General features: G+C 37.2%; 45 protein-coding genes and 1 pseudogene. 14 read left to right on the plus strand and 32 right to left on the minus strand.

Annotated features, from left to right (window positions below):
* Positions 1–105, minus strand: a pseudogene (locus PHO71_RS19785) (riboflavin synthase); the annotation flags it as partial.
* 507 nt (positions 106–612) lie between these two features.
* On the opposite strand from PHO71_RS19785, the gene PHO71_RS19790 reads away from it, so the two are divergent.
* Positions 613–1299 (plus strand): LytTR family DNA-binding domain-containing protein, encoded by a 687-nt coding sequence (locus tag PHO71_RS19790; RefSeq protein WP_300206653.1) that lies wholly within the window; start codon positions 613–615, stop codon positions 1297–1299.
* Positions 1300–1762: 463 nt separating this feature from the next.
* Here the strand turns inward: PHO71_RS19790 and phoU are convergent, their stop codons facing one another.
* From phoU to pstC, 4 genes are read right to left on the minus strand one after another with little or no spacing between them, the layout of a single operon-like run.
* Positions 1763–2452 (minus strand): phosphate signaling complex protein PhoU, encoded by a 690-nt coding sequence (gene phoU / locus PHO71_RS19795; protein ID WP_300206655.1) that lies wholly within the window; start codon positions 2450–2452, stop codon positions 1763–1765.
* 42 nt (positions 2453–2494) lie between these two features.
* The gene (pstB, locus tag PHO71_RS19800; RefSeq protein WP_300206657.1) at positions 2495–3253 is read right to left on the minus strand and encodes a phosphate ABC transporter ATP-binding protein PstB; all 759 of its coding nucleotides are present in this window, start codon (positions 3251–3253) and stop codon (positions 2495–2497) included.
* 9 nt (positions 3254–3262) lie between these two features.
* Positions 3263–4138 (minus strand): phosphate ABC transporter permease PstA, encoded by an 876-nt coding sequence (gene pstA, locus PHO71_RS19805; RefSeq protein ID WP_300206659.1) that lies wholly within the window; start codon positions 4136–4138, stop codon positions 3263–3265.
* 1 nt (position 4139) lies between these two features.
* Complete coding sequence (gene pstC / locus PHO71_RS19810) at positions 4140–5336, minus strand: phosphate ABC transporter permease subunit PstC (protein ID WP_300206661.1); 1197 nt, start codon at positions 5334–5336, stop codon at positions 4140–4142.
* Between the two features lie 174 nt (positions 5337–5510).
* Between pstC and PHO71_RS19815 the strand changes: the two genes are divergently transcribed.
* From PHO71_RS19815 to PHO71_RS19830, 4 genes are all read left to right on the plus strand, one after another.
* Positions 5511–6323 carry a PstS family phosphate ABC transporter substrate-binding protein gene (locus PHO71_RS19815; RefSeq protein ID WP_300206663.1) on the plus strand — a complete coding sequence of 271 codons (813 nt, stop codon included), beginning with the start codon at positions 5511–5513 and terminating at the stop codon, positions 6321–6323.
* Between the two features lie 49 nt (positions 6324–6372).
* The gene (locus tag PHO71_RS19820) at positions 6373–8112 is read left to right on the plus strand and encodes a glutamine--tRNA ligase/YqeY domain fusion protein (RefSeq protein ID WP_300206664.1); all 1740 of its coding nucleotides are present in this window, start codon (positions 6373–6375) and stop codon (positions 8110–8112) included.
* 154 nt (positions 8113–8266) lie between these two features.
* The gene (locus PHO71_RS19825) at positions 8267–9706 is read left to right on the plus strand and encodes a lipopolysaccharide assembly protein LapB (RefSeq protein ID WP_300206666.1); all 1440 of its coding nucleotides are present in this window, start codon (positions 8267–8269) and stop codon (positions 9704–9706) included.
* A 30-nt stretch (positions 9707–9736) separates the two neighbouring features.
* Positions 9737–10375: a DedA family protein gene (locus PHO71_RS19830; protein ID WP_300206668.1), complete on the plus strand. Its 639-nt coding sequence runs from the start codon at positions 9737–9739 to the stop codon at positions 10373–10375.
* 4 nt (positions 10376–10379) lie between these two features.
* On the opposite strand, the gene PHO71_RS19835 is transcribed toward PHO71_RS19830, so the two are convergent.
* On the minus strand, positions 10380–10529 hold the full coding sequence (locus PHO71_RS19835) for a hypothetical protein (protein ID WP_300206670.1): 150 nt from the start codon (positions 10527–10529) through the stop codon (positions 10380–10382).
* A gap of 153 nt (positions 10530–10682) precedes the next feature.
* Positions 10683–11183 carry a thiol peroxidase gene (gene tpx, locus PHO71_RS19840; RefSeq protein WP_300206672.1) on the minus strand — a complete coding sequence of 167 codons (501 nt, stop codon included), beginning with the start codon at positions 11181–11183 and terminating at the stop codon, positions 10683–10685.
* 135 nt (positions 11184–11318) lie between these two features.
* On the opposite strand from tpx, the gene PHO71_RS19845 reads away from it, so the two are divergent.
* Positions 11319–11888, plus strand: coding sequence for an HdeD family acid-resistance protein (locus PHO71_RS19845; RefSeq protein WP_300206674.1), 570 nt, complete (start codon positions 11319–11321; stop codon positions 11886–11888).
* 165 nt (positions 11889–12053) lie between these two features.
* Here the strand turns inward: PHO71_RS19845 and PHO71_RS19850 are convergent, their stop codons facing one another.
* Complete coding sequence (locus tag PHO71_RS19850; RefSeq protein WP_300206676.1) at positions 12054–14390, minus strand: hypothetical protein; 2337 nt, start codon at positions 14388–14390, stop codon at positions 12054–12056.
* Positions 14391–14711: 321 nt separating this feature from the next.
* Between PHO71_RS19850 and PHO71_RS19855 the strand changes: the two genes are divergently transcribed.
* The 3 genes from PHO71_RS19855 to PHO71_RS19865 are packed head-to-tail and all read left to right on the plus strand — an operon-like array spanning position 14712 to position 16865.
* Positions 14712–15191 carry a DUF4494 domain-containing protein gene (locus PHO71_RS19855; protein ID WP_300206678.1) on the plus strand — a complete coding sequence of 160 codons (480 nt, stop codon included), beginning with the start codon at positions 14712–14714 and terminating at the stop codon, positions 15189–15191.
* Between the two features lie 6 nt (positions 15192–15197).
* A complete protein-coding gene (locus tag PHO71_RS19860; RefSeq protein ID WP_300206680.1) occupies positions 15198–15872 on the plus strand; it encodes a YggS family pyridoxal phosphate-dependent enzyme in 675 nt (224 codons plus the stop codon).
* A 15-nt stretch (positions 15873–15887) separates the two neighbouring features.
* A complete protein-coding gene (locus PHO71_RS19865; RefSeq protein ID WP_300206682.1) occupies positions 15888–16865 on the plus strand; it encodes a dihydroorotate dehydrogenase-like protein in 978 nt (325 codons plus the stop codon).
* 98 nt (positions 16866–16963) lie between these two features.
* Here the strand turns inward: PHO71_RS19865 and PHO71_RS19870 are convergent, their stop codons facing one another.
* Positions 16964–18289 carry a PhoH family protein gene (locus PHO71_RS19870; RefSeq protein WP_300206684.1) on the minus strand — a complete coding sequence of 442 codons (1326 nt, stop codon included), beginning with the start codon at positions 18287–18289 and terminating at the stop codon, positions 16964–16966.
* Between the two features lie 131 nt (positions 18290–18420).
* Between PHO71_RS19870 and PHO71_RS19875 the strand changes: the two genes are divergently transcribed.
* Positions 18421–19704 carry a folylpolyglutamate synthase/dihydrofolate synthase family protein gene (locus PHO71_RS19875; protein WP_300206686.1) on the plus strand — a complete coding sequence of 428 codons (1284 nt, stop codon included), beginning with the start codon at positions 18421–18423 and terminating at the stop codon, positions 19702–19704.
* On the opposite strand, the gene PHO71_RS19880 is transcribed toward PHO71_RS19875, so the two are convergent.
* Together PHO71_RS19880 and PHO71_RS19885 are read right to left on the minus strand one after the other, a co-directional pair.
* Entirely contained in the window at positions 19672–20046 is a 375-nt protein-coding gene (locus tag PHO71_RS19880; RefSeq protein ID WP_300206688.1) for a RidA family protein, read from the minus strand. The genes PHO71_RS19875 and PHO71_RS19880 overlap by 33 nt on opposite strands.
* A gap of 104 nt (positions 20047–20150) precedes the next feature.
* Positions 20151–20510: a hypothetical protein gene (locus tag PHO71_RS19885; RefSeq protein WP_300206691.1), complete on the minus strand. Its 360-nt coding sequence runs from the start codon at positions 20508–20510 to the stop codon at positions 20151–20153.
* 152 nt (positions 20511–20662) lie between these two features.
* Here PHO71_RS19885 and PHO71_RS19890 point away from each other — a divergent pair, with 152 nt between their 5' ends.
* From PHO71_RS19890 to PHO71_RS19905, 4 genes are all read left to right on the plus strand, one after another.
* Positions 20663–22990: a DUF3987 domain-containing protein gene (locus PHO71_RS19890; protein ID WP_300206694.1), complete on the plus strand. Its 2328-nt coding sequence runs from the start codon at positions 20663–20665 to the stop codon at positions 22988–22990.
* A 251-nt stretch (positions 22991–23241) separates the two neighbouring features.
* The gene (locus PHO71_RS19895; RefSeq protein WP_300206696.1) at positions 23242–23721 is read left to right on the plus strand and encodes an HU family DNA-binding protein; all 480 of its coding nucleotides are present in this window, start codon (positions 23242–23244) and stop codon (positions 23719–23721) included.
* Positions 23722–23777: 56 nt separating this feature from the next.
* A complete protein-coding gene (locus PHO71_RS19900) occupies positions 23778–23879 on the plus strand; it encodes a smalltalk protein (RefSeq protein WP_300206698.1) in 102 nt (33 codons plus the stop codon).
* A gap of 10 nt (positions 23880–23889) precedes the next feature.
* Complete coding sequence (locus tag PHO71_RS19905; protein ID WP_300206701.1) at positions 23890–24333, plus strand: N-acetylmuramoyl-L-alanine amidase; 444 nt, start codon at positions 23890–23892, stop codon at positions 24331–24333.
* Between the two features lie 100 nt (positions 24334–24433).
* Here PHO71_RS19905 and PHO71_RS19910 read toward each other — a convergent pair whose 3' ends face one another.
* From PHO71_RS19910 to dnaN, 21 genes are all read right to left on the minus strand, one after another.
* Positions 24434–24667 carry a DUF4248 domain-containing protein gene (locus PHO71_RS19910; RefSeq protein ID WP_300206703.1) on the minus strand — a complete coding sequence of 78 codons (234 nt, stop codon included), beginning with the start codon at positions 24665–24667 and terminating at the stop codon, positions 24434–24436.
* A 45-nt stretch (positions 24668–24712) separates the two neighbouring features.
* Positions 24713–25840 (minus strand): MraY family glycosyltransferase, encoded by a 1128-nt coding sequence (locus PHO71_RS19915; protein ID WP_300206705.1) that lies wholly within the window; start codon positions 25838–25840, stop codon positions 24713–24715.
* Positions 25841–25888: 48 nt separating this feature from the next.
* Positions 25889–26704 (minus strand): glycosyltransferase, encoded by an 816-nt coding sequence (locus tag PHO71_RS19920; protein WP_300206707.1) that lies wholly within the window; start codon positions 26702–26704, stop codon positions 25889–25891.
* A gap of 77 nt (positions 26705–26781) precedes the next feature.
* Positions 26782–27876 (minus strand): glycosyltransferase family 4 protein, encoded by a 1095-nt coding sequence (locus PHO71_RS19925; RefSeq protein WP_300206709.1) that lies wholly within the window; start codon positions 27874–27876, stop codon positions 26782–26784.
* On the minus strand, positions 27877–29013 hold the full coding sequence (locus tag PHO71_RS19930) for an EpsG family protein (protein WP_300206711.1): 1137 nt from the start codon (positions 29011–29013) through the stop codon (positions 27877–27879).
* 1 nt (position 29014) lies between these two features.
* Positions 29015–29983 carry a glycosyltransferase gene (locus PHO71_RS19935; protein WP_300206714.1) on the minus strand — a complete coding sequence of 323 codons (969 nt, stop codon included), beginning with the start codon at positions 29981–29983 and terminating at the stop codon, positions 29015–29017.
* Positions 29984–30076: 93 nt separating this feature from the next.
* Positions 30077–31045, minus strand: coding sequence for a glycosyltransferase family 2 protein (locus PHO71_RS19940; RefSeq protein ID WP_300206716.1), 969 nt, complete (start codon positions 31043–31045; stop codon positions 30077–30079).
* A 51-nt stretch (positions 31046–31096) separates the two neighbouring features.
* Positions 31097–32296: a Coenzyme F420 hydrogenase/dehydrogenase, beta subunit C-terminal domain gene (locus tag PHO71_RS19945; protein ID WP_300206719.1), complete on the minus strand. Its 1200-nt coding sequence runs from the start codon at positions 32294–32296 to the stop codon at positions 31097–31099.
* Between the two features lies 1 nt (position 32297).
* On the minus strand, positions 32298–33344 hold the full coding sequence (locus PHO71_RS19950) for a polysaccharide pyruvyl transferase family protein (RefSeq protein WP_300206721.1): 1047 nt from the start codon (positions 33342–33344) through the stop codon (positions 32298–32300).
* Entirely contained in the window at positions 33341–34879 is a 1539-nt protein-coding gene (locus PHO71_RS19955) for an oligosaccharide flippase family protein (RefSeq protein ID WP_300206723.1), read from the minus strand. The genes PHO71_RS19950 and PHO71_RS19955 overlap by 4 nt, the downstream gene beginning before the upstream one ends.
* A 69-nt stretch (positions 34880–34948) precedes the next feature.
* The gene (locus PHO71_RS19960) at positions 34949–36046 is read right to left on the minus strand and encodes a Wzz/FepE/Etk N-terminal domain-containing protein (protein WP_300206725.1); all 1098 of its coding nucleotides are present in this window, start codon (positions 36044–36046) and stop codon (positions 34949–34951) included.
* Between the two features lie 7 nt (positions 36047–36053).
* Positions 36054–38468, minus strand: a complete 2415-nt coding sequence (locus tag PHO71_RS19965; RefSeq protein ID WP_300206727.1) for an SLBB domain-containing protein — start codon at positions 38466–38468, stop codon at positions 36054–36056.
* Between the two features lie 17 nt (positions 38469–38485).
* A complete protein-coding gene (locus PHO71_RS19970) occupies positions 38486–38854 on the minus strand; it encodes a UpxZ family transcription anti-terminator antagonist (protein WP_300206729.1) in 369 nt (122 codons plus the stop codon).
* A 32-nt stretch (positions 38855–38886) separates the two neighbouring features.
* Positions 38887–39465, minus strand: coding sequence for a UpxY family transcription antiterminator (locus tag PHO71_RS19975; protein WP_300206731.1), 579 nt, complete (start codon positions 39463–39465; stop codon positions 38887–38889).
* 294 nt (positions 39466–39759) lie between these two features.
* Complete coding sequence (locus tag PHO71_RS19980; protein WP_300206745.1) at positions 39760–40725, minus strand: site-specific integrase; 966 nt, start codon at positions 40723–40725, stop codon at positions 39760–39762.
* A 294-nt stretch (positions 40726–41019) separates the two neighbouring features.
* Complete coding sequence (locus PHO71_RS19985; protein ID WP_300206733.1) at positions 41020–42729, minus strand: serine protease; 1710 nt, start codon at positions 42727–42729, stop codon at positions 41020–41022.
* A 1-nt stretch (position 42730) separates the two neighbouring features.
* The gene (gene rlmB / locus PHO71_RS19990; protein ID WP_300206735.1) at positions 42731–43474 is read right to left on the minus strand and encodes a 23S rRNA (guanosine(2251)-2'-O)-methyltransferase RlmB; all 744 of its coding nucleotides are present in this window, start codon (positions 43472–43474) and stop codon (positions 42731–42733) included.
* A 39-nt stretch (positions 43475–43513) separates the two neighbouring features.
* A complete protein-coding gene (gene recN, locus PHO71_RS19995) occupies positions 43514–45175 on the minus strand; it encodes a DNA repair protein RecN (RefSeq protein ID WP_300206737.1) in 1662 nt (553 codons plus the stop codon).
* A gap of 24 nt (positions 45176–45199) precedes the next feature.
* Positions 45200–46408, minus strand: coding sequence for a bifunctional phosphopantothenoylcysteine decarboxylase/phosphopantothenate--cysteine ligase CoaBC (gene coaBC / locus PHO71_RS20000; protein WP_300206739.1), 1209 nt, complete (start codon positions 46406–46408; stop codon positions 45200–45202).
* Positions 46408–47187, minus strand: coding sequence for a 3'-5' exonuclease (locus PHO71_RS20005; RefSeq protein WP_300206741.1), 780 nt, complete (start codon positions 47185–47187; stop codon positions 46408–46410). The genes coaBC and PHO71_RS20005 overlap by 1 nt, the downstream gene beginning before the upstream one ends.
* A 5-nt stretch (positions 47188–47192) precedes the next feature.
* On the minus strand, positions 47193–48253 hold a 1061-nt coding region (gene dnaN, locus PHO71_RS20010), incomplete at its 5' end, for a DNA polymerase III subunit beta (RefSeq protein ID WP_300206743.1).

Here is a 48253-nt window from a genome sequence, read left to right on the forward strand (position 1 = left end):
CTTTAACTCATTTACAAACGAACACTTAAAAGTAAAGTGTATATTCTCCTGGTCTTTCACCAGCGCTACCAAAGTAGCATATTCTTCAACGATTCCAGAAAACATAATATGAATTTTGAATTTTAAATTATATGTTATTATTGAAGAGACACATCTTCAATATGCCGTCAAAGATACGAATAAGGAAGGAAGTTGAAAAACATTCTGTTTTTTTTCATATATTGCAACCATTTACTTGTGAAGAAATTCCGGCCGTTCGTTCATTTAATTTTTTAAAAAGAAGAAATTAATAGAGTTTTGTGGTAGGTTTTACTTAAAAAAAGAAAATTATGAAAATCAGAAAATCACAATTCACAGTCCGGAAAATAGGAATCATGCTTCCTATACTCGCTTATTATCTTTTCTATGGAATATATACTCTTGTGCTGCCTTTAAGTATGAAAATATATTCTGCAGAGTCATATCTTTTCGCATCACAGACCCTTCCATACCTTTCTTTGCTCTCATTAACCTATTCATATTTTTGTTGCCATATCTTTATCCACATAGATATGATTTGCAAATGAATCAGAAAAACGGTTACTTTGATGTTTCATTAACAATTAAGCTTACATGATCAATTGTATTATCATAGAAGACGCTCCACTAGCCATAGAGAAATTAAAGAACTTTATAAGCAAAGTACCTTTACTGCATTTAGTGTGCACTTTTGAAAATGGTCTGGAGGCTTTTGACTACCTCCAGACTAATACAATAGATTTATTGTTCCTAGATATTCAAATGGAACAATTTACTGGACTTCAATTATTAAAAGCACTCCATACACGTCCATACATTATTATTGTATCTGCATACGGAGAATATGCCGTACAAGGATTCGAATATGATGTTACCGACTATCTATTGAAACCTTATTCCTTTGAGCGCTTTCTGAAAGCAGTGAACAAAGTACAAGCAGAAATGTCATCCACTTTTCTTGGCCCATCAACTCCAAGGGAATATATCTTTCTTAAAACTGAATATCGGATGGTACGCATAAACTTATGCGACATCTTATACGTAGAAGGAAAAGGAGCCTATCTGCACGTAATTACTGAAACAGCAAGAATCATGACTTTGCTCAGCTTTAAGGAAATAGAGTCATTGTTGCCTTCCGAACAATTCATACGTATCCATAAATCATATCTGATAGCCATTAATAAGATCGACAACATAGAACGTAACGTTGTAAAAATCGGCAATGTACGTATACCTATAGGAAAAAGTTATTTGAAAGACTTTTACCAGGGATTGCAATAATCAAGACTTCCAAAAGTATAGAACAAAATTAGACTTCACTCTTCCCCTACATGAACGAGAACTCCAATTTTGAGTTCCAAACTCGTTCTTCAAATCCGTTCTAACAGGAAAATAAAGCTAGTATAACACAATGAAAAAAGCCTCCCAGAGACCGTTAAACGCCGATTGAGTAGTTTCAAATAGGTATAAAAAAATAGGGCTTTTCACAAAGCCCCATTTTTCAGTTTTCAATAGGTATTAGTTTTTTTTAAGGTAAAAAGATTGTTTTCAGGATAACGTTGCAAATATAGGAGCTTTTACCGTTACTCTCCAAATTATAAAACATGTCATATAACATCTTTTTGAAATTTCTTTGGATTTATTATCATTTACAGTAAAAACCCTGTAACTTGCTTGTTACAGGGGACAAATATATGACTTTTTTCTAAGCAGCACTAATTTTTGTTTAAAAAGTAGCAAAAACTTATTTAATTGGATAATTTTCGTCTGTTTTTCCGCTATGTTTTAACACTTTCGCGTCGATAAAAAATACAATTTCCTCGGCAATATTGGTAATGTGATCACCAGAACGCTCCAACTTTCGGAATACTCCAACAAGATCAAGGCACGAATGAATATTTTCGGGATGTTTGTTGATATAATCAGCCAGTATTTCAGTAACACTCGCATTAATCTCATCCACCAAGTTATCTTTGGCAAATACAGCCGTAGCCAATTCCATACTTTCATCATTCAAAGCACGCTTGGCAAGTTCGAGCATAGAACGTACTTCTGCCAGCATTTCTTCCAACCGCAACTGCTTCAGTAAATCCGAGTCTAATACAGGTTCTTTGCATCTCAACACAAAGCGAGCAATACCTTCTGCAAAGTCTCCCAAACGTTCCAGATTCGTATTAATCTTTAGCATTGCTAACACAAAACGCAAATCGATCGCCACCGGATTATACAATGCAATTATATCCTCCACATCACTATCTATCTTCAACTCAAAAGCATTTACCCGGCGTTCGCGGACAATGACCTGCTGAGCTAATTCTTTATCGAGCGTAAGTACAGACTCACCGGCACGGTCAAGCTGATTGTAAACCAACGTCCACATTTCATCAATCTCCTTCTTGAGCAGAATCAATTCCGATTCTATAAACTTTACCATAATTCTGTTTTTCTTTAGGTGTATTACTTATTTTATTTATTCTTATCCGAAACGTCCGGTGATATAGTTCTGTGTAGCCTCCTTCTCCGGATTGGTAAAGATACGTTTTGTATCGCCAAATTCCACCATTTGCCCCATATAAAAGAAAGCAGTCTTGTCACTGATACGTGCCGCCTGTTGCATATTATGGGTAACAATCACAATTGTATACTCCTTTTTCAACTCATGAATCAACTCCTCTACCTTAGCAGTAGAAATAGGATCGAGTGCTGAAGCCGGTTCGTCCATCAACAATACCGAAGGAGATACCGCCATTGCACGGGCAATACAAAGTCGTTGTTGCTGACCACCTGATAAGGCAAAAGCCGATTCCTTCAACTTATCTTTCACTTCATCCCAAAGTGCTGCCCCCTTCAACGTTTCTTCCACCCGCTGACGGATAAATGCATTATCCTTAACTCCATTGACACGAAGCCCGTAGGCTACATTCTCAAAAATACTTTTTGGAAAAGGATTAGGACGTTGAAATACCATTCCTACGTTTCTACGCAATTCATCCACCTCTACTCCTTTAGAATATATATTCTGTCCGTCAATCAATATTTCTCCTTCCAGCCGGCTACCGGGAATTAAATCATTCATCCGGTTGAAAAGCCGCAAAAAAGTCGATTTTCCACAACCGGAAGGACCAATAAAAGCCACTACCGACTTTTCTTCTATCTCCATACTGATGCCTTTCAATGCCTGAAAGTCACCATACCAGAAATTCACATTGCGTGCATCTATTTTTATTGTACTCATATCGCTTCGTTAGTTCGTTTTTACTCTTTTCTCAAAATATTTTCTCAAAGCATTTGCCAGCAGATTGACAAACAGAATGATAACAATCAACACTAAAGCAGTTCCATATGCCAAAGGCAATTGTGCTTCCATATTAGTTCCACTTGTTGAAATCACATACAAATGATAAGGTAACGCCATACATTGGTCGAAAATGCTCGTTGGTAAGTGCGGCAAGAAGTAAGCGGCACAAGTGAACAAAATCGGGGCAGTTTCTCCAGAAACACGTCCCAAGGCAAGAATTAATCCTGTTATAATATTGGGCAATCCCATCGGTAGTACCACATACCAGATCGTTTGTAACTTGGTAGCTCCCAAAGCACGGCTTCCTTCCCGCATACTGTCGGGAATTGCTTTCAATGCTTCCTCTGTCGTCCTAATCACCAAAGGTACACAAAGTAATCCCAACGTCAGCGAACCGGCTAGAATACTATCTCCAAAGCCCATATAATTGACAAACAAAGCCATACCGAACAGACCAAATACAATGGAAGGAATTCCACTCAGGTTATTTGTCATTACCCGTATAAATCGCACCAGCTTTCCTTTCGGAGCATACTCATTCATATAAATACCACTCATCACGCCCACCGGGAAAGCAAATAATGCACTTCCTACCATCAAGTAGAAGGTACCTACAATGGCTGGCCAGATGCCTCCCCCGGTCATTCCATCAGTAGGAGCTGAAGTAATGAATTCCCAACTGATAGCCCCGATACCTTTATATATAATGAAACCGAGAATAGCAAACAAAATAAGAACGATACACAGGCTTAACAAACGGAAAATACCGAATGCAAACAACTGCGAACGGCGTTTGGCTCTTTTATTACTTTTTATTTCCATACTATTTGCTACGTTTTACTCCTTTAGAAGAAATATATTCTACACTAAAGTTGATGATTAAAGTGATAAAGAATAATACCACGCCCAACAAGAACAAAGCCTGATAGTGTGGTCCTCCGGCAGGAGCCTCTCCCAACTCCGCCGCAATGGTGGCAGGTATCGTACGAAGAGGTTCAAGAATTGTTGTAGGGATTACTGCAGCATTTCCCGTCACCATCAACACAGCCATGGTTTCACCGATAGCACGTCCGATGCCTAACACTACTCCCGAAGTGATTCCGGATATGGAATAAGGAATAACGACTTTATAGATAGTTTGCCACTGTGAAGCCCCTAATGCCAAGCTCGCTTCCCGCATCGAACGAGGACAGTTACGCATAGCATCTTCGGTTACTGTAATAATGGTAGGCAATGCCATAATTGCCAGAATAATACTTCCTGCCAATCCACTCTCTCCTACGGGCAAATCAAATAATTTTTGTATCAAGGGAACAATCACAATCAACCCGAAAAAGCCATAGACAACAGAAGGAATTCCACTCAACAATTCTATAATTGGTTTCAACCAGTTACGTACCTTCGGATTCGCCACTTCAGACATATAAATAGAAACAGAGAGTCCGAAAGGTAGAGCAAACAGAATCGCAAACAGACTGACCCAAAGTGTTCCCGTTATCAAAGGCAGAAATCCAAATTGTGCTGCAGGAGTAGCAGTAGGGAACCATTCAGCTCCCGCAAAAACATCTTTCAATGAAATCGTATTATCCTCGATAAAATTCACCTCATCCGGCTCAGTAATAAAACGTTGCGGAACAAACGCCACAATACCCGGTGTTTTCTCGACCAATTCGGTAATCTTCGCACCGGCATATTCATAAGCCGGTCCAAGTTCTTCTTCCGAGTAATGTTGCGTAATGTCTTCTAAACGAAAAACACGGATAGGAAGATCCTCTCCACCGAGTTCTTTCCAATTAGTTATTTCCTCGTCAAAAACATCTTTGATTTGGGCAGGACTTAGTACACTTACCTTATTGCTCTTATTAAGAGCCAATACATATCCTTCTTCAATCACTTTGCTTTTAAATAGCCCAAAAGCCTCCGTAAACAGAAAGAGTATAATCAGAAGGATTGTAATACTTGTTACAAAGCCACTACAAGTCAGAATCCCTTCTATAATTTTATCCAGAATCTTTTTCATACTTAATAATTTCTGATGCAAAGTAAAAGACTCTTTGTTAAAGCTGTGTGACTAACGTTTGAAGGAAATGTTTCAAACGTATTACATTTATGTTACAACTTTCATTAACAAATATATTGCAATACAAATGTAACATCCAATTGTTTTATTTGCATCAGTAAAAAAACGAATAATATGAAATCAAAAGGAATCTTAGTAGTTGCCCTTTCTTTTTTATCACTCACAGCCAGTGCGCAACGAATCAAAGGTAGTGATACAGTCCTCCCTGTAGCCCAGCAAACAGCCGAGCAATTCATGAAGCAATACCCTGACGGTCGGGTTACAGTTACCGGAGGAGGTACAGGAGTCGGAATTTCCGCTTTGATGGATAATACTACCGATATTGCCATGGCTTCACGCCCCATCAAATTCAGTGAGAAAATGAAAATTAAAGAAGCCGGTGAAGAAGTAGAAGAAGTCATCGTTGCCTACGATGCACTTGCAGTGGTAGTTCATCCTTCCAACCCTGTCAAACAATTGACACGCAAACAACTGGAAGATATATTCCGCGGAAAGATTACTAATTGGAAACAGGTAGGAGGAGATGACCAAAAAATCGTTGTCTACTCTCGCGAAACGTCTTCGGGAACTTATGAATTCTTCAAAGAAAGTGTCCTCAAAAATAAAAATTATATGGCGGGAAGTCTCTCTATGCCGGCAACAGGAGCCATCATCCAATCCGTCAGCCAGACCAAAGGGGCAATTGGTTACGTAGGACTGGCATATGTATCTCCACGTATTAAAACTCTTTCTGTTTCCTACGATGACGCGCACTATGCAGTCCCGTCAGTGGAGAATGCCACAAACAAATCCTACCCCATCGTGCGACCTCTTTATTATTACTATAATGTGAAAAATAAAGAGCAAGTGGATCCCCTGCTTCAGTTCATTCTTTCGCCTCAAGGACAAGACATTATAAAAAAGAGCGGTTATATCCCTGTTAAATGAAAAAAATGTCCTACTTTTGTAGCCTAATAGACAGTTAATATTTACCGTTATGACAGATATTAAAAACGAAGAAACAGGTGAAAAGAAAAGCCTGAACTTCATTGAACAGGCACTAGAGAAAGATTTGAAAGAAGGTAAAAATGGTGGAAAAGTACAAACTCGTTTCCCGCCGGAACCGAACGGATACCTTCATATCGGTCATGCTAAAGCTATTTGCCTTGACTTCGGCATCGCAGAAAAACATGGCGGTGTATGCAACCTTCGTTTCGACGACACAAACCCTACGAAAGAGGATGTAGAATATGTGGAAGCTATCAAAGAGGATATACAATGGTTAGGTTACCAATGGGGAAACGAATACTATGCTTCCGATTACTTCCAACAACTTTGGGACTTTGCCATCCGCCTTATCCAAGAGGGAAAAGCATATATTGATGAGCAGTCTGCCGAACAGATTGCACAACAGAAAGGCACTCCTACTCAAGCAGGTGTAGATAGTCCTTACCGTAATCGTCCGACAGAAGAAAGCCTCGAGCTCTTCAAAAAGATGAATACCGGTGAAATAGAAGAAGGTGCTATGGTTCTCCGTGCCAAAATAGACATGGCAAATCCGAATATGCACTTCCGCGATCCGATTATTTACCGTGTCGTAAAACATCCGCACCATCGTACAGGTACTACCTGGAAAGCGTATCCGATGTATGACTTCGCACACGGACAGAGTGACTTCTTCGAAGGAGTTACCCACTCACTTTGTACGCTCGAATTTGTCGTACACCGTCCGCTTTACGATCTCTTTATCGACTGGCTGAAAGAAGGTAAAGACTTGAACGATAACCGTCCCCGTCAGACCGAGTTCAACAAATTGAACCTCAGCTACACCCTGATGAGCAAGCGTAATCTGCTGACTTTGGTAAAAGAAGGTTTGGTTAATGCTTGGGATGATCCTCGTATGCCGACTATCTGTGGTTTCCGTCGCCGTGGTTACTCTCCGGAGTCTATCCACAAGTTTATCGATAAAATCGGTTATACCACATACGATGCATTGAATGATATTGCATTGCTTGAAAGCTCTCTACGTGATGACCTCAACAGTCGTGCCATCCGTGTATCTGCTGTCATCAATCCGGTAAAGTTGGTTATCACCAATTATCCGGAAGGACAAGTAGAACATCTGGAAGCTATTAATAATCCGGAAGATCCGGAATCAGGAAGCCACACCATCGAGTTCAGCCGTGAACTTTGGATGGAACGTGAAGACTTCATGGAAGATGCTCCTAAAAAGTATTTCCGTATGACACCGGGACAGGAAGTTCGCCTTAAAAACGCATATATTGTAAAATGTACCGGATGTAAAAAAGACGAAAACGGTATTGTTACTGAAGTATATTGCGAATATGACCCACACACTCGTAGTGGTATGGCAGATGCAAACCGTAAAGTAAAAGGCACACTTCATTGGGTTAGTTGTGACCACTGCTTGACAGCCGAAGTGCGTCTGTACGACCGTCTTTGGAAAGTAGAGAATCCTCGTGATGAACTAGCTGCTATCCGCGAAGCTAAAAACTGCGATGCACTGGAAGCTATGAAGGAAATCATCAATCCTGATTCACTGAAGGTATTGCCTAACTGTTATATCGAAAAATTTGCAGCTACCCTGCCTGCCCTTTCATACCTGCAATTCCAACGTATCGGTTATTTCAACGTTGATAAAGATTCAACTCCCGAAAAACTGATATTCAACCGTACAGTGGGTTTAAAAGACACATGGGGTAAGCTCAATAAATAACTGATTCCTTTTTAGGCTCAGTTCAGATATAGAATGCGTCACTAAGTGATAGTTCACTAATTTCAGACGTTGATGACACGGATTACACGGATGACTCAATATCCGCGTCCTCCGTGTTATCCGCATCTGGAAAATTAAATTTAAAAAAAGTAGAATGGGGAGAAAAAATTCACCGTCCGAGGGTCAGGAGCTAGACAAACTGATCGAGCAATATGAAACGTCAAAAGCCGAAAATCACCAAATTTATTTGGACGGAGACCAATTCGCCGACATTGCCGACCGATATGCTTCCGAACGAAGATTCAGTGAGGCACAAGAGGTTATCAATTATGGTCTTTACCTGCATCCCGAAAACACCGATCTGCTAGTAGAACAAGCCTACCTCTACTTGGATACTCAAAAGATATATGAAGCTAAAGAAGTGGCCGCCAGCATCACAGAAGAATATAATTCGGAAGTGAAAATGCTGAAAGCAGAACTATTGCTCAACGAAGGTAAACTGGAAGCTGCTCAATATATATTAAACACGATAGAGGAGGCCGATGAACTGGAAACAATAATCAACATCGTCTACCTTTACCTGGATATGGGTTATCCGGAAAATGCCAAAGATTGGCTGGACAGAAATAAAAAAGCGTATGAAAATGAAGAAGATTTTATCGCAGTAACAGCCGATTATCTGGCAGCAACCAATCAGAATGAAGCTGCCATCACCCAATATAACCAGCTCATTGACGTCGATCCATACAATGCTTCTTATTGGGTAGGACTGGCTAAATGCTATTTTATCACAGAAAATTGTGAAAAAGCGATTGAAGCCTGCGACTTCGCTTTGGCCGCCAACGAGAAATTCGGAGAGGCTTATGCATATCGTGCGCATAGTTATTTCTATCTTAACAACTCAGATGCAGCAATTGCGGATTATCAAAAGGCAATAGAATACAAAGCTGTTGCTCCGGAGGTAGGAAATATGTTTATCGGAATGGCGTATACCAACAAAGAGGATTGGTCAAATGCTGACCAATGTTATCTGGAGGTCATCCGTATATTTAAAGAGAAAGGAGACGGCAACTCTCCATTATTGGTAGACACCTACACTAACGCCGCTCTTGCTACCTTCGAATTGGGTAACCATGAAGAGGCACATCAGATGTGTACAAGAGCAAGAAAAATCAATCCCAAAGAACCGTTAATCGATTTCACCGAAGGAAAGCTTTATCTGAAAGAAGGTCTGGATAAAGAAGCTTTTGATTCTTTCAAAAAAGCCTTAGACTATGACCCCAATCCCGAAATGTGGTATCTGGTTGCCACAGCCTATTCGGAGGAAGAAATGTTATCCCAGGCAAAAATTTGTTATGAAGAAGTATACGATATTGATCCGAATTACGAGAATGTTGCCGGAAAATTAGCAGCGCTTGCTCTGATAGATGGCAGAATCGACGACTTTTTCCGTTACAATAATGAAACTGCCAATCCAATCAACGAAGATATGATAGCAGATTTGTTGTCTCAACCTCATGAACGTACCGAAGAAGGAGAAGATATACTCAAGCAAGTTTGGGAACGTATGAAAAAAGAAAAAGGAAATAAATAATTCAAATCATCAAAACTACTAGTAAAACGTATGGAATCTGTAGCCTTTATCCAATGGTGTCTTGATCACCTTAATTATTGGACCATCACTTTATTAATGACCATCGAAAGCTCTTTTATCCCTTTCCCTTCGGAAGTGGTCATTCCTCCCGCTGCATACAAAGCAGCCGTCAATGATGAACTCAATATTTATCTGGTAGTTCTGTTCGCTACTATCGGAGCTGATCTTGGAGCACTAATCAATTATTATCTGGCTAAATGGCTGGGACGTCCCATCATCTACAAGTTCGCCAACAGCCGCTTTGGACATATGTGCCTGATTGATGAAGCCAAAGTACACAGAGCCGAAATTTACTTTGATCAACGCGGTGCTTTATCAACTTTCATCGGACGTTTGATTCCGGCAGTACGCCAATTAATTTCTATTCCGGCAGGTCTGGCAAAAATGAAACTATCCACTTTCCTTATTTATACAACATTAGGAGCCGGATTATGGAACACCATCCTGGCAATTATAGGATATTATCTTTCTACTGTACCCGGCATTGAAAGCGAAGAACAACTGATTGCCAAAGTGACAGAATACAGCCATGAAATTGGTTATGCCTTTATTGCAATCGGAATATTTATCGTAGGATTCCTTGTATATAAAGGAATGAAAAAGAAATAAAACATCAAATAGTCAGGCTCACCTGTGTCATTTTCAGTCCCGCAAATACTTCTTTAGTCCACGGAGAGATATTTGTAGTATCAGCAGGTTGAGCCGATAAGTTTCCGGCGCCCAAGCATACAAAAGCGATGCAAAGAGATTGCATTTTATTCATATAAATATAATTTAGGTTTAGCAGAAAACACATGACCTAATAAGAGCCGATGAATTTGCAGAAAGCAAAATCAAGGTACAGGTTCTTATTAGGTCAAAAAAATTAAAGATATACCATCTGCTAGTGTTGAAAAGCAAATGCAGGTAGATCTATTTATTTTATAGCAGCTAATGCTTTATCATAATCAGGTTCCTGAGTGATTTCCGGAACCAACTCTGTATATGCTACTTTTCCATCTTTTGCAATCACTACTACTGCACGTGCCAGTAATCCCGCCAACGGACCATCTGCCATACGAACGCCATAACTCTCGTCAAAATCAGAAAAACGGAAATCTGACAATGGGATTACATTCTCAATTCCTTCTATTGTACAGAAACGTCCGTGTGCAAAAGGGAGATCTTTAGAAATAGCCAATACAACAGTATCTTTCAGACCGGCAGCCAATTTATTAAATTTACGAACTGAAGTTGCACAAACACTAGTGTCCAGACTCGGGAAAATATTTAGAATCACATTTTTACCATTCAGATCTTTCAATGAGAAAGAAGATAGATCTGTTTTTACCAGCTCGAAATCAGGAGCCACTTTGCCAACTTGTATAAATTCACCGATCAGTTTCACCGGTTGTCCTTTGAAATTTGTTGTTGCCATAATGCATTTATATTTTAATTTACTCTATTATTACAACAACCGAAAGTCTAAATATGTTCACCTGCAAAACTTTTCCAAAATCAATTTGTTATAACTTCATTATATCATCAAGTACTTATTTAAAATAAAAAACGTATGGAAACAGTATTCAATGAAATTAAAGACTCTGTAAAAAATTGGTGGACCTCTCTCCTTTTAGGAATTGTCTATATCATCGTGGCTCTCTGTCTCATGTTCTCACCCCTTAGCAGCTACTTAGCTCTCAGCATTATTTTTAGTATCTCTATGCTGATCAGCGGTATTCTGGAAATTATATTCGCTCTGAGCAACCGAAAAGGAGTTCCAAGTTGGGGCTGGTACATTGTCGGAGGAATCATAGACTTCATTCTAGGAATTTACCTCATTGCTTATCCTATGGTCAGTATGGAAGTCATCCCTATTATCATTGCCTTCTGGCTTATGTTCCGTGGTTTCTCCTCTACCGGATATGCCATCGATCTAAAACGTTACGGCACTCGCGATTGGGGATGGTATATGGCATTTGGTATACTAGCCATCATCTGTTCTTTATTAATATTATGGCAACCGGCTATCGGAGCTTTGTACGCTGTATATATGATTTCATTCACTTTCCTTATCATCGGACTGTTCCGCGTCATGCTTTCGTTCGAACTGAGGAGATTGCATAAAAGAAAACAAGTTTAAATGTATCTTTTTATAGAAGGTATACCAGACAATTAATATGTAACTTTCAGACGCAGATGACGCGGACAACGCGGATTTAAAAAATATTAATATCCGTATTATCCGCGTCTTCCGCGTCTGAAAATTAATGATTACAGACTTTTAATACATTCCTACTCACTCAATTTAGAGTTTCGATAATGTATCTTTTCTGAGTTTAAAGCTTGTCTCTACTACCAGGTAGTCATACTCCTTATAACTACCCAGATTTAAACGATCCATTTCGTCCCATGCTACAAGGCAATGATGCTTCTGAGCAATAATATAAGCAGACGTTATATCTTCATTTCTGGTATATCCCATCATCTCATGTGAAGTATTCCAACGTAAGTGTTCACATTTAGCAAGATTCTTCATCATATCATTCAGTTGTTCACTGCCATTAGGATATTCAACATCCGTACTTGTTACCTTTTTACCCGTAAAGCTTTCACATATACGGTTGAGTTCCTCCACAGTAGCATCAAACATTCCTACCAGTTTAAGCTTGGTTGCCACATGATAGACATTTGCCATATCCTGAAATTCCTGTCGCTTTATATCTTGAATGACAAAGTGCCTGATAGTCGGTTTGGCTTTAGGATTATTCTTGCTTCTATATTTTTCTACGGTTGCATTTACATTGTGCCTGTCAGTCCAAAGTGTTGAATATTCAACACTGTCAATGTCACCCAGCGGCTTGCCTTCGTACACATTCAAGAATCCCATGGCATCTCTTTTAACCCTGTCATTTACTACCATGTCATAGGTGAACACTTCTTTGGTAGATCCAAAAATTATAATTTCTCCAAGACTCTCCCGGTTGCTTTGATTATAATAGTTTGCAATATCTCTCAACTGAATGTTTTTCTCTGAGTTATAAGAGCTTCTGACAAAAATTTTAAAATGCTCCAGATTATTTTCTCTATACCGGCAAGCAAACTCATACAAGTTTATGGCAAACGAAATACTTTTCTGATCATCCCCAATAGCAATTACTACATAATTGAGCTGATTAATTATTTTATGTAACTCGTCCCAGAACTGTGGCATTTGATTAGAACCCTGAATGAGTTCTACTTCATCATTGCCAACTAGAGCAGGAGCTTTCATATAAAAGTCTCCTCGCAAAGCATCCATATGTTGATCTATAGCATAACACTTAAATGGGCTTTTGTTTCCATCTTCACCTACAAAAGCTCCAAACTCATAGAGAAACTTCAACGCATCTTGTCCCGTCTCACCAAAACCAATAATTAAAGCAGTGAAAGGCGATTGAACAATGCCACGGGTTGTATCCTTCTTTACAAAATTTACCGGATGATAAACTGGGTTCATTTTCAGCGAAAGCACTGATAAATAAGAAGAATCTATAATATGTACCGTAATGTTGGATGTCTCATTTCCGTCCAATGCCATATTCTCAAGAATAACGTTTTGGTTATCACGTCTGGCATGGCAATAAATATTTATCGGCTTGTTTTGCAAACTGGCATCTCCTTTAGAAGCTGCCAATCGCATTATTAAAGTTGATTTAATATTATCATCCTCGTTATCAGAGAGAAAGAATATTTTTGTCGTGTGGACTCTTTCTAAAAGTCTACCAAGCACTTTCAGACCAACTTTCTTAAAGAGATTCCATTTCTTAGATGTTTCCTCTGCCGGAACATCGTCTATTGAAAGATTTTTCTTGCTGTAGATGACCAATGCATTGAGATCTTCGCATTTGTCAAGTTTACTTTTTCCGTGTGAGGTTCCACTAAAAAAATGGCTGAATGTAAACCGTTGATGACTACCACTCTCTTCTGAGGGCAAAGCAACGAATATAATTTTATAGTTTTCTGTTTTATCAGTTTTTTCCTTCGTCCATTTTTCTTTTTTCTGCTTTTCCACATTGACTATATCTTTTGCCAAAGTGAACGAAATATCATTAAATCCCCAGAATATATATAGATTGAGTTTTTTCCTGTTAAATGTTTGTATCCAGAGAAAAATCATCCGAATCCATGAGATTAAACGGAAGCCCAAAAGCTGAACGACAAATATAGCACTCACTAACACTGCCAGAAAGTGAATCAAAGAGAAAGCTGCCATATAAATTGGACAATGATGCCATATCTTATCCACCTCAATCAAGTCAGAGTGGGATATGAACATTTCTAATGAGGATAAGACCGAACGGAATCCTAAAGCAATGAAATTCCATTCGGAACCGGAATTTTCCTCATTGTATCCTATTCCATAGAGAATCACACCTAAAAGAAATATAACGAGAGCTATGTATTTTAAATGATTGATTACAAAACGCCGGGAAGCCTTAATACCAAATATGACTGCCAACAAAGCCAGCAATAAAAAAAACAGCCCAAACGAGAAGTAACCATCATGTAACAGATTAGTCAATAGACCATTGTCATCCTTCACAGCAGTTTCTACCGCTTTTGATGCTTCTGATGCATATGCACAAATTACATTTTCCAACATAACAACAAATTATTAGTTATTATTTATTTCTATCGTGACATTCCTCTTATCTTTTTTACTAAGATATTCCCTTTCGACAAAAATAATGATAGGTTGTGACATACAGATATTTTTATTCATTTATTTGCACGAAAATGTTGAAAAACACAGAACTATATATCAAATTTAATCCATTTAGTCATAATTATATAAATAGTTTCCTCATCACCCCAATAAATTGTTTGCCACCTTCTTTCTTTATTCCGTTCTCACTTTCCGTTTTATTGCTTATATTTGTAGGCAATTTACATAAATCAATTAACTAAAAAAAATAAGAAAATTATGGCAATGCATACATGGTTTGAATGTAAAATCCGTTATGAGAAAGTAATGGAAAACGGAATGCAAAAGAAAGTAACCGAACCTTATCTTGTTGATGCACTTAGCTTTACTGAAGCTGAAGCTCGTATTATTGAAGAAATGACTCCGTTCATATCAGGAGAGTTTACTGTTTCGGACATCAAACGTGCCAACTACAGCGAACTGTTTTCCAGCGAAGAAGAAAGTGCGGACCGTTGGTTCAAGTGCAAACTCGTTTTTATTACTCTCGACGAAAAAAGTGGTGCAGAGAAAAAGACTTCTACACAAGTATTGGTACAAGCTACCGACCTGCGTGACGCTGTTAAGAAACTGGATGAAGGCATGAAAGGTACTATGGCCGACTACCAAATCGGTTCAGTATCTGAGACTGCTATCATGGATGTATATCCATATAGCTCCGAACCTAATGACAAACCTGAATTTGATCCTAATAAAGCATAAGTAATCATGAGTATTGCTGACAATTTAAAGCAAGTATTAACCGAGCTCCCTCAAGGAGTTCGGTTGGTTGCTGTCTCAAAATTTCATCCCAACGAAGCGATAGAAGAGGCCTATCAAGCGGGACAACGTATTTTTGGAGAAAGCAAAGTGCAGGAAATGACAGCGAAATACGAAAGTTTGCCGAAAGATATAGAATGGCATTTCATCGGACATTTGCAGACAAACAAAATCAAATTCATGATACCCTACGTAGCGATGATTCATGGAATTGATACTTACAAGTTGCTTGAAGAAGTAAACAAACAGGCTGTCAAAGCAGGACGTGTGGTAAATTGTTTGTTGCAGATTCACGTTGCCCAAGAAGAAACCAAATTTGGATTCAGCCCTGAAGAGTGCAAAGAAATGCTGGCTGCGGGTGAATGGAAAAATCTTACTCATATACGTATCTGCGGACTTATGGGAATGGCAAGCAATACGGATAATACAGAACAAATAGACCGTGAATTCCGTTTACTTAAGAGACTCTTTGAGGAGATAAAGACAACTTTGTTCGCTGATTCCGCTGACTTTTGTGAACTTTCAATGGGTATGTCTCACGATTATCACGAGGCAATTACGGCAGGAAGTACAATGGTACGTGTAGGAAGCAAGATTTTCGGAGAAAGAAATTACAATAATTAATCAATCATAATTATCATGGCCGATTTAAAAACTACTTTCGCGGGGCTTTCACTTAGAAACCCTATTATCATCGGTAGCTCGGGACTAACCAATAGCGCCGGAAAAAACAGAAGATTCGTTGAAGCCGGTGCAGGTGCTATCGTACTAAAGTCACTTTTCGAAGAACAAATCCTGATGGAAGCCGATCAATTGAGAGATCCAGCTTACTATCCTGAAAGCAGTGATTATCTGGAAGAATATATCCGCGAACATAAACTATCCGAGTATCTGGCTCTGATCAAAGAAAGTAAAGAAGTTTGCCCCATTCCTATCATTGCAAGCATCAACTGCTATACAGATTCCGAATGGATCGACTTTGCCAAGCATATAGAAGAAGCCGGAGCCGACGCATTGGAAATTAATATTCTGGCTCTGCAAACGGATATACAATATACATATGGTTCATTTGAACAACGCCACATTGATATCCTACGTCACATCAAAAATACAATCAAGATTCCGGTAATCATGAAATTGGGCGATAACTTAAGCAATCCTATTGCTTTAATAGACCAATTATATGCAAACGGAGCAGCTGCAGTTGTTCTCTTCAACCGTTTCTACCAACCGGATATCAATATTGAAAAGATGGAACATACATCCGGCGAAATATTCAGTAACGCATCAGCTCTTTCTACACCGCTCCGTTGGATCGGAATCGCCTCTTCAGCAATAGACAAGATTGATTACGCCGCTTCCGGAGGTGTAGCCGAACCCGAATCCGTTGTAAAATCAATTCTGGCGGGTGCCTCAGCCGTAGAAGTTTGTAGTGCCATCTATGTGAATACCAATATGTTTATCGGAGAAGCAACCCGCTTCCTCAGCATATGGATGGACCGGAAAGGATTTGAGACAATCGATCAGTTTAAAGGAAAACTCAACGCCAAAGATGTGCAGGGAATCAATACATTCGAACGCACACAATTCTTGAAATACTTCGGAAAAAAAGAATAAAAGCAGATTGAATAAAGAACTAAAAATGAAGAATGAAGAATGGACCGGCGCTTTGATGCTGCACAGAAACTCTTCATTCTTCATTTTTAATTATTCATTTATAGTAGATTACTAGCCAACTCACTCAGTTCACTACGCTCACCCTTCACCAGATTGACGTGCGCAAAGATATTCTGGTCTTTCATACGGTCGATCATGTAAACAAGACCATTGGATTGACTATCCAGATAAGGTTGGTCTATCTGTTGAATATCACCGGTAAATACCATTTTCGTACCTTCTCCGGCGCGGGTAATAATGGTTTTTATTTCGTTCGGAGTCAAGTTCTGGGCTTCATCAATGATACAATACATCTCACTCAAGCTTCGTCCACGAATAAAAGCTAAAGCCTCAATAACCAGTTGTTCACTCTTCTGCATATCCTCAATACGCTTCACTTCACTGGAATTGGAAGCAAACTGACGTTTAATCACATTCAGATTATCAAATAACGGTTGCATATAAGGAGCTACTTTTTCCTGTGCATCACCCGGGAGGAAACCTATATCTTTATTAGAAAGAGCTACTATGGGGCGAGCTAATAAAATCTGTTTGTACTCTGTCAGCTTTCCCAAAGCAGCGGCAAGAGCCAATAATGTTTTACCTGTTCCGGCTTTTCCGGTCAATGCTACCAACTTCACATTCGGATCATTCAAAATCTCAAAAGCAAAACTTTGCTCAGCGTTACGAGGTTCAATTCCATAGTTACGCACTTTCGTTACACGGGTAATGGTATGTGTAAAAGGATTATATCGTGCCAGTACACTATTCCTGTCGCTCTTTAGTACAAAACATTCATTAGGATGAACCAAACCCTTAAAATCAAATTCATCCAGATCAATGCCTTCTTTCGAAGAATAAATACGATCGATAAGTGCCGGATCTATATTATCAAATATCTCATTTGACTTTTCAAAAATATCTACGTTAAGCACCTTATCGGTGATATAATCTTCACAAAGAATGCCTACAGAACGGGCTTTCATGCGCAAATTCACATCCTTTGTCACCAAGATAGTCTTTACTTTTCGATTCTTATTAGCCAGATATTCAGCCACAGCAAGAATCAGATGGTCAGGCTTCTTGACCGGAAACGATTCTTGTACCTTAGGAGCTTCCACATGACCGGTTACTATAAACAAGCGTCCCAAGCCTTCGCCTAAGTTCACCCCTTTTGAAAAAAGATCATCATCGGTTAAAGTGTCCAGTTCGCGCACAAACTCACGAGCATTATAATTTATTTGTTCATTCCCCTTTTTAAACTTGTCGAGTTCTTCAAGTACTACAATAGGGAGATAGATATCATTTTCCTGAAAGTTCTTCAAACAATTGCAGTCGTGAAGAATAACATTTGTGTCTAAAACAAAATTTTTCTTTGTTCCCATGATTTCTTAGATTTTATTGTTGATATTTGCAATCTCATTCATCAATCACTTGTGTAACGGCTGATTGATGGTTCTAAAGATAAACAAATTAACGGGCAATAAAGATTGCTCGAAGTTAAATATTATAAAACATGGATTATCAGAACACTTTAAAGTACTTATATGAAAGTGTGCCTATGTTTCAACAAATAGGTGGTAAAGCATATAAACCGGGGTTAGATACCACACACAAGTTAGACGAGTATTTCGGGCACCCACATCAACAATTCAAAACCATTCATATTGCGGGAACCAATGGAAAAGGCTCCTGTTCGCACACCATTGCAGCTGTGTTACAGTCCGCCGGTTACCGGGTAGGTCTATTCACGTCTCCACACCTGATAGACTTTCGCGAGCGTATCCGCATCAATGGAGAAATGATGCCGGAAGAATATGTAGTCCGTTTTGTAGAAGAACATCGCTGCTTTTTCGAACCTTTGCATCCTTCCTTCTTCGAACTGACCACAGCAATGGCTTTCCGTTATTTTGCCGACCAAAAAGTCGATATAGCGGTTATTGAAGTAGGGCTGGGAGGACGATTGGATTGCACTAATATCATTCACCCGGATTTATGTGTTATCACCAACATCAGCTTCGATCATATGCAATATCTCGGCAACACATTAGCGAAAATAGCGAAAGAGAAAGCCGGGATCATCAAACATAAAACTCCGGTAATTATCGGTAGAGCATCCGGTTCGGTAAAGCGCGTTTTCACAATGAAGGCAAAAGAAATGGAAGCTCCTGTCTATTATGCGGCAGAAAAACGGGAAAAAGAGTATAATAAGCATATCGAATATCCGGACGGAATCACGTATGAATTAGGCGGTTACTGCCAAGTGGAAAACAAGCAAACTATTTTATGCGCACTGGATAAACTCAAAAAACTAGGCTATAAATTAGAAATCAAAGACTATCACAATGGATTTGCCCATGTATGCGAGATGACCGGTTTAATGGGACGCTGGCAAAAATTACAATCATATCCGGATCTAATCTGCGACACAGGTCACAATGAAGATGGAATTCGATACATTTGCAAACATCTTGAAGCGATTCATACAGAACAACATAAAAATGTTCACATCGTTTTCGGTATGGTTAATGACAAAGATATCAGTAGCGTACTGAAACTGTTGCCGAAAAATGCTGCATACTACTTTACCAAAGCGAGTGTGAAACGTGCCCTGCCGGAAAATGAACTGATGAAGATGGCTGCCGAAGCCGGGCTGAAAGGTAGCTCCTATCCCACTGTCGTGGATGCTGTACGGGCTGCAAAAGAAAAATGCCCCCCGGAAGATTTCATCTTTGTGGGAGGCAGTAGTTTTATTGTAGCCGACTTGTTAGCGAACCGCGATACACTCAATCTCTACTAACGCATCCTTCGGCAATGCTTTTACAGCAACTGCCGAACGTGCCGGAAACGCGCCGTCGAAATAGGTGGCATATACACCGTTCATTCCGGCAAACAATGACATATCCTGGAGGAACACAGTTGTTTTAACAATGTCAGCCATTGTCAATCCGGCTTCTTCCAGAATATGTTTTATGTTTTCTAATGACTGACGTGCCTGTCCCTCTATCCCTTCTGCCATCTGCCCTGTTGCAGCATCAATCGGCAACTGTCCGGATACAAATACCATTCCATTGGCTTCAATAGCCTGACTATACGGCCCGATAGCTCCGGGTGCTTTCTCACTGCAAATAACTTTTTTCATAATTGTTCTTTTATTCAGTTTTTCTATTCTCTATCTACAATTCGTGAATACGGTCTAGCAAAAATAATATAGTTTAGGGAATTAATCAACTAATATCCCTGTTTTTATACATAAGCTCCATCCCACCGCATTACAACCACCCACTCTTCGGGCCGGCTGTCCCTATTATTTTTATGTGGAACAATGCCAATCACCAAGTCACTGTGAGTTGCCAGCATAATCTTCAATTGTTTCAACAATACATCCATCAAAATATCCAGATGAATCTGCTCTGTTATATAATTAACCACACGCACATATTGATAAATGAACATATCATGCCCTTTCTTAATAGCACTCACATCACGCTTAGACATATGTAGTTCAGCTTGTAAAAAAGGATAATTATACAACTTATCTACATTCATTAAACTTATCATCATCTTACTCAAAAATTCATACGATTCATGCCGTTCTTTTGCCATGTCTGTCTTTTGTTAATTGTTTATAATTTATTATTACATATTTGGTTATTAAACCGGTTTCTACTTATGGTACTACATTCAAAATCAAATCTTCTACCTTTGCTCCCACTATCCTGATAGTGGGACAGATAATCATAAAATTTCAATTCAAAATGAAACTTTTAGAAGAAATCAAAATTTCAGTTTACGAAAATGTATATTCAAAAAATCCTAAAATAGAAAACTTTCAGGAAATCATTTTCAACTGTATCCACCCAACCTATGCAACTACTATCAACACCATCCGGCGTTATCACCTTGAAGGAGATCATGAAGCGGCACAGCAAATGAAAAGTAAACTTCCCTGCTTCACACCTGCGGGGACGTTTAAAGGAGCACATGCCATCAAAAATTTCCTTGAACCCAGCCATATTGTCGGACTGGATTATGACCATGTGCCCGAACGATTGGAAATAATCAAACATTGTGCAGCAGATTCACATACCTTGGCAGCACTCGAAAGCCCTACAGATGGAGTGAAGATTTTTGCCTATGTAGAGTATAACACCGGACACTACCGTGAAGCACAGCAAATGGTAAGCAATTACTACGACCATCTTCTTGGACTAAAAAGCGATCCCGCCTGCAAAGACGAAAGCCGCCTGTGCTATTTTACCTATTCACCCAATGGTTACATCGCCGGTCTGTATCAGGCATTCGAACTCTGTGAACCCCCTTCCTGTTCTGCCACAAATATAGTAAATTCCAGTATTTCATCCAATAAAGTAACTCCCGATAATATTATAGCCGAAGCCTCCGAAGAAGAAATCAAACAATTCCTATCGTCCTATATTTTCTTAAATCCGCTCGTTAATGGACAACGGCATACCAACCTCTTCAAACTTGCTTGTGAAGCCTGCCGAAGAGGATATCCGCATGAAAGCATATTACGCGAAATCAAACCCTTTATTGAGCAAAGCAATTTCCCTATAAAAGAGTTAGAAAATACGTTATCTTCTGGTTATCAAAAAGTTGGCTCTTTACCACTTAAACAAAATCCAACTGCTGAATCCTCTTTGCAAACTGACAAAGTGACAAAAATGACATATGGTACTTTGGATAAAGCAGCAGAAGCCGATGATGCCTATTGGGAAGGAGAAGAATTTAGAAAAAAAACCCCGCATTTTGAAGAATACGTGTACGAAAATCTTCCCAACCTGTTAAACGAATGTATCCTCGAAGATGTAGAGGACCGTGAGAAAGATATCTCCCTGCTCTCGGACCTAACGGCACTAAGTGCCGCATTGCCCCAGACATTGGGAATCTATAATCATAAGAAATATTCTCCTCACATCTTCTGTTTCGTTATAGCCCCGGCAGGTAGTGGAAAAAGTACCGCGCAAACAGGACGTTATCTGTTGGAAGATATACAACACTGGATTATCTCTACAAGTGATCACCAACAAAAGACCTATCAGCATGAACATACCCAATGGCAAACAGAATGTAATCGCAAAAGAAAGTCACACGAGGAATGTCCTGAAGAACCGGAGAAACCCGCTTACAAAACATTATTTCTTTCAGCCACTACAAGCTATACCCGTATGCAAACCCAAATGCAGGATAACGACGCGCAAGGAAGCATCATTTTCGATACCGAAGCACAAACACTTTCCACAGCCAACAATCTTGACTGCGGAAACTTTGACGATATGCTCCGAAAAGCATTCGAACATGAAAATATTGATTCCTCTTTCAAAGCCAACGGGATCAAGCCTATCTGCATTCGTCATCCAAAGCTTGCCATGTTCCTTACCGGAACTCCGGGACAAGTAAACAACCTACTGGGTAATTATGAGAACGGACTACTGAGCAGAATCCTAAACTATACCTTCCGGGGAATACCCCATTGGAAAGAGATGGGAGACGATAACATCTCATTGGAGGATTCATTCAAACCCTTAGCCGCCAAAGTGTTCCAAATGTATCACTTCTGCCTGAACAATCCTGTACTTTTCCATCTAAGCCGTAAGCAATGGGATCATTTGAACCACACTTTTTCCCAGTTATTATTTTCAGTCAGCCTGGAGAGTAACGACGATTTGCAGGCAGTAGTAAAGAGATATGCTTCCCTTGTCATGCGGATTAGCATGATTCAAACACGCATCAGACAGTTTGAAGAAAACAACTTATCACACGAAATTTACTGTAGAGATGAAGATTTTAAACGTTCCATGAAAATAGTACTATGCTGCTATGAACATAGCAGATTACTATTATCATCCATCGCTTCTCCCACCATGCATCCGTTAAAAGATCCGAACAGTAACCGAAATTTTATTAAAGAATTACCGGAAACATTCAGTACCGAAGAAGCTATCAGGATCGGCGAAAAATATGGGTTTAACAATCGCAAGGTATACAGGATGCTAAAATCACTCAATAAATTGAAAATCAAGAAAGTATCTCATGGTATATATACTAAGATTACAGAATCATAGTACCATATGTCATTTTTGTCACTTTGTCAGTTTAAAAGCCCTGTAAAATCATTGGGAAGTTTGAAAAAAACTTCTCAATGATTGAACTAAAACATTAAGAAGATTCAAGACAAACTTCCCAATGTTTTTATCCTTCTACACTACGTCGGTGTACGTCATTGTACGTCACCCTACTTTCACCGTATCGTATCTTTGCCATGTAATCGGTTACAGAAATATTCTAAATTTAAAAACTTAAAATTCTAATTGTTATGGCTCAGAATTATGTGATTATGGCGAGAAAGAACCTTTTGAAACCAGACGAAGCGCCAAAGTATTATGCAGTGGCGAGAAGCGGAAAGAAAGTATCAGTAAAGGAGGTATGCAAGCGTATAACTGAACGCTCTTCCTACTCCAAAGGGGAACTGGAAGGATGTATAGGAGAATTCCTGCTCGAGATTCTCAATGTCCTGGAAGAGGGGAACATCGTACAGATGGGAGATTTAGGGAATTTCAGAATGAGTCTGAAAACAGGTACGCCCACAGTAACCGAAAAAGAATTCAAGGCATATTGTATAGAGAAAGGTAAAGTGCTGTTTCATCCGGGAAGTGATCTGCAAAAATTGTGCAAGGCAATGGATTTCGCTTTGTACAAGAGTGACAACAAGACGGATTCAAAGGGTGATGAACCATTGCCGGATGAAGGAGGATCCGATCCGGATGAGGGAGAATCTCCAGACCCGACACTATAAGAGAGTCCCATATTCATTTTCTAAAAATTAATTAGTCATTTAAAACGTAGATTCGTATGAAAAAACAATTTTGGAAGAATATTCTTCAGTTTATCGTGACCATTGCAACATCCGTCATTTCGGCTTTAGGAGTAACATCCTGTTCAGCAAGTCTATAAAAAAAGATTTATGGAAACACCCAAAGAAGAGTATCTGCCACGGGAGATCAAGTTGTTGGTGATTCATTGCAGCGCGACACGCTGCAATGTCTCCTTCACTGTAGAACAATTAAGGGAATGTCATCTCCAACGCGGATTCAAGGATATCGGATATCATTTCTATATCACGCGTGACGGAGAGCTGCATCATTGCCGCCCTGTGACAGAACCGGGCGCCCATGTGAGAGGATTCAACCGGCACAGTATTGGAATTTGTTATGAAGGAGGACTCAATGAAGAAGGACGTCCTGCAGATACAAGGACTCAGGCACAGCGCTTTGCCCTGATCGATCTGCTGACGATTCTCAAACACCAGTATCCGGAAGCGCAAATCGCAGGACACTATCAGTTAAGTGCTGATATACATAAGGCTTGTCCGGTATTTGATGCGAGAAAAGAATATGCGGAAATATAATCTTGTAAGCAGACTTAAAATAATTACGGGAGACAGCGAAAATGCTGCCTCCCGTAGTTATTTATGATTATTCCCAACTTATGATCATCTCCATTCATTTCTAAAAATCTCCGGGTTTTCCCAGATAATAAGCTATCAAACGAACTTCCCTCACAGAAAAGGCTTTCGTTTTAGGATGAAAGTCTGTAGACACGATCTCATCCATCAAAGGCCTGCAGCGACGCATCCAGCGACGAAGTTTATCAACCGAAGCACGGACACTTATATCGGGAAAATACATTTGGGCAAGTTCTTGTTTGTTGTAGCATTTCACTACAAAATCTGATTGGTTCATTGTATCTTTATAGTTGAATTATATGCTATAAAGGTACAAAATAAATCACTTATTTACAATACTTTTATGTGACATATTATTACTAAATTTCTGTCGTCTTATCCTACTCCACCAAAGATTAAGTCCAATCCATGCCACAACATCTCCCATCAACATTAATGTATTATCTACGTAAGGCATTAACAAGATATTCACTCCACTAAACAAACATGAGATTAGTAAAATTATAAGCATGGCTTTTCGAGCTGTAAATCCCATTGCCAAGAACTGGTGATGAATATGATTTTTATCTGGTTCGAAAGGACTCTTTCCATTACAGAAGCGAACAATAACAACACGAACCACATCGAAAGCAGGAACGATAAGTGTACTGAAAGCTATCACAAAAGCACCTTGTGTAACAGGTACATACTCTGTATTCTGGCTATATTTAATAGCTAGAAAGCTCAATACATACCCAAGTGTTAAGCTTCCTGTATCTCCCATAAATATCTTTCGAGCATGTTCTGCACTACCAAATACATTATAATAAAAGAAAGGGACTAATACCCCGAAAGTACTAAAAGCAAGCATACTGTAAATCCATAATCCCTCTTCAATAAAAAGGAAGCCAAAAACCAGAAGAGATACACTACTTAATCCGGAAGCAAGACCATCTATCCCGTCAATCAGATTAATTGCATTTGTAATAAATACGATGGTCAATATTGTAAAAGGTACACCAAACCATGCAGACACCATACCTACTCCAAACAACCCATAAAAATCATTTACCCAAAGTCCTGCAACAGGAAATAAACTGGCACAAATAATTTGAATAACAAATTTCTGACGATACCGAACTCCTACTAAATCATCGGCAATACCAGTTAGATATAAAAGAACCAACCCACAAACTAATACTAGGAATTCTGGCAAAACATATAATGCCAGCATATTAGATATTCCATATCCTGTTAATGTACGGATGGCAAGTACTGAACAGCATGAAAGTAGAATTGTCGGAAAAAAAGAGACCCCGCCTAATCTGGGAATAGCACGTTTGTGGACTTTCCTCTCATCTGGAATATCAAACAATTTTTTACGAAATGATATTAACAAGATACGTGGAATGATAAGCCTGGCAACATAAGCAGAAATAGCAAAAGCTATTATTATAAAAACAATATTCATAGTAACTATATTTTTATTCCCCTCAAAAACTTAGTATAATTTGAAAACTCATCGAAGAAACTTCTTATAAAGCAAAGCTCGAATGTAATTAGGCAACACTCTCACCATAAAACGAATCGTGATATTTCTAATAAATATTTGTAATGATATAAAACCAACATGTCGCATCATATTTTGAAACCGTAATTCATCAAATGCATATTTACAACCTCCACGTCGTTTAAACATATCAGAAGAAAAACGAAAATACAGAAGACTCTCCTGAATATTATAAAATTTGGCACCATTCATCAACATTCTTATCCACAAATAATAATCTTCAAAAAGAGGAAAATGTAAATATCCACCTGATTTTATCACAGCATTTTTCTTAAACATTACTACCGGATGATTAATCGGGCACCGACCTTTTGCATACTCAAATATATCTTTATGGAATTCGGGCAATTTCTTCACTGATGATATATTTAATATATCCCCTTCAAATTCTTCTATCCAAGAACTAATTACGTCAATATCAGGATACTTTTCAAAAACAGCTATTTGTTTCTCAAAACGATTAGGCTTGGCAATATCATCTGTATCCATACGAGCTACTAAGTCACATGAACAATGTTTCAAACCTTCATTTAAAGCCTTACCTAATCCTTGGTTTTTCATTAGAGGTATAACCTTAAACACTGGATATTTTATAAGATATTCTGATATTACATTTTCCAATTCATCTGTTAAAGGCCCATCTTTAATCAAAATAACTTCAACAGGTGCTAACGTTTGACAAAATATACTATCCAGACTTCGGCGTAAAAAATCAGGATTCTCTTTGTTATATAAAGAGAATAATACAGAAAAATCAAATGACATTTAAGCAGTACTATTATTTATTATAAGATATCCGTAATATATTGAAATAAATTCCCAATTTGAACAGACACAAAAGATCAACTATTTTTCAATATTTTATTATATACTTTCAGGTATTCATCAGCCATTTGTTCAATTGTAAAATGACCACATCTATCAATACAAAAGCTTTTCACCTCATTATAATACACTTCGCTCTGCATTAATTTAAGTATTTTATCAGCTAAATTTTGGCAATCCTTAGGAGCATATAACAATTCATCCCATCCTACTACAGATTTTAACCCTACTACATTAGAAGCCAATACTGGTAATCCGGCTAACATATATTCGACTATTGACAAACCAAATCCTTCCCAATTACTACACAGTACACCAAGATGTGCTATGCTAAGAATATCAAATACATCATCACGAAATCCCGCAAAAAACACCCTTTTATCAAGTTTTAATATAGAAGCTAAATTTCGATTATATTCAAGTGTTTCACCAGATCCTACAAAAATAACATGAACGTTTTCAGGTAATAAGGGTAAAGTTCTAATTAAAGTTTCTTGATCTTTTTGAGCATCAAAACGAGCGACCATAACTAAAATGAAATCATTCACCGAACAATTAAAATCTGAGATAGAGACAGTCTTTTTACTTCTTACTTGTTGCTCTATTCCATTATTTACTGTTGCTATCTTATCTTTAAATCTCTCTTCACCTAACCACCTTATTAACTCATAAGACGCATCACTACTTATTCCAATTATAGAATAATATCTTCTATAAAACCACTTATCCAAATACCGTGTATACTTGTACTTCCTCCTATTATTCCAAGTATTATGTTCAGTTGTTATTAATTGCTTTTTATGTTTACCTAATGAAATGTTAGCCAATACAGCATAAAGTTGCACTGGGAATAAATGAATATGTATAATATCATAAAATGGCAAATATCTTCTAATTAAAAAAATATTCCTCACATCATAAGGATTACAGAAATTTCCCACCAAAACTTTAACACCTAAATCTTCAAACTTTCTTTTTAAGTTTACATTATTCTGAGAGATAACTAAAATAGAAACTGAATGTCCTCGTTCCAATAAGACTTTCGAGAAAGAATACAACAATGTTTCAACTCCCCCTTCTGACAATCCGTTAGTAATATGTAAAATATTCATTTATAAAAAAAAGAATTTATAAGGATATACACCATTCCATTCAGGACGAAAACAGACAATCGTTAAATAATAAAAGATAGCAAAACAACAAAAAAATAGATTCCAATAAAAGTATTTCCTAATGTGTGTTTGTTTTATTAAGTACAATAAATTAGGAATATAAACAATCGAAAAAACAGTAAAGTATCTAGCTAAACGTCCTAATTGATTAAAATAAAAAGAAGCTACCCATATTAACAACCCCAACATTATTAACCAAAACATTTTTTCTCCATTGGCATAATCCAATTTAGACTCAAAATACTTTTTAGTAGTCTGTTTATTCAAAAGAGTGAATACTATAAAAATTAGTATAACCAATGCATTCAAAATTGAAGCCAATCTTACATTACCATCAGCATATACAGTATTTGCATAGTCTGCATAGATTCCAATTGATCCAAAAGCCAATTGAACAAAATATTCAGCAAAAACATATACAAAAAAAATCAGAACAAAGGAATATAAAATATTTTGCCGGTTAAACTTTATAAAATTTACAATATAGGCTATTGCAAAAAGCAAGGCTGTATAATGAAAAAGTCCGGCAATAATAATTAATAAAAAAAAAGCCTTTTTCCTTCGAGTAATAAGAAAATCATAAGCATACAAAACAAGTACCATTGCAATACTCTGCCTAGTCAGATTTATTGCTAAATCAAAATACTCAAATAAAAAGAAAAAAAGAACGCTGAGCCAGGTAATATAAGAGTATTTAAAAATAAAACGTGCATATCCATATAAAACAAATATAGACACTATCATAAAGAATACCTGAGGCGAATGTGGAAACAAAAATCCAATAAACTTATTCAGTAAAACATAGCCCAATTCGTATCGGGAAGAAAAAAATATTTCAGAATTAGCTATTTCAAGATATAATTCACTATAAGTTTCTGTATCAATACCAACAGATATATCTCTAAAAGCCATTAATATATAAAACAACAAGAAAGATAGAACCAAGAAAAACTTACTTCTACTTATCAAAAAAGGAGTTCTAACCCTGCTGGACTCTACCAATATAGAATTGACAGTCGAGTAAGAAAACAAAGAGAAAATTAATAATAAAAGCAACAACAATATCGCTGTCCACATTTTATCTACCTGAAATTTTTCTTAATATTATCAATACATTTAATGCTATATTGGGTGACAAATGCAACATTCCTATAATTGATCTATTCAATGTTGATTTATCAAAAACAACCAATTTCCGAGACATCTTACTCAAAAAAGATAAAAAATCATCTCGATAGTCTTTATACATATCAGATGCAACTAATCTAATACCTAGAATAACTAATGAGCTATATAATCTATCAAAATAACCATTCGTATCTAAACTGTTAAAATTATCGACAGATTCTATTACAGATTTTAAATCTCTGTATTTTTTTTCACTTACACGCTGTATACTGGAACCACTTCTAATAAAATAATTATAGCAGATCAGAGGAATAAATTTCACTCTCTGAGCTTTTAATAAAATGCGAGGAATAAGCTCTGCATCTTCAAATATAACTCCCTCTCTAAAAAAGAAAGAATTATCGAGTAAAAATTGCCTTCTAAACCAAAAAGCAGGAGAATAACAAGCATATCCAAAATGATTATTCAAAAAAGAAATACCTGATTCTACATCAGTTCCTTTCTGTTGAGATGTGTTATCTGAGCTATTTACATAACAACGTCCATTAGCATCAATTCTTCTCCATTTGAACCATAAACAATCCAAGCTATTATTTGACACCTCCATATATAGTTTTTGAAATATTGAAGGCTCTAACCAATCATCAGGATCGACATACCATACATATTCTCCCTTTGCAAGAGAAAGACCTCGATTACGAGCTACACTCTGCCCACTATTCTTTTGGGAATAAACTTTTATATTACTATATTTTTCAGCAAACTCTTGTGCTATTAACAAACTAGAATCTGTAGAACCATCATCTATTATTATTATTTCATAATCTCCACACACTAAATCTTGTTCCAAACAAGAAAGTAGGCACTTATGTAAATATAGTTCTACATTAAAAACAGGTATAATTATGGACAACTTCATTTTTATACTAAAATATAATCATTATAAATACATCTCTATAAAATAAGAGATATTCCATCATTAATTTTCAGAGAGAAAATAAAAATTAATAAATTAATTTGTAAGAATTGGCAGTACTAATTTAAATATATTCAATGGAAAACTTGAAATAATTATTTTTACTCTAGTCCTACTAGACAACCCTTTTTTTAAAATATAACTAAACCCTATTGTATTTTTAACTAGGACATATTCCTCATTATTGATCCCTAAATCCACCATCTTTCTTTGGAGTGAAAATTTCTCATCAACCATATACTTAATCAGTTGATCACATTTCTGGAATAATACGCATTTTTCAATAAAACCCATTTTCAAAGAATAAATTTCAAAACAACTCCTATAACTTCTATTTGTATTTACAGGATCTGTCATTATTGAGTTTTGTCGAATACGATACCTATATGTATTTGAAAAACAAATCTTCAAATTCTGACAATAATAGAAAAGGAAAAAAGACCATAGACTATCCTCATGAAGGATACCCTCACGAAACCATAATTCATGGCGCAAAAAGAAATCCTTCCGAACTAATTTATTCCAGGCCATTTCATATAAATGACGTGAAATAAATGCATTAAATATATCTACTTGGTTATTATAATTGCTAATTTGAGTATTCAACTTAGGAACATTATCGCTTTCACCTATTAATTCAAAATCTCCCATCACGACATCCGGCGATTCGTTTTGGCAAGTCTTTAATAACGATTCAATAGTCTGTTCTGGTAAAAGATCATCTGAATCCAAGAAATATAAGTAATCTCCTGTAGCCTCCCTTACTCCTGTATTCCTAGCAGCCGATAAACCTTTATTCTCTTGATGATGTACTATTTTAAACTGAATATTGCCACGATAAGAAGATAACACTTGACGAACTATTTTCATACTGTCATCTGGTGTATTATCATCTACTAGAATGCACTCAAATCCATCTTTATAGGTTTGATGAATAACTGAATATAAACATTCTGCTATATAGTCTTCTACTTTATATATAGGGATTATGATTGAAAATTTCAAAATCTAAAAATCGATTATAATAATTAATTAGATATCTCTAAATATCAAATATTAACGAAAGAGGAAACGTACCAATTTATAGTAAAGATTACCAATGGATGTCGTACATAAATTGCTTCCAAATTCAGATATAAGAAATTGTGGTAAATTTCTTTTTTCTGAATATCCCCATTTTTTTATTATATCATTAAACTCCATCTTTTTAAAATCAGTCCAAAAGTCCTCCCTTGTATGAGGTTCTTTCCACGGAGAAGATAGACTTTTTTGACTAACTGAAATAGACTCAATGCTTCTTTCAAAATAAATTGTATCATTTTTTATTTCATCAAATATTTTCTTCCCTTTTGATGAATTTACTAACAACATCGAAATTCCCTCATCTGTATCTTTATCTTGTTTACAAGATGCCTTATATCCCCAAAAATCACCAATTGTGACATCGCCCATACGATCCATATTTGTATAATGACAATGATAACAAGACTTACGCAATATATTATCTCTTAAAAATAACCTCATATAAGGGTCCTTAAACCAACTCCCAATATAAACTTCACCAGATTGAAATGTTGCTTTAGTATTAAACCAACACCAACTTTTTCTTTTATCGCGAAAAGAATAATTAATAAGAGAAGAATTATATTTTATTTCTAACCATTCTTTATATTTTAGAAATACAGAAGGAGAAGGAACTCCATGACAAACAAAATCACATGTTATAAGATTTTCATAATCTTTATTTAGGTATCCATAAAGCCCTGCAATCTGACAAGGAGTCCCACTAAAAAGAACAAATTGTCCTTTCTTTAATAATATTTTCACCTTCTGGTAAGAATCTCCCACATCACTTTGTAAATACTTAGATCCTCTCAACTTTATCAAATCCTCACTTCTATCTACCAAGATATGCGAAACTTTAAAATTTTGGTCAAAGGCAACACCAAATACAACTCCTCCTTTTCTCAAGATATATAAAGCTAGTTCTGAGAAAATACCTCCTGAGGAGCTTACTTTTCTAGTTACATTGTTACGACTCCATATAGCATATCCAAACTGTTCTGTTTTTGTCTTCTCTACTTTTTTTAGTATTGGACAACTTCTCTCACATAGTCCACAATCAACACATGCATCTGCAATCAATAAAGGTTCATAAAATCCTTCTGCATTTACAGAAATTTTTAAAGCATTCTTAGGACATGAATTAACACATGCCAAACATCCAGTACATTCTACTAAGCTACATAGTTCCATTTTAAAGTTTAGATTTTAATACTGAATAATATTTTTGTTCGAAATACGCAGGAAGTAAATAAGTGCGATTTTTATTGGATAGAACATCCTGCGCCAACTGGTAAACTTCATCTAAATTAGAGGCAAATTTTACATAATCATTAAAACTTTCCGGAAACCATCTAACTCCCGAACTCAATTTATGATCAGTAGATGAAATCACAATAACGGGTGTACCTGCTATTAATGAAAATATTGTACCATGATAACGGTCAGTAACAACTAATTCATATTTTGAAAATTGTTCAAACATCTCTAACAGAATACTTTCTCTTTTTTTCTTTATCACTGAATAAGAAGTTGGTATAGTTGTATCAGTTATATCAGTATTCATACTTCCAAATCTATTACGTAAAAATTGTATTTCTTCTGAAGTATATAAAGCTTCTATATCATTCCTCATACAAAAAAGTACTCCTTTACGAAGATTATTATATTTCATAGTACCAATCAATGAAGTTACGATATCAGGATATAACAATAGACTACAATTAACAAATATTTCTTGGGCATATTGAAATGAAAACTCATCTCTACAACATAATGTTATTTTTCCATGCTTATTAAACATATCTGAAACATTTTTCTCTTCTTCTGGGTCATTTACAAAATTTATAGTTTGTGGGAAAATAAAAATCTTAAAATCAGGGAACAGACGTGCTATCTTACAATAAACGTCTTTTTCTTTATATAAATTTGTTATATGATATCCACTGTGACACATTAATAAATCATCTGACTTTATATGCTTCCTTATACAGTTTATTACTTTGTCTGTTGAAGTCATTAGTGTTAAAATGATCAAATGATATTCTGTATAATTTTTTTCTAACCACTTTTGAATACAATATGTTTGAGCTTGATCCCCCATATTACTATGCCATGGAGAGCCAAACAGAAAAATAGTTTTATCTTGATGAGAACTAATCAAACTTATTAAACTTTGTTCAGCACACTTATTTTTAAGAATCCAACAAAAATGTTTTATCCAAGAAAGCAATTTTTTCATTTTATCTTACTATATATATATTTTTTCAAAAAAAATTTTTCATTAGCATTCATTCCTATTAGATAAGAAAATAATATAATTGAAATAAATGCAGTTATTGAGGTAATTACTAAGCCAGTAACACCATTTATATATTGACTTATAATCAAAGGAAACGGAGCAGCCAACAATGTCACTAACATTACCCTCAGCATGACTTGTTTGCAAAACTCCACAGACGGAAAATTCAACATATCTACAAACAAGACAAGCCGTATTATCAATAATACACCACAAATTACACATCGAATGATTAATGCAGTATTAGGATTATAACCTAAATAAAACATCATATATGATAAAACTAAATTCAATAATATAACCGAGCCGACAATCAACTGATATTTTTTTATCCGACCATTTGCTTGAATAAGTATCCAAAGAGGTCCTGATAAAGCATCTATCAACAATGATATAACTGCAAGCCGACAAAATGAAACTGTATATGGAGGAACATTCTCTAACCAAATATGTAATATCATATCAGTTTCAATTAAAAAGGGAAAAGAAATTAAAAGTAATAGAAGATAAGAGGATTTAGCTGAGCGAAAAACTAATGTTTCCCAATACTCCCTATCACCTTTTGCATAAGACTTTGTTATCTGAGGATTAAAAGCAACCTGAATATTTAATACTAATTGGTTAATAGCATTACTTATTTGATTTGTAATCCCCATCGCAGCATTTACTACTACTCCAAAAAATATGTTTAAAAGTAAATTTACACCTTGGTTTGCTGCCATAACTGAAAGACTTCCAAACATACTCCAGCCTGAAAAACTAACCAATTTCAAAAACATATTTTTATTCCAGTAAAACGTAAAGCGACATTCTTTAAATCTATAAGTACAATACGTTACATAAATACATAAAATAACGAACGAAACAAGAGAAACCAAAATTGCATAAACAGTTAATTTATCATACTCAATCAATATTAATAAATACACTATAAAAAGTTTCAACAATACCTCAATTATAGAAGTATATGCATAAAAAGACATTTTCTCATAAGCAATGATAGCTGCATTATAAGGAGTATACATCATATTAAAGAAGAAAGCAATAATGGAAAATTGATAGACCCAATTAGCTTCAACAATTTTATCACCATCAATATTTAATTTTGTATTAAGAAACCATAGCCCTGCAGTTTCTCCTATACCAATTATTATTATTGACAGACCTAAATAAACCAATATACTAATACTAAAAACTTGCCTAAATCTTTGTCGATCATTTCTTCCCAATTCATAAGTCAAGAAACGCTGAGTAGCCTGCGTCAGAGCACTATTTAAAAATGAAAAAAGTACAATAACACCTCCAACAATATTATAAATACCATAATCCTCAATTCCCAATACCCGTAAGATCACTCGGCTCGTATAAAGACCGACTCCTAAAGTCAGTACCATACGAATATAAAGCATTAATGTATTCCTTGCTATTCTTTTATTATTTTGAGAGTTATTACCCATAGATAAATTTACAGCCATATTTTAAAATATATCTTATTGATCATCAAATTTCAAATCAAAATAGCAAGTTGTCGGTAATATATAAGTTTACAATTGTGCTCTAAAATTTGTCCACATTCCTTTACCTAAAAGCATCCAACCAATAGTACACATAACAGCCATAAAACCAAATAGAATAATATACACTTTTGAACTTATACCAGAAGCCTTTAAAGGTATAACAGCAGGTTCTACAACAGCAAACACTGGCTTCTCTTCCTGAACTTTAGCTCTGGCAACTTGTAATTGGTTAGCAACTTGACTATATACTTGATAAGCCAAACTCATATCATTTTGTAGACGCTCCTGTTCAGCACGTACACTTTGAAGTATTAAATTATCATGTGTATCCACATATTCAGCATATTTTTTCTGAATTTCATAGTACTCCTGTTTTCTTTCCTCAAATAGCTTTTCAAGATAAGCACAATCTTCTTTTGCTTTGGAAGTACGATAGTTAATTATATATTCTTGTAAACGATGAACTACAGAATCAGCTACAACTGCAGCTACTCTAGGATCTTGCAGAATAACAGTCACATTGGTAATTGCCGTCTTCTTATCAATGGAAGCTGTAATATTTTTCTTCAAAAAAGCTACTTTCTCTTTTTCTTTCTTTGTCAAGTTAATCACTCCACTATGTTGCCAATTAGCCGCATTAGTAAGTTCTTTGTCTGCAAATAATAATTTCACCCCATTAATTGCCATACCAGGCAATCCTATAAGATAACTCCACCAAGGAGAGGATTCATCTTCCAGATAAGTAGATAAAGTTTTTTGATTGTCTTCATCTACTACAACTTGCATATTTAGCAATTCCAGCAAAAAAGGAGTAGAAGAAACAATATCAGATGATAAAGAAGCATTCAAAGCATCTGTCCCCTCTCCTATTGCAGTACTTCCTCCAAGAAAAGAGGCTGCAAGACCAGCTATTCCATTCCCAGCTTTATTCGTACCCATTTCTGGAGATAAAGTAACATTCACTGTATATTGCTTAGGGATACTCAAACTCACAATCACACCAATTATTATACCTACAATAGTTGCCTTATAAAGCATCCTGCGCATAGCTATGATTCTACGGAGGATATCTAATAAATCAATTTCCATCTCTTCTGCTTTCTTTTCTAATGCTTTTTCAGACATAAGAATATTATTTCTTTATTAAATTAGCAATAGAAGCAATCATCATACCCATTGTACTGAAAGAGGTAGCATATCCTAAAATCTCTCCTATATTGGTTCGCTTCTTCGATTTACTTGGAACTATAATCTCACACCCTGGTTCAATCTGTTTCTTACCATTACCTTTTACCCTGGTTACCTGACCGTTCATATACACAATGAACTTCTTACTCTTCTTCGCATTGTCTGAATAGCCACCAGACTGATTCAAATAGTAATTAATATCTTTACCTTCCAGATAAGACACAGTATTCGGCATCATCACGGCACCATCGATGGTTACTGTATTCGTATTTTTTGGTATAGAAATAACATCGCCTTCGCGCAAAACAATATCGGCAGAACTTTTGGGGTTAGCCAACGCCTTTTCCAAATCGATACCTACAGTAAAAGTATTCTCTACTTCAATTCCTAAAGAATCAATCATTGCCTCTCCCAACTGACGACGCATCAAACGAATGACATCATTCATACGTTTTTTCTCACTCGCATTGGCTACACGAGTCAATTTTGCACCACGTAAATAAGCGTAATTAGTGGTGCCACCAGCTTTGCTAATTAAATCAGATAAACGCTCTTCGCGGCTAGTCAAAGCATAATTACCTCCAAATAAGATTTGTCCCTCTATTGCTACATTCTGTTGAGGTTGGTAACCCGGACTACGACGCACATAAACTTCATCATAAGGTTGAAGTACAAATCCGGGCTGTCCATCCACCACAAACCCATCTTTTAAAGAGAAAGTATACATTTGACCAATAGTATCATTATTTAATATACTACGGGGGTTCTTAATTCGTCTTGTTACATCCACACGAACGGTAGAAGCAGCTTCGCGCAAACCTCCCGCCTGAATAATCAAATCTTCCAATGTCATATTATCAGCGTAGGGATAAGAATCCGGTTTAGCAACTTCACCATGAACCGTTATATTACCGCGATCTTCTAAATCATGAATACTGGGAATATAAAGAATATCATTCTTCATCAAGGCGATATTGGGAACTGTACCATTCATAATAGATTTTATATCTATAGGTATTACTTCTGTAGTAAGGTCTTCACGCTGACGATATAAAACAGAACGGTTTAGAAAAGCATCACCGGTCAAGCCTTGGGCTTCATTTACTAACTCACGGATAGTATTGAGCTTGCCGCTTAATTGATAGATACCGGGACGGTAGACAGCACCACGAATTTCCAGTTTATTGGTGAAACGGTTGAGGATGGCTTCTGCAGTAACAACATCACCGTTACGCATCGGGTAAATACTATAATCTATATCTTTCACCGTATTCACTTCATACTCCTGTCCATTCTGACGAACAACTCGCAAGGATCGAGTGTAAGCATCAGCATCAAAATTACCGGCATATTTGATTAAAGTGGAAAGTGTTTCATCTTTCTTCATTTCAAAACGCATAGGACGTTTTACTTTACCACTGATCTTAACTAAGACTTCATAAGCCGGAACAATAACAACATCACTTTCTTGCAGACGAATGTCGTCTTGTGTATTTCCCTTCATGATGAATTCGTAAACATCAATGGTAGCAATTTTCTTACCATTTCTTACCAGTTGGACGTTACGCAGACTTCCAATATTACTTACTCCACCTGCGCGATACAGTGCATGAAAGACGGTGGAGAAGGAAGAGAGCGCATAAGTACCGGGCTGAACAACTTCACCCATGATATTAATCTGGATAGTCCGAATATTACCTAATGTCAAACGGATATCGGAACTCGGATCGACGCTGTTATTCAAACCATTATATATCTTATTCAGGGATTTCTTTAGATAATCGTTCGCTTCGGAAACTGTTAATCCACTCAGAGAAACAGGACCGATTTTTTGAATATTAATAGTACCTTCAGGGGATATAGCTTGCCGGATAGTATTTTGACTCGCTCCCCAGATATCAATGATTACTTCGTCACCGGGACCCAAACGATAATTGGAAGGAGTAGCCAGATTGACACTAGGCTCAAAAGTCAGGTTTCGGGTATTGAAGATATTACGACCAAACACTTGATCTTCACGAGCCAAATCTTGAGTGGTAGGCTGATCTTCCAACATATCCGAAGTGTTTTCCTTCATTTCTTCACGAAGACGGGATTCATTGACATCTGTCCCGGTGGATCTGAAAGTATTTACATTATTCTGCTTCTCATACAATTCTTTAACGCGAATTGCCTGTTCTTTGGTTATACCTTTGCGTGCCAGTTCAGAAGCTATCTGTTTTTGCTCCTTTCCTTGTTTGATGCCCTCTTTTACATATTCAAGTACTTGCTGATCGCTCATGTTTTGAGCCATTAATACAGAGGTACTTCCTAACATCAAAATGAAGAGAAATACACTAAATAGTTTTTGTATTTTCATTTACTAATTAATAAATATCAATTGATTTCAAATGAGTGTTTCAATTCATTACAAAAGATAAGTAATTGTTCTTTTAAAAAAGAAGGGGGGAGTTTTGGAAGAATTTTCCAGGAACGAATCAAAATAGCTTGTTTTTTCAATTCATCTTCAGAGTTGGCATACAACGATACACTATATCCCATTAAAAGAGCCAAACATAAAGCAGCCTCCTGCTCTACTGTTTTACCTCGTTGAGGATACAATTCATTAATCTGATTGTGAATTTCTTTATTAAGTAAAGAAAGATCATCGGCATACACATACCCATTTTTACTGCCAATGTGAAGGAAGCTATCTGCTAAATTATGCAGATTATCAATTTTGTCTTGCAATAATATATTCCCCATTTCCCAATTAATGATTCTATATTTACCCTTTATCAGAGTTCTTTGTTAAGAGACTCTATGCAGCCGACAGGCATATCGACAAAAGCACATCCTAACATGGTTAAACGAACAGCAACTTTCGATTTTCCATTAACCGTAACCAACTCTCCTTCCAATCCTGTTAAAGGACCCTTTATAACTCGGATCTTTTCTCCCGGAGACAAAGGAGATGAACTCATGCTGATAGTTTCTTCTGAATAATCGAGCATAAACTTGAAACGTAACATCTGCTCATCGGGAATCACTGCCGGAGTACTCTCACCACGTAGTACCATATATCGAGTGATTGCAGATAATGTTAAGACTTCTTTTTGTTCCTGAAGATCGACATGAACAAAAAGCATCATTGGAAGTAATACGCGGTCAATTACTTTACGACGGTCACTCCACTGATGAAGTTCTTGTTGAACAGGTAGAAAGTTCTCGATACCCATTTTAGTAAGGCGCTCACTTGTTTTTTTCTCATGATAAATATGGACAATGGCTACCAACCAACGTTTTGAGTGTGCTACGCTTCTGCCAGTCACATTTGCCGGCAGAATTTGGGAATCGTCATTTTTGTTAAGAATCATCTATTTTTACCCCTTGTTCATCTGTTACTTCTTAGGTAACGGACAGAAAAGTTATATCAAATGTTAAGAAGAGTCTCGTTTGATGTAAAGGGTACTCACTGACATATAGAGAATAGAGTATCTTAGGACACGAAACGAGTATTTTCGTGTCCTAAGATATATCTACTATATATTTCTAATCAGTAAAGAAAAAAAAGATTTTTTTACTTGTATGCTATTGACATTTTTGCCTATCTTTGCAGCAAATTAGAATCCGTTACCTAAGAAGTAATGGAAGCGAAACATAACTATAAATCAACTATTTACCATCTCTAAATATCTTTTTCTACAGTTTTTAATGTAAAAACAATTCTGTCTATTAACCTTTGTTCTCTCCTCCAATTCGAAACCTTTCAAATAAATTTGTGTAGTTTTAATCGATTTATGCCCCAAGGATTCGCTAATCATCTCAATCGGAGTTCCCCGATACTTGGCAGTGGTAGCCCATGAGTGCCGAAATGTATATGAAGTAACTGAAGAATGGATACATAACCGTCTGGCTAAACTCTTCAGTTGATTATTAAAACGACGCAATGCTGATTGGTACTCTATATAAGCATCTTCTTCATGCTTTTTATAATTACCACTCAATACATGAAAGAGATAATCAGGATAATCTGAACGACGAGACAAGTGTTTATTGCGAAGCTTTGCAATATCTTCTATAGAGGTATCCAAAATCTCAACACTCATAGGTGTCCCCGTTTTGGTACGATGATATTTCAGAATGCCATGTTTCAAATTTGATATTTCCAAATGAGCAAAATCAGCAAAAGGCATTCCACAAAACTGAAATAATAAATTAGCAATGGCTTGTGTACGACGAAGAGATTCTGACTGAGGATCTTTATATAATAAGGTATGAAGTTCATGTATGGGAAGCGCTTTCTTTTGTCTGGTGTCTACTCCGGTGAAAACATCGCGAAAAAGACGATGTATATAAGGTGCTTGTCCTAAATCGACTCCTTGATTATAAATACAACGCAACATACGCATATAAGTAGAAATGGTATTAAGCTTCAAACGGCGGGCAAGAAGATAATTACCATAACGCTTCAAGCTCTCACGGTTTACTTGGTGGAAAGCAATGGAAGGCGTTCCACTGAATTGAGTAAAAGAACGCAAAGCGTTTTTGTATACATGTGCTGTAGAGTAACGTCCCTCTTTTCTCAAAGATTCGATATAACTATTCGCACAAATTGTAAATCTGTTCTTTTCCATCATTTATTTTTGAATTAGTTCATATTAGCATGGGGTAGATGAAACTAACAGAAAAAATTGCAAATCTGAAAAAAAAAGTTGGAAGTGATGCAGTATCTGACATTTTTCTGCATTTAATCTATAAAAGGAAAAAGAAAATCAGATTTATTTATAATATTAAGACCTAAAACCTGAACTTGACAAGTGGGGAAAATGATGAGAGAGAAAAATGTTATGCGATCCCCCAAAACAAGAGCCCCTGCTAACCGTGAAGGTTAGCAGGGGCTCAATCTATCTATGCAATAAATGTTTCTATTATTTGCAGTATTTTTCAATAAGTGTATCTGCATTCGTATCTCCCAACTCTTTCGCTTTCTTTAAATCTATGCAAGCATCATCTGTCTTTTTCTGTTGTGCCTTACAAAGTCCGCGCAAACGATATGCTTCCGCATATTTGGGGTCCTCATTTATGATTTTATCTAATATCTGTATAGCTTCATCATAACGTCCGACACGTAAATTAACCACAGCATTTTCTGTCTGATAAGTCAAGTCTTTTGGATTTAATTCGATAGCTTTGGCAATATCATCTAATGCACGTTGATATTGACGAGATTTCAGCGCTGCTTGTTCACGATAATAGTAAAAAAGGTCATTAACATTACCATTCGTTGCTTTAAAGTAATCATCATAATCTAAAAGTGCTTTTCTTGGTTCATCTGCATTCATATACATTTGAGCACGTTCCAAAACGTAAGGAGCATATTCATCCGTAAGCGGTTTAGGACAACGGGCAACACAGCTATCCATTAATGCCATTACCTCTTTAAGATCGCCCTTCATCAGTTCTTTTGTCTTAGCAGCACTATAGTAGGTAGCAGCTGAAGCAAGATTACTTGCATTTACTTTTTCATAGCTAGCCAACGCGCCTGCATAATCTTGTTTAGCAAAAAGAATGTCCCCTTCCAACTGACTATAAAGAGGCAAAGGATCTAATGCTAAGGCTTTGCGGACATCTGCCAATGCAGTATCGTAAGTCCAGTCTTTATAAGTTTTTTCAGGTTTTGACAACTGATAAGCATGAATAATTTTTGCAATACTATAGTAAGCATCTTCTTTTTTCTGAGCTATTTTCAACGCTTGTTCCAAATCGGCCGCTGCTTTATCAAGAAGTGCTTCATCCCCTTTAGCATTAGCTATGTTATAACTGGCACGACGGTAGTAACCTTCGGTATTATTGGGGAATTGGGCAACAAATTCATCTAATACTCGTAAATAATCTGCTGCTGGCAACTGGCTAGCAGTCATATAGAGATATACTAATGCTTGTTCTTCATCTTCGGGCAGTCCTTTTCGAATTCCAATATTCCTCAAAGTCGCATCTCCCAACGAAAGAGCTGTAATCTTCTGAGACATAGCAAATGATACTCCTACAGCATAACAAGTATTCACAGAATCAGCACCAGAAGATTTCTGTGAAACTCCGAAAACCTGTCCTTCCGCATTCATCACCGGACAACTTACCATCTTGTCTTTCATCGGCATACCTAATGTATAATAATGGTATTCACCGGCAATTTTCGATACCTCTTTCACTTTACCAGATTCACAGGCTATACTTTTCTGTGTAGAATAAGGCAACAGCCATGCACTGGATTCTACTGCCGGAACTGTTGTTGCCACTGTTAATGCCGGTACCTTTTTCTCAGTAATTGCAACACGGAATTTTATGACATCATACATATCATTAGCACCCAGAATTACGTTTACCGGCATTTCTTTTCCATCCGGAGTAATAATCACAGCCCGTGCAGCTCCCTTGAAAAGAGTATAATCTGAAAGTGCCAACCCATCTTCGGAAACAAAAAATCCGTTTCCGGTATTCAGCATTTTATCATTCTTGTCATAAGTCACTATAGAAAAGACCGCACGCTTTGCCTTCTCCACCCATTTAGGAGTTACTTGTGCCATACTTCCCTGAATCAGGCAGACGAGTACCAAAGGCAGAATTAAAATCTTCTTCATATCAGTCGTTGTTTCTTTGTTTTACAGCTTCATATATAAGTATCCCGGCAGCCACGGAAACGTTCAGTGATTCAATCGTTCCAAGCATCGGGATTTTTACCCATTCATCACAAAGTGCCAGATTATCATACGATACGCCCGTATCTTCAGCACCCATAATAATACAGAGCGGACCTGTATAATCACCTTTCGAATAGTCATAATCACCTTTTTCGGTAGCGGCTACAATACGAAATCCACAATCTTTCAGATATTTCAATGTATTCCGAAGACTCTGTTCGCGACAAACAGGTAAAGTATGCAGTGCCCCTGCTGATGTCTTCATCGCATCGGCATTCACTGACACGCTACCACGTGCCGGAATGATAATAGCATCTACGGCAGCACATTCACAAGTACGTGCAATCGCACCAAAATTACGTACATCGGTCACACCGTCTAACATCACGAAAAAAGGATTTTTTCCCTGTTCAAACATAAACGGAACCAAATCTTCGGTTTTCTGATAGGTTACGGAAGAGATGAAAGCAATTACACCTTGATGATTCTTCATGGTAATACGATTAATACGTTCCACCGGCACACGTTGGACAGGTATTAACGTTCCTTTCAAGGCTGCAAAAAGTTCCTTGGAAAGATCGCTTTGAATATCTTTTTTTACCAGAATTTTATCAATTTCTTTTCCCGCCTGAATGGCTTCTATCACGGCACGAACACCGAAAATCATTTCACTTTTATCGAGCATGCTGTCTATTTACTTATTATTTTTATTAGTTATTACGATTTAGTTGCGTGTTAAAAGAGATCTGGCATTACTAAGCGCCGCTTCTGTCAAAGTAGCACCACTCAGCATATGGGCAATCTCTTCTACCCGTTCATTATCTGTCAGACGGCGAATATGACTATTTGTCTCCGTATCGCTATCTTTTTTATATACTTTATAATGAGCACGACCACGTGCAGCAATTTGCGGCAAATGGGTAATACTGATTACCTGACGATTAGAATCTCCCATTTCCTGCATCATATCTGCCATACGGTCGGCTATTTCACCGGAAACTCCGGTATCTATTTCGTCAAATACAATAGTTGGAAGTTTAACCGCTCCGGCAATCATTGCTTTGATAGAAAGCATGACACGTGCAATTTCACCTCCTGAAGCCACAGTTGAGATGCTTTGTAACATTCCGTTCTTATTAGCAGAAAAAAGAAAATTGACAGTATCTTCTCCCTGCATTCCGGGTTCTTTCTTCAACCCCATCTCTACCTGAAAGCGGACATTAGGCATTCCCAATGGAACCAAACGGGCAGCAAGCTGGGTTTCCACTTCGCGAGCAGCTTTTGTACGTGCCTGGGTCAATACTTCTGCCTGTTTCTTTACCTTTTTATATTGCGTTTCCTTGCGTGTTGTCAATTCGGCAATACGTTCATCATACGAAGTGATGGCAGAAAGTTTATTTCGATATTCATCGGTCAGAGTGATCAATTCTTCTAATGTCTGTACCCGATGCTTCTGCTGCAAGGAATATATCAGATTTAAACGATCGTTTACCTCTTCCAACCGAACAGGATTAAATTCGACGGATTCACCTTGTGAAGATACCTCCTGTGAAATATCTTTTAGTTCGATGTAAGTACTTTCTACCCGTTCGGCAAGTTCTCTAGCCGGCTGATATACTTTTTGAAGACTATTCAGCGTGTTCAAGCTATCTTTCAAATAAGAAAGTAATCCGCCTTCATCTGATGCAAAAGATTGCTCGACATGATATAACCCTGCCCTGATTTCTTCAGCATTACTCAACAATTCGGCTTCTTGCTCCAGTTCTTCTTGTTCGCCTTCGGACAAATGAGCTTCTTCGAGTTGCTCCAATTGAAAACGAATATAATCTTCATCGGTACGACTCTGTTCTGCTAATGATAATAGTCCGGATAGCTCATGCTCTATCTGACGCCATTCACCATACAACGAATAATATTCATCCAAAACTACATCATTGTGAGCGAGAATATCGAGTACATTCAATTGAAAGCCTTCTTTATTCAGTAATAAGTTCTGATGTTGCGAATGAACATCAATCAACTGTTCTCCCAACTCTTTTACCTGAGCTAACGAAGCAGGCGTATCATTAATAAATGCACGGCTCTTACCTGATGACTGCACTTCACGCCGGAGAATACATTCTGCATCATATTCAAGCCCATTCTCTTCGAAAAATGGATGCATATTGTAAGCAGAAATATCAAAATGTGCTTCTATTACACATTTCGAAGCTCCTTGACGAATTGATTTTACATCTGCACGCTGACCAAGCAATAAACCGATCGCTCCCAGAATGATCGATTTTCCAGCTCCTGTCTCACCTGTTATAACGGAAAAACCTGTTTCAAAACTGATGTCCAGTTTTTCTATTAACGCGTAATTCTGTATATATAATGAACGTAACACTTTCTTCGAATTATGAATTATAATTTATGAATTTGGAGATAGTGACAGCACCAAACGATCAACAATATCCTGTGCAACTTCCGTTTTTGATTTTAATAAATAATCGGTACGACCTTTCCGATCAATAATACTGACTTTATTTGTATCGTGACGAAATCCTGCTCCCGCATCGTTCAGAGAATTCAAGACTATAAAGTCAAAATTCTTGCGTTCAAGTTTACCTTCGGCATTTTGCTGTTCGTTATTCGTTTCAAGGGCAAATCCTATCAACAACTGACTCTTCCGCTTGATTACTCCCAAGTCAGCTGCAATATCTTGTGTTGCCTGAAGGTGCAAAGTCAGCTCTTCCTCTTTTTCCCGCTTGATTTTTTTGTCGGCTATCGTCTCCGGACGGAAATCGGCTACTGCTGCACAAAGAATCCCTGCATCAGAATCCGGATAATAGATTTGTGCAGCTTCATACATTTCCTGAGCTGATTCTACATCAATACGGTAAATAAGGGAATGTTTAGTTTCTAACTGTACCGGACCGGCAATCAATATAACTTTTGCTCCACGTCGAGCACATTCTTCGGCCAAGGCAAATCCCATTTTCCCGGAGGAATAATTACCAATAAAACGGACCGGATCAATCTTTTCATAGGTTGGTCCGGCTGTTATCATGATTTTTTTTCCTTGTAAATCTGAATTTGCAGAAAAGAATTCATCTAATACACGAATTATATGATCCGGTTCTTCCATACGCCCTTTCCCTACCAGATGACTGGCTAATTCACCAGTCCCCGGTTCTATGATATGATTGCCATAAGAACGCAATGTATCCAGATTCTTCTGTGTAGAAGGATGGGCATACATATCAAGATCCATAGCCGGGGCTATAAATACCGGAGCTTTTGCCGAAAGATAGGTGGTGATCAGCATATTGTCAGCTATTCCATTAGCCATCTTTCCGATGGTAGAAGCTGTAGCAGGAGCAATCAGCATGGCATCTGCCCATAGCCCAAGATCCACATGGCTATTCCACGTTCCATCACGTTGAGCAAAAAACTCACTGATAACAGGCTTGCCGGTCAGAGCCGAAAGAGTAATAGGTGTAATAAATTCTTTTCCCGCCGGAGTGATAACGACCTGAACTTCCGCTCCACACTTAATCAATCCACGAATTATGTAACAGGCTTTGTAAGCCGCAATGCTTCCGGTTATTCCAAGAATTATTTTTTTTCCTTTCAACATTATTTTGTAATCAAATTGCTCAATTCACGCAAACGAATTTTTGTCAGTACCGCCTTCGTATTCAACGTGAAATCACTGTTTAAAATCCAACTGTAGTAGCCAGGATCTTTCTTTAATACTTCAACTACAGACATACCTTTATATTTTCCAAAATTGAAGACTTCGATCCCGTTTTCATCATATACCATTCGTCCGGCAAAGTCCACATTCTTAGTATAGCTTGAATATTCGGCTAAAAAGGCGATGTCATTCTGAAGTTCTGAATAACGATCAAGTTGCGCCTTCAATACTTCATAAGTGGCACGTGTATCGGCTTCGGCAGTATGGGCATCTTCCAGATTCTGTTCACAATAAAACTTGTAAGCAGCAGAAAGAGTACGTTGCTCCATCTTGTGAAATATAACTTGTACATCAACAAATTTGCGTTTGGTCATATCGATATCTACTCCGGCACGAAGAAACTCTTCTGCCAACACGGGAATATCAAAACGATTAGAATTAAATCCTGCCAAATCACATCCCTCAATATCTTTAGCTATGTTTTTTGCAACTTCTTTGAAAGTCGGACAATCTGCTACATCTGCGTCATAAATACCATGTACGTCAGAAGATGCTTCGGGAATATGCATTTCAGGATTGATACGCATTGTCTTTGACTCTTCGTTTCCGTTAGGATAAATTTTCAAATAACAGATCTCTACAATTCTGTCTGTATTTATATTAGTTCCCGTTGTCTCTAAATCAAAGAAAACAATAGGGTTTTTCAGGTTTAATTTCATCTCAATTAATCATTTAGCATCATCGGCATCAATAACATCAATAAGTCCTCGTTTTCTTCTTGTTCAACAGGAATCACAACCCCAGCACGTGAAGGGTCTGCAAGTTCAATAATGACTTCTTCAGCTGATATATTATTCAAAATATCAATCAGAAAGGTCGATTTGAATCCTATACTCATTGAAGCACCGGCATATTGACAAACTTGTGTTTCTTCCGCAGAAGTAGAAAAGTCAATATCTTGAGCAGAGATCACGATCTGGTTTTCCTGCATACGAAGTTTAATTAAGCTACTTGCTTGCGAAGAGAATATAGATACACGACGCAAAGCTCCGATCAATTGCTGACGGTCTACTGTTACTTTATGAGGATTATTCTGGGGAATAACTGAATTGTAATTCGGATAACGACCTTCAATCAACCGACAAACCATACGAAAGCGTTCAAGCATAAACGTGGCATTGCGTTCGTCAAATTCAATAGTCACTGTTCCCTGCTCTTTCGGAAGAAGATTTTTAAGTAATGTAGCCGGTTTTTTGGGTAAGATGAAAGCAGCACGTTCGTTCCCTTTAGCAGCCAATGTCTTACAGCGCACAAGTTTATGGCCGTCTGAAGCAACCATCGTAATATCTTCTGTTGTAATATCGAAATAAATACCATTCATTACGGGACGAAGTTCGTCATCTGCTGTAGCAAATACAGAACGGTTAATGCCACCCAACAATATGTCTGCTTCCATTTCTACACGGACTGCACTATCTCCCAATGTAGCTGATTGTGGAAATTCATCTGCATTTTGTCCCATCAGGCTATATTTTCCGTTTTGATACTGTACTGTTATTTCATAAGTATTCGGATTGACTTCAAATGTCAGCGGCTGTTCCGGAATTTCCTTCAGTGCATCAAGCAACGTTTTTGCCACTACGGCAAAACGCCCGTTCGCATCGCTATCATTCACTTCTACTGTGGTTACCATAGTCGTCTCACTGTCAGAAACAGTCACAGACAATGTTCCATCTTCCAATTCGAAAAGGAAACAATCGAGAATAGGCAGCGCATTCTTAGAGT

The sequence above is a fragment of the Bacteroides sp. genome (assembly GCF_028690125.1).
GTDB lineage: Bacteria > Bacteroidota > Bacteroidia > Bacteroidales > Bacteroidaceae > Bacteroides.

Coding starts and splice junctions, on each gene's coding strand:
- PHO71_RS19790 (WP_300206653.1), top strand. CDS start 613: ATGATCAATTGTATTATCATAGAAGACGCTCCACTAGCCATAGAGAAA.
- phoU (WP_300206655.1), bottom strand. CDS start 2,452: ATGGTAAAGTTTATAGAATCGGAATTGATTCTGCTCAAGAAGGAGATT.
- pstB (WP_300206657.1), bottom strand. CDS start 3,253: ATGAGTACAATAAAAATAGATGCACGCAATGTGAATTTCTGGTATGGT.
- pstA (WP_300206659.1), bottom strand. CDS start 4,138: ATGGAAATAAAAAGTAATAAAAGAGCCAAACGCCGTTCGCAGTTGTTT.
- pstC (WP_300206661.1), bottom strand. CDS start 5,336: ATGAAAAAGATTCTGGATAAAATTATAGAAGGGATTCTGACTTGTAGT.
- PHO71_RS19815 (WP_300206663.1), top strand. CDS start 5,511: ATGAAATCAAAAGGAATCTTAGTAGTTGCCCTTTCTTTTTTATCACTC.
- PHO71_RS19820 (WP_300206664.1), top strand. CDS start 6,373: ATGACAGATATTAAAAACGAAGAAACAGGTGAAAAGAAAAGCCTGAAC.
- PHO71_RS19825 (WP_300206666.1), top strand. CDS start 8,267: ATGGGGAGAAAAAATTCACCGTCCGAGGGTCAGGAGCTAGACAAACTG.
- PHO71_RS19830 (WP_300206668.1), top strand. CDS start 9,737: ATGGAATCTGTAGCCTTTATCCAATGGTGTCTTGATCACCTTAATTAT.
- PHO71_RS19835 (WP_300206670.1), bottom strand. CDS start 10,529: ATGAATAAAATGCAATCTCTTTGCATCGCTTTTGTATGCTTGGGCGCC.
- tpx (WP_300206672.1), bottom strand. CDS start 11,183: ATGGCAACAACAAATTTCAAAGGACAACCGGTGAAACTGATCGGTGAA.
- PHO71_RS19845 (WP_300206674.1), top strand. CDS start 11,319: ATGGAAACAGTATTCAATGAAATTAAAGACTCTGTAAAAAATTGGTGG.
- PHO71_RS19850 (WP_300206676.1), bottom strand. CDS start 14,390: ATGTTGGAAAATGTAATTTGTGCATATGCATCAGAAGCATCAAAAGCG.
- PHO71_RS19855 (WP_300206678.1), top strand. CDS start 14,712: ATGGCAATGCATACATGGTTTGAATGTAAAATCCGTTATGAGAAAGTA.
- PHO71_RS19860 (WP_300206680.1), top strand. CDS start 15,198: ATGAGTATTGCTGACAATTTAAAGCAAGTATTAACCGAGCTCCCTCAA.
- PHO71_RS19865 (WP_300206682.1), top strand. CDS start 15,888: ATGGCCGATTTAAAAACTACTTTCGCGGGGCTTTCACTTAGAAACCCT.
- PHO71_RS19870 (WP_300206684.1), bottom strand. CDS start 18,289: ATGGGAACAAAGAAAAATTTTGTTTTAGACACAAATGTTATTCTTCAC.
- PHO71_RS19875 (WP_300206686.1), top strand. CDS start 18,421: ATGGATTATCAGAACACTTTAAAGTACTTATATGAAAGTGTGCCTATG.
- PHO71_RS19880 (WP_300206688.1), bottom strand. CDS start 20,046: ATGAAAAAAGTTATTTGCAGTGAGAAAGCACCCGGAGCTATCGGGCCG.
- PHO71_RS19885 (WP_300206691.1), bottom strand. CDS start 20,510: ATGGCAAAAGAACGGCATGAATCGTATGAATTTTTGAGTAAGATGATG.
- PHO71_RS19890 (WP_300206694.1), top strand. CDS start 20,663: ATGAAACTTTTAGAAGAAATCAAAATTTCAGTTTACGAAAATGTATAT.
- PHO71_RS19895 (WP_300206696.1), top strand. CDS start 23,242: ATGGCTCAGAATTATGTGATTATGGCGAGAAAGAACCTTTTGAAACCA.
- PHO71_RS19900 (WP_300206698.1), top strand. CDS start 23,778: ATGAAAAAACAATTTTGGAAGAATATTCTTCAGTTTATCGTGACCATT.
- PHO71_RS19905 (WP_300206701.1), top strand. CDS start 23,890: ATGGAAACACCCAAAGAAGAGTATCTGCCACGGGAGATCAAGTTGTTG.
- PHO71_RS19910 (WP_300206703.1), bottom strand. CDS start 24,667: ATGAACCAATCAGATTTTGTAGTGAAATGCTACAACAAACAAGAACTT.
- PHO71_RS19915 (WP_300206705.1), bottom strand. CDS start 25,840: ATGAATATTGTTTTTATAATAATAGCTTTTGCTATTTCTGCTTATGTT.
- PHO71_RS19920 (WP_300206707.1), bottom strand. CDS start 26,704: ATGTCATTTGATTTTTCTGTATTATTCTCTTTATATAACAAAGAGAAT.
- PHO71_RS19925 (WP_300206709.1), bottom strand. CDS start 27,876: ATGAATATTTTACATATTACTAACGGATTGTCAGAAGGGGGAGTTGAA.
- PHO71_RS19930 (WP_300206711.1), bottom strand. CDS start 29,013: ATGTGGACAGCGATATTGTTGTTGCTTTTATTATTAATTTTCTCTTTG.
- PHO71_RS19935 (WP_300206714.1), bottom strand. CDS start 29,983: ATGAAGTTGTCCATAATTATACCTGTTTTTAATGTAGAACTATATTTA.
- PHO71_RS19945 (WP_300206719.1), bottom strand. CDS start 32,296: ATGGAACTATGTAGCTTAGTAGAATGTACTGGATGTTTGGCATGTGTT.
- PHO71_RS19950 (WP_300206721.1), bottom strand. CDS start 33,344: ATGAAAAAATTGCTTTCTTGGATAAAACATTTTTGTTGGATTCTTAAA.
- PHO71_RS19955 (WP_300206723.1), bottom strand. CDS start 34,879: ATGGCTGTAAATTTATCTATGGGTAATAACTCTCAAAATAATAAAAGA.
- PHO71_RS19960 (WP_300206725.1), bottom strand. CDS start 36,046: ATGTCTGAAAAAGCATTAGAAAAGAAAGCAGAAGAGATGGAAATTGAT.
- PHO71_RS19965 (WP_300206727.1), bottom strand. CDS start 38,468: ATGAAAATACAAAAACTATTTAGTGTATTTCTCTTCATTTTGATGTTA.
- PHO71_RS19970 (WP_300206729.1), bottom strand. CDS start 38,854: ATGGGGAATATATTATTGCAAGACAAAATTGATAATCTGCATAATTTA.
- PHO71_RS19975 (WP_300206731.1), bottom strand. CDS start 39,465: ATGATTCTTAACAAAAATGACGATTCCCAAATTCTGCCGGCAAATGTG.
- PHO71_RS19980 (WP_300206745.1), bottom strand. CDS start 40,725: ATGGAAAAGAACAGATTTACAATTTGTGCGAATAGTTATATCGAATCT.
- PHO71_RS19985 (WP_300206733.1), bottom strand. CDS start 42,729: ATGAAGAAGATTTTAATTCTGCCTTTGGTACTCGTCTGCCTGATTCAG.
- rlmB (WP_300206735.1), bottom strand. CDS start 43,474: ATGCTCGATAAAAGTGAAATGATTTTCGGTGTTCGTGCCGTGATAGAA.
- coaBC (WP_300206739.1), bottom strand. CDS start 46,408: ATGTTGAAAGGAAAAAAAATAATTCTTGGAATAACCGGAAGCATTGCG.
- PHO71_RS20005 (WP_300206741.1), bottom strand. CDS start 47,187: ATGAAATTAAACCTGAAAAACCCTATTGTTTTCTTTGATTTAGAGACA.